The following is a 56,321-nucleotide window of genomic DNA, read 5'->3' on the forward strand; positions in this document are numbered from 1 at the left end:
CGCGGTGAAAGTCACCACGCGGCCCCCGGACCGATGAAGAACTCGCAGGTCAGCCCTTGCGGGACGTGATCTCCGCGGTCAGCTGCGGCACGACGTCGAACAGGTCGCCCACGACGCCGTAGTCGACCAGGTCGAAGATCGGGGCCTCGGCGTCCTTGTTGATGGCCACGATGGTCTTCGAGGTCTGCATACCCGCGCGGTGCTGGATCGCACCGGAGATGCCGGAGGCGATGTACAGCTGCGGCGAGACCGACTTGCCGGTCTGGCCGACCTGGTTGGAGTGCGGGTACCAGCCGGCGTCGACGGCGGCGCGGGAGGCGCCGACGGCGGCACCGAGCGAGTCGGCGAGCGCCTCGATGATGCCGAAGTTCTCGGCACCGTTGACGCCACGGCCGCCGGAGACCACGATCGCGGCCTCGGTCAGCTCCGGGCGGCCGGTCGACTCGCGCGGGGTGCGGGCGACGACCTTGGTGCCGTGCGCCTTCTCCGAGAAGGAGACGGCGAGCGCCTCGACGGCGCCGGCGGCGGGGGCGGGCTCCACGGGGGCCGAGTTCGGCTTGACCGTGATGACCGGAGTGCCCTTGGTGACACGGGACTTGGTGGTGTACGAGGCGGCGAACGCGGACTGCGTCGCGACCGGGCCCTCGTCGCCGGCCTCGAGGTCGACGGCGTCGGTGATGATGCCGGAGCCGATGCGGACGGCGAGGCGGGCGGCGATCTCCTTGCCCTCGGCGGAGGACGGGACGAGCACGGCGGCCGGGGACACAGCCTCGTACGCGGCCTGGAGCGCGTCGACCTTCGGGACGACCAGGTAGTCGGCGAAGTCGGCGGCGTCGGCGGTGAGGACCTTGACGGCACCGTGCTCGGCCAGCGTGGCGGCGGTGTCGGCGGCACCCGTGCCGAGCGCGACGGCGACCGGCTCGCCGAGGCGGCGGGCCAGGGTCAGCAGCTCCAGGGTGGGCTTGCGGACGGCTCCGTCGACGTGGTCGACGTAGACGAGAATCTCAGCCATGGGACTTCAGTCTCCTGCGAACGAAGAGGGGCGGGTCTGGGAGGCTCGCGCGAGCCTTAGATGAACTTCTGGCTCGCGAGGAACTCGGCCAGCTGCTTGCCGCCGTCGCCCTCGTCCGTGACGATCGTGCCCTTGGTGCGCGCCGGACGCTCGGCGGCCGAGTCGACCTTGGTCCAGGAGCCCTCCAGGCCGACCTCCTCGGCCTCGATGTCGAGGTCGGACAGGTCCAGGGACTCCACCGGCTTCTTCTTGGCGGCCATGATGCCCTTGAAGGACGGGTAGCGGGCCTCGCCCGACTGGTCCGTCACCGAGACGACGGCCGGGAGGGAGGCCTCCAGCTGCTCGGAGGCGGTGTCGCCGTCGCGGCGGCCCTTCACGACGCCGTCCTCGATCTTGACCTCGGAGAGCAGCGTGACCTGCGGGACGCCCAGGCGCTCGGCCAGGATCGCCGGGAGGACACCCATGGTGCCGTCGGTGGACGCCATGCCCGCGATGACGACGTCGTAGCCGGTCTTCTCGATGGCCTTGGCGAGCACCAGCGAGGTGCCCATGACGTCGGTGCCGTGCAGGTCGTCGTCCTCGACGTGGACGGCCTTGTCGGCGCCCATGGACAGCGCCTTGCGCAGGGCGTCCTTGGCGTCCTCGGGGCCGACGGTGAGGACGGTGACCTCGGCGTCGTCGGCCTCCTCGGCGATCTGCAGGGCCTGCTCGACCGCGTACTCGTCGAGCTCCGAAAGGAGGCCGTCGACGTCGTCGCGGTCGACCGTCAGGTCGTCCGCGAACTTCCGGTCGCCCGTGGCGTCCGGCACGTACTTCACACAGACAACGATCCTCAAGCTCACGCCGGCTCTCCTACTGCATCGTCATAACTGGGCTGCCTTGTTGCTCGCAGCATAGGCGCCTGAAGGGCGGGTTTCCGATCGGGGCGCCACATGCCCCGACCGGAATATTACTCGTCAGTACACCCAGTTCGTTACGACTGAGCAAGCGCTCAGCCGTGTGACCTTGACAACGCACCGGCGAGGGCTGGTACGGGAACTCTCAGTCGCGCAGCGCGTTGAAGCGCCCCTGGTGGTAGAGGAGCGGCCGGCCCACGCCGTCCGGGTCGCCGGCGACGGCCTCGGCGATGACGATCCGGTGGTCGCCGGCCGGGACGCGGGCCACCACCCGGCACACCAGCCAGGCGAGCACGCCGTCGAGGACCGGGACGCCCTCGGGCCCGCGGCTCCAGCGGGTGGGCGCGGCGAAACGGTCGGCGCCGCTGCGCGCGAAGGTGGCGGCACGCTTCTCCTTGCTCTTGTCGCGTATGTGGAAGCCGCTGTGCTCGGCCTCGGCGACCACCGGCCAGCTGGAGGAGCCCGTGCCCACGCCGAAGGAGATCAGCGGGGGCTCGGCGGCGACCGAGTTCAGCGAGGTGGCGGTGAAGCCGACCGGCCGGTCACCGTGCGCGGTGATGACCGCGACGCCGGCGGCGTGCTGCCGGAAGACCGAGCGGAGCAGGTCGGGAGAGCCGGGCCGGGGCGCGCCCGCGGTCGGGGCGGCGGGAACGCCGGGGAACGAGGGGGCCGGGGGAATCGTCGGGAGCGTACGGAGCTCGGGCGAGACGGTCATGGGGTCGTCCTTCTGCGAGGGCGGCGTGAGAGGGGTCGCGGGTTCGTCAGACACCCGGACAGCGCGCGCTCGCGTTGCGGGCCAGGTCCACGTGGGCCCGGCCGTAGAGAAGGAGTTCCGGCACCATTCCGCCAGACTGACGATCGTTGACGTGTGCAGTCAAGTGCGTACCGCGATGTGGGAGATGTGTCACCGCGTCAGGGACCGTGCCCGGCACCGGATCAGACCGCCCGTCCGAGGGCCGCGATGATGTCGGCCTTGCGGGGCTGCCCGGCGGCCCTGCGCACCACGCGGCCGGTGCGGTCCAGGACGAGCACCGTGGGCGTACGCACGACGCCCAGTGCCCGTACGAGATCCAGGCGCTCCTCGGCGTCGATCTCGACGTGCCCGACGCCCTCGACCATGGCGGCGACCTCGGCGAGGGTTCGGCGGGTGGCCCTGCACGGCTGGCAGAAGGCGGTGGAGAACTGGACCAGGGTGGCCCGCTCCCCCAGCTCGGCGCCCAGCTGGGCGGCGCCCAGGACCTCGGTCATCTCCGCTTCTCCTCCAGTCGTGGCGGCAGCCTGCCGCACCCTGTGCAGCGTCGCACGGCGCCGTTCGATTCCCGCCACGGCCACCGGGAGTGACGAGAATCTCCCTGTACGAAGCCGCCAGGACTGGTCACGAGCCCGCACATGGGGCACGATCTGCAAAAAGCCGAAAACCTACGGCCGCGTAACTTCGCCGGGAGAACCCTCCTCAGGCACTGACGTAAGGGGTTCCTCCCAGATGGCAGAACTCGTCTATCGGCCGGTCATCGGCGCCGCCCTCACCATGTTCAAGGCGCTGGACCTGAAGATCGACACTCAGGGTTCGGAGAACATCCCGCGGCAGGGCGGGGCGGTGATCGTCAGCAACCACATCAGCTATCTGGACTTCATCTTCACCGGCCTGGCGGCACTCCCGCAGAAGCGCCTGGTGCGCTTCATGGCGAAGGAGTCCGTCTTCCGACACAAGGTGTCCGGACCGCTGATGCGCGCCATGAAGCACATCCCGGTGGACCGCGCCCAGGGCGAGCAGGCCTACGCGCACGCCCTGAAGGCGCTGCGCTCGGGAGAGATCGTCGGCGTCTTCCCCGAGGCGACCATCTCGCAGTCGTTCACGCTCAAGAGCTTCAAGTCGGGTGCCGCGCGGCTCGCGCAGGAGGCCGGGGTGCCGCTGATCCCGATGGCCCTGTGGGGCACCCAGCGGATCTGGACCAAGGGCCGGCCGCGCAACTTCAAGCGCAGCCACATCCCCGTGACGATCCGGGTCGGCGAGCCGATCGAGGCGCCGTCCGACCAGTACGCGGGCGCGATCACCCGGCGGCTGCGGGAGCGGGTCCAGGAGCTCCTGGAGGCGGCGCAGCGGGCCTATCCCGTACGCCCGAAGGACGCGAGCGACACCTGGTGGGTGCCCGCGCACCTCGGGGGCACGGCGCCGACGCCGGAGGAGCTCAAGGCCGGGGAGAAGTAGTTCTCCGGGGGCTCACGGCTCCGTAGCGGGAGTCCGGCTCACAGTTCCGTGGGGAGCGTCCGCCAGAGGTACGGCCGGTCCGGCGCGGCCCGCAGCACGGCGAGGACGACCGGGTGGGGCTCGGCGTGGAGCACCGGGTAGTCCACCTCGCCCGCCTCGGGCCGGACGGCCCACGCCAGCCGCTCCTCCTTCAGGGAGAACCGGGCGTCGACGCCGGGAGGCACGTTGCCCCGCGGATCCTGCCGCGCCCACTCCTCCTCTCCCGGCAGCTTCAGGGCGACGAGGCCGTGGATCACCGGGTTCGAGCCGTCGTCGTCCGCGAGCCGCTGGTAGCAGAGGGCGGCCGGGATGCCCCGGGCCCGCAGAAGCGCGGCGTACGCATGGGACTTGGCGTAACAGATGCCGGTGCCCTGCTCCAGGACGTCCGAGGCGCGCCAGGTGACCCGCGGGTCCCCGGAGTCGTGGGAGTGCGGAATGGCGTCGCGGACGAACTCGAAGGCCGCCTTGGCGTATGAGTATGCATCCGGATGTTCCGCCCAGAGCCGGTCGGAGATCTCGCGTACCACGGGATGACCGTGATCGACGGCCTCATCGGCGGTCAGGTACGCGGAGATGTCAGGGTTCTGCTGGATGAGTTCCATGGGCGGCGAGCATAGGAATGCGGCCGGACGGAGTCAATGCATTTCCGTCCGGCCGCATAGCTATGCAAGCACAGGGGCTATCGCGCCATCTCTTCCTTCAGCGCCTGGAGGAAGGCGTCCACGTCGTCCTCCGTGGTGTCGAAGGAGCACATCCAGCGCACGTCGCCGGCCGCCTCGTCCCAGAAGTAGAAGCGGAAGCGTTCCTGGAGCCGCCTGCTGACCTCGTGCGGGAGCCGCGCGAAGACCGCGTTCGCCTGGACCGGGTAGAGGATCTCCACCCCGTCCACGCCGCGCACGCCCTCGGCGAGCCGCCGGGCCATCGCGTTGGCGTGCCGGGCGTTGCGCAGCCAGAGGTCCTTGGCGAGCAGCGCCTCCAGCTGGACCGACACGAAGCGCATCTTCGAGGCCAGCTGCATGGACAGCTTGCGCAGGTGCTTCATGTGGCTGACCGCGTCCGGGTTGAGGACGACCACGGCCTCGCCGAAGAGCATGCCGTTCTTCGTCCCGCCGTACGAGATGACGTCCACGCCCACCGCGTTGGTGAACGCCCGCATCGGTACGTCGAGCGAGGCGGCCGCGTTGGCTATGCGGGCGCCGTCGAGGTGCACCTTCATGCCCTTGGAGTGGGCGTGCTCCACGATGGCCCGGATCTCCTCCACCGTGTAGACGGTGCCGAGCTCGGTGTTCTGGGTGATCGAGACGACCTGGGGCATCGCCCGGTGCTCGTCCTCCCAGCCCCAGGCCTGCCGGTCGATCAGCTCGGGGGTGAGCTTGCCGTCCGGGGTCGGCACGGTGAGCAGCTTGAGACCGCCCATCCGCTCGGGCGCGCCGCCCTCGTCCACGTTGATGTGCGCGCTCTCGGCGCAGATCACCGCGCCCCAGCGGTCGGTGAGGGCCTGGAGCGCGGTCACGTTGGCCCCGGTCCCGTTGAAGACCGGGAACGCCTCGGCCGTGGGGCCGAAGTGGCTGTGCATGATGCGCTGCAGGTGGTCGGTGTACTGGTCCTCGCCGTAGGCGACCTGGTGGCCGCCGTTGGCGAGGGCGATGGCCGCGAGGACCTCCGGGTGGGCTCCGGCGTAGTTGTCGCTGGCGAAGCCGCGGACCGACGGGTCGTGGTGACGACGGGCGTCGGTCCTGGAGCCCAGGGCCGCGGTCAGGGCTTGGGGGTCAGCCACAGGCGCTGTCCATTCACTTCCTGTGCGGGCCGGTCCCAGAGTCCGGCGATGGCGTCGGCCAGGTCCTTGACGTCGGTGAAGCCCGCGAACTTCGCACTGGGGCGCTCCGCGCGCATCGCGTCGTGCACCAGTGCCTTGATCACCAGGATCGCAGCCGCCGCCTGCGGGCCCTCGTCGCCCCCCGCCTTGCGGAAGGAGTCCGCCATGGCGAGGGTCCAGGCCTCGGCGGCGGCCTTGCCGGCGTTGTACGCGGCGTTGTTGGCCACCGGCTTGTGCGCGCCGACCTGGCTGACCAGGGCGTAGCGGCCGCGGCCGCCGCTGCGCAGCAGGGCGTCGTGGAAGGCGAGGGAGGTGTGCTGGACCGTACGGACCAGGAGCTTCTCCAGGAAGTCCCAGTCCTTGAGGTCGGCCTCGGCGAAGGAGGGCGCACCGCGCCAGCCGCCGACGAGGTGGACCAGGCCGTCGATCCGGCCGAACTCCTTCTCGGTCTTGTCCGCCCACTCGCGGGTGGCGGCGAGGTCGAGGAGGTCGACGGTGTCGCCGGTGACCGTGGAGCCGCCGTGCGCGTACCGGGCGGCGTCGACCGCCTCGGCGAGCCGCGCCGGGTCGGCGTCGGAGGCGACGACGGTCGCCCCCGCCTCGGCGAGGCGGAGCAGGGCCGCCCGGCCGGCCGGGCCGGCCGCGCCCGCGACCGCGATGACGGCTCCGTCCAGCGTTCCGCCGTTACCGATCATGGTCGTCGCCTCCTGCTCGCTCGCCTGTGCCGCCCCGTCCGGCGCGGCGTCGCCGGTTGCCTTTGCCGTGTCGGTCACGCGGCGGCCCGCTCGGTACGGGCGGCGGTCGCGGGGGTGATGCCCTTGGTGGAGGCGATCACGCCCTTGAGCTTCTTGGCAAGGGCCTCATAGAACATGCTGAGCGGAAACTCGTCCGGAAGCACGTCGTCCACGAGCTTGCGCGGCGGGAGCGTGAGGTCCAGGGCGTCGGGACCCTTGGCCCAGGTGGAGCCGGGGTGCGGGGCGAGGTAGGTGGAGACCAGCTCGTACGCCTTGAACCAGTGGACGAGCTTGGGACGGTCGATGCCGTCGCGGTACAGCTGCTCGATCTCGCCGCAGAGCTGGTTGGTGACCTCGGGGGCCCGCTGCCAGTCGATCTTCAGCTTGTTGTCGGTCCAGCGCACCACGTCGTGCTTGTGGAGGTACGCGAAGAGCAGCTGGCCGCCGAGACCGTCGTAGTTGCGGTTGCGGTCGCCGGAGACGGGGAAGCGGAACATGCGGTCGAAGAGCACCGCGTACTGCACGTCACGGCCGTGCTCGTTGCCCTCGGCCTCCAGCTTCACGGCCTCCTTGAAGGCGGTGAGGTCGCAGCGCAGCTCCTCCAGGCCGTACATCCAGAACGGCTGGCGCTGCTTGATCATGAAGGGGTCGAAGGGCAGGTCGCCGTGGCTGTGGGTGCGGTCGTGGACCATGTCCCACAGGACGAAGGCCTTCTCGCAGCGCTCCTGGTCCTCGACCATGGCGGCGATGTCCTCGGGCAGCTCCATGCCCAGGATGTCGACGGCGGCCTCGGTGACCTTGCGGAAGCGCGCGGCCTCGCGGTCGCAGAAGATGCCGCCCCAGGTGAAGCGCTCGGGGGCCTCGCGGACGGCGATGGTCTCCGGGAAGAGGACGGCCGAGTGGGTGTCGTAGCCGGCCGTGAAGTCCTCGAAGGTGATGCCGCAGAACAGCGGGTTGTCGTAGCGCGTGGCCTCCAGCTCGGACAGCCACTCCGGCCACACCATGCGCAGCACGACCGCCTCGAGGTTGCGGTCCGGGTTGCCGTTCTGGGTGTACATCGGGAAGACCACGAGGTGCTGGAGCCCGTCACGGCGGTCGGCCGCCGGGTGGAAGGCCATCAGCGCGTCGAGGAAGTCCGGGACCTCGAAGCCGCCCACGGCCCACTTGCGCAGGTCGGCGACGAGCGCGCGGTGGTAGTCCGCGTCGTGCGGGAGCAGCGGGGAGATCTGCTCGACCGCGGCGACGATGCGCTCGACGGTCTGCTCGGCGTGGGCGCGGGCAGGGGCGCCCTCGGCCGTGAAGTCGATCGAGCCGTCCGCGCTCTGCCAGGGGCGGAGCTCCTCCACGGCATTCTTGAGCTCGGTCCACGAGGGGTGGTCGATCACCGGGGTGTCGGCGGCTATCCCCCCACCGGTCACGTCCTGCACAAGAATTTCCGTCATTCCTCTTCCTCCACAGGAGAACCTTGCGTCAGGACACGTTATCCACGTCCTGATCTCTCCCACAAGAGGGGAGGGGGAAATTCTCCTGTGTGACCCCGGGTGTCACCGTGAATTTTCCTGTCGGGTCCCGTGGAGGACCGAGAAATGCGGGGTTCCGCGCGCCCGCTTCCCGTTTCGTCCCCAGCGGTTAGGCTGCGCCAGGAGCCGACCGGCGCCCGGCACGGCAGGGGCCGGACTTCGACGGAAGCGAGAAGATCTTGAGTTTCCTCACCATCGGTCACCGCGGGGTCATGGGCGTCGCGCCCGAGAACACCCTGCGCTCCTTCGTCCACGCCGAGCGGGCCGGCATGGACGCCATCGAACTCGACCTCCACCTCAGCAAGGACGGGGCGCTCGTCGTCATGCACGACGCCGACGTCGACCGCACCACGGACGGCACCGGGCCGGTCTCGGGCAAGACGCTCGCGGAACTGAGGGAGCTCGACGCGGGCGACGGGGAGCGCGTGCCCGTCTTCGAGGAGGTCCTGGACGCGGTACGGGCGCCGCTCCAGGCGGAGATCAAGGACGTCGCCGCGGCCCGCGCGCTCGCCGCGGTGCTCAACGACCGCGACCTGACCGGGCGCGTCGAGGTGCTGTCCTTCCACGACGAGGCCCTCGCCGAGATCCGTGGCCTCGTGCCGGGCGTGCGCACCGCGCTGGTCGCGGACCGGCGGCAGGACGACGTGGTGGAGCGCGCCCTCGCGGTGGGCGCGGGGGCGCTCGTCCTGAACGTACGGCACCTCACGCTGCACACCGTCGAGCGGGCGCACGCGGCCGGCCTCAAGGTCGTCGGCTGGGTGGTGAACACCCAGGACGACCTGCGGCTCGCACGCGCCCTCGGCCTCGACGGGGCGACCACCGACCGCCCGGAGATCCGCCGCACGGGCCGCTTCACGGCCTGAGCCTGCGGCGGCCGGCCGCCGCCGGTCAGGCGGGGGTCCCCGTCAGACGAGTTCCTTCACCAGGAGCTCGAACTCCAGGTCGTCGCGCTGCGGCACGCCGAAGCGCTCGTCGCCGTACGGGAAGGGAGTCATCCGGCCCGTACGGCGGTAGCCGCGGCGCTCGTACCAGGCGATCAGCTCGGCGCGCACCGAGATCACCGTCATGTGCATCTCGCGCACGTCCCACAGCTCCCGGACCCGGCGCTCGGCCTCGGCGATGATCTGCCTGCCGAGACCGGCGCCCTGGAGCTCGGGGCGGACCGCGAACATGCCGAAGTAGGCCGCGTCACCCCGGTGTTCCAGCTGGCAGCAGGCGATGATCTCGCCGTCCCGCTCGACCACCATCAGCCGGCTGCCCGGCGTGGTGATGACCGCGGCGACGCCCTCGGCGTCCGTGCGCTGCCCTTCGAGGAGGTCCGCCTCGGTGGTCCAGCCGCCCCTGCTGGAGTCGCCCCGGTAGGCGGACTCGACGAGCGGGACGAGCACCGGGACGTCGTCCAGTGAGGCCTCCCGGTACGTGATCGGGCCGGTGGTCCGGGGCGCGGCGGTGTCCATGGTGTGCGGTCTCCCCTCGGGCGCTGGTGATCGGCGGACGCGATCGTCCACGAGCCTAACGCGCGCTCCCCGCACTCCCCCCTCGTACACCCGTGCGCGCCCTGACGTGGGCGTGGGTGCGCGGGCGGGCGGGCATGCCCTCCGGGTCGGGACCGCGAGGAGGGGGGTGTGCGGCGTGCACGGGCAGGCTCTGTCCGGGTGGTTGCTGGTCGTGCTGTGCGCGGCGAGCGGGGCGTACTGCCTGCTGCGCATGCGCGGCAGCACCGGTGCGGAGCGCCGGACGGCCGGCGGCGAGGCCGTGATGGGCTTCGGGATGGCCGCGATGGCGCTGCCCGCCGCGGTGCTCAGCCCGCCGGGCTGGAGCTGGGCGCTGTACGCGGGGGTGTTCGGGGTCGCGGCGCTGCACGCGCTCGGGTACGCGGTGCGGCACGGCGGGCACCATCTGCACCATCTGGTCGGCTCGCTGGCGATGGTCTACATGGCGCTGGCGATGGCCGCGGCGCCGGGCGCGCACGGGGGACACGGTGCGGGGCACGGCGGCGTGGCCGCCGGCGGGGGCATACCCGTGCTGACGGGTGCGCTGCTCGCCTACTACGGCGTGTACGTGCTGCGTTCGGGCGCCCGGCTGGTGCCGGCGGCCGTCCCGGCGGGCGCCGGTGCGCCCCGGACCCACGCCGTGGCGGCCGGGCCCGAGCTGACGCTGGTGTGCCGGCTGTCGATGGCGCTCGCGATGCTGGCGATGCTCCTCACGCTCTGAGGGGTGCGCGCGGTGCGATCAAACCGTGGCGTACGTCACTTGAAGCGCGAGGCCGTACCCCGGCCTGGTACCGCGCTCATAGGCTGACGCCATGTTGGTCTCCCTCGCGCTGCTCGCGCTCGGCGTCCTGACCGCCGTCGTCGCCCCGCGACTTCTGGCGCGGGCCGACTGGGTGGAACGGGAACCCGTGGTGGCGCTGTGGGTCTGGCAGTGCGTCGTGGCCGCGGTGCTGCTGAGCTTCGCGCTGTCGATGACGTTCAGCGCGGCGGCGGCCTGGCAGGCGGTGCGCGGGCAGGTCTTCGCGCCCGCGCCGCGCGCGGTGATCGACGCGTACGAGCTGGGGACGCACGGGCCGTGGTCGGCCGCCCTCGCCGTGGCGCTCGCGGCCGGCGGGCTGTGGAGCGGGGCGATGCTGGGCCGGGAGATCGGCCGGGCACGGGCCCGCCGCCGCCGGCGTCGCGGCGAACTCCTGGTGCGGGCACCGCTGTTGCCCGGCGAGGAGCCCTCGGGCAGCTCGCGCCTGGTGGTCCTGGAGGGCGAGCGCCCGGACGCGTGGTGGCTGCCCGGCGGCGCTCCGCGCCTGGTCGTCACGACGGCCGCACTGCGCCGTCTCAAGGGCCGTCAGCTGGACGCGGTGCTCGCGCACGAGCAGGGACACGCCCGGGCGCGGCACGACTGGCTGCTGCACTGCTCGGCGGCGCTGGCGGGCGGGTTCCCCGGCGTGCCGGTCTTCGCGGCCTTCCGCGGCGAGATGCACCGGCTGGTGGAGCTGGCGGCGGACGACGTGGCCTCGCGCCGTTTCGGACGGCTGACGGTGGCGCTCGCGCTGGTGGAACTCAACGAGGACCGTGGGGTGTTCGGCCCGGGACCGGCCCCGGACGCCGGTCTTCCGCAGCGGGTGAACCGGCTGCTCACCGCCACCCCGCGGCTGACCGCGGCGCGCCGTCTGCGGCTGACGGCCGCGGCGGCGCTGGTCCCGGCGGTCCCGGTCCTGGTGGCCTTCGTGCCGGCGCTGACCGCACTCCCCTAGGGCCTGTCCGGCGCTGATCCGCCCGGCGGCACCGTGGAGAGCGAGCCGTGGACACCGGGCCCCTGACGCACGGCGGCGGACGCGGTCGGGCAGGATCGGCCCATGCGCATCTCCGCCGTGGTGTCCGGGGTCCTCGCCGTGCTGCTGCTCGTGCTGGTGGCCGTGGGATGGCCGCCCCTGCTGTCGTTCGACAGAGACGTGGCCGAGGCGCTGCACCGCAGCGCGGTCGCCGAGCCCGGCCTGACCCGGCTGAACCGGATCCTGAGCGACTGGGTGTGGGACCCGGTCACCTGGCGCGTACTCGTCACCGTCGCGGTCCTGGTGCTCTGGCGGCGCCGCGAGCGGCTGCTCGCCCTGTGGGTGGCGGCCACCGTGCTGACCGCGTGGGGACTGCAGCAGGGCATGAAGGCCCTGACGGGCCGGGAGCGGCCCAGCTGGCCCGATCCGGTGGACTCGGCGCCGTACGCGGCCTTCCCGTCCGGCCACGCCATGACGGCGGCGGTCGTGTGCGGGCTGCTGCTCTGGGTGCTCGCCCTGCACTGGCGCGACAGCCGGCCGGGCTGGGGCACGCTCGCCGGGGCGGCCCTGGTGTCGGTGATCGGGGTCGGCTGGACGCGGGTCTACCTGGGCGTCCACTGGCCCTCGGACGTGCTGGGCGGCTGGCTGCTCGGCTGGTGCTGCGTGGCCGTCGCGATCCTCACGTACCGGCGGCTGGGAACCCGTACGACCACGGCCGACAGAAAGGACACCGGAGGCAGAATGGGAGAAACGCCATGAAGCCGCCTGTTCTGGACGATCCCCCGCGTCGCCCAGAACAGACGGCCGGCCCCGCCTCCGGCCACGAGGGCGCGACGACAGGACGCGCTGAGTATATTGGCTGGAAGCCAGTCAACGCAGGAGTCCAGGATGTCCCCGCGTAGCGCATCGGTCAATGAAGAGCTCCGGCGGCGCTCCCGCGAGCGGATCCTGGCGGCCACCGTGGAGCTGGTCTCCGAACGCGGCTACGAGGCCACGACCCTCGGGGACATCGCCCAGCGGGCCGGTTCGGCGCGCGGGCTGATCTCGTACTACTTCCCCGGCAAACGCCAGCTGCTCCAGTCCGCGGTGCACCGGCTGATGCACCGCACGCTGGAGGCGGCGCTGGAGCGCGAGCCGCGCACGGAGGACGGCCGGGAGCGGCTCGCGCGGGCGATCGACGCGATCCTCGGCCTCGCCGAGGAGCGGCCGGTGCTCATGCGGACCCACATGGCGGGCATCCTGCAGGCCGAGGGCTTCGTGCAGTGCCCGGAGCAGCAGCGGCTCGCGGCGCTGCTGCGCGACACGGTGGCCCGCTACGGCTCCGCCGACGTGGACGCGGACTATCCGCTGCTGCGGGCGCTGCTGATGGGCGCGGTGTTCGCGCAGCTGCTGCCGGGCGCCGCGATGCCGCGGGCCCGGCTGCGGGCCGAGCTGTTCCAGCGGTACGGGCTGGAATGGGAACAGGGCGTGCCGCCGGACGGGGGTCCGCCCGACGGCACGCCGGTGCTGCCGGCGACGTTACGGGGCCGCGCGGTCCTGCCGGACCGTCTGCCGCGTCAGTCGCCGGGTCTGCCTTCCGGTCTTCCTTCCGGTCAGTCGTCGAAGTCGTCGAAGTAGTCCGGCTGGGTCTGGACGTTGAGCTCGTCCATCCGGATCCGCTCCGCCTTGTCGGTGCGCTTGTCGCTGAGCTTCAGCACGTCGAAGCCCTTGGCCAGGTCGTTCGAGTAGATGTGGCCGTTGTAGTAGTAGGCGGACCAGGAGCCGCCGCCGACGAGCGTGGTGCTGGAGATCGGGCCGCGCTCGAAGTACGCGATCTCCTTCGGCCGGCGGGAGTCGGTGAAGTCCCAGACGGAGACGCCGCCCTGGTACCAGGCCTGGACCATGATGTCCTTGCCCTTGACCGGGATGAGCGAGCCGTTGTGGGCGACACAGTTCTCGGTGTCGGCCTGGTGGCGCGGGATCTTGAAGTAGCTGCGGAAGACCAGCTTGCGCTGGTCGCCCTTGCCGGTGATGTCGTAGATGCCGTCCGCGCCGCGGTTCGGGCCGACGGTCGCGTTGCAGGTGGCCGCGCCGCCGCCGCCGAGCTCGTCGGTGAAGACGACCTTGTCCGCCTTCTGGTTGAAGGTCGCGGAGTGCCAGAAGGCGAAGTTGACGTTGTCCTGGACCTGGTCGATCACCCGGGGCTGCTCGGGGTTCTTGATGTCGAACAGGATGCCGTCGCCCATGCAGGCGCCGGCGGCCAGGTCCTTGCCCGGGAGCACGGTGATGTCGTGGCAGCCGGTGGTCTTGGAGACGCCCGGGTTGGTGGGCCCGCCGGGGTTGCCGCCGCCGTCCGGGCCGTCACCCGGGAAGAGCACCGGGAAGCCGACGACCCTGGCCTGCTCGGGCGCCTTCCGCGGCACCTTGATGACCGAGATGCCGTCGTGCGGGGGCTGGCAGTCCGGGAAGGCGGCGTTGGGCGAGTAGGAGGAGACGTAGACGTACACGTCCTTGCGCTTGGGCACGAGGGTGTGGGTGTGCGAGCCGCAGGCGGTCTCGACGGCGGCGACGTACTTCGGGTTGGCGACGTCGCTGATGTCGAAGATCTTCATGCCCTCCCAGGATTCCTTCACCGAGGCCGGCTGCGGCGTACTCGCGCAGGAGTTGTCGCTGCGGGAGGAGTCGGTGGAGAGGAAGAGCAGGTTGCCCGAGACGGAGACGTCGTTCTGGGAACCGGGGCAGAGCACCTGGGTGACGGTCTTCGGATTCGCGGGGTCGCTGATGTCGAAGATCCGGAAGCCGTCGTAGTTGCCGGCGAAGGCGTACTTGCCCTGGAAGGCGAGGTCGGAGTTGGTGCCCTTGAGGGCGTCCTTGGGGATGTTGACGAGGTGTTCGATGTTGGCGCTGTGGACGATCTCGTCCACGCCGGGTATCTCACCGCTCGCGATGGCGGCGCGGGCGTCGGCCGCCTGCTCCGCCGTGACCTTGTTCCCGAGGGGCTCGTCGCCCGGGTCGGGTGTGGCGGCCGCGGGTCCTGCGGCGAGCAGACCGATCAGCAGGCCCGCCGCGGCGGTCGCCACACCCAGGCCTCTGATCCGTGCACGCGGGGTACTCGTGGTACGCACGAAGTCACTCAGTCCTCTCTGATTTCGTTCGCAGTCGAACGACGAATGGACCCCGGCAGTATCTTCCTTAGCGTGGACATCTCAACAGATGGCAACAGAGAAGTCATGAAGTCCTGAGGAAACTGCCGCTGTTGACCGAGTGATTGATGTTTCTTGAGTGATTGATGTTGTTGTTGACGCTGCTTGACTGACTGACTGCCGTCGTGCCCGTCGCCCTGTCGTGCCCGCCGTCCCGTCGTGCCTGTGGAGGTCGCGTTGCCGAACCGCCGTGTCGCCCGTGGTGCTGTCGCCGTACTGCTGTCCGCCGCCGCCGTGCTCGCACTCGGCGCCTGCCAGAGCGGCTCCGAGGAGGCCAAGTCCGCGCCGGAGGCCGGGGGTTCGGGCGGTAGTCCCGGGATCGTGGCTCCGGGGCGGCCGGGCGAGCCCGCGAAGCGGGTCTCACCGGAGGAGGCGGCCCGGCTGATGCCGGACGAGCGTCCCAACAGCGCCGACTACGGCTACGTGCAGATGATGATCGTGCATCACCGTCAGGCCCTCACGATGACCGCGCTCGCGCCGCAGCGCGCCCGGTCCGACAGGGTCCGCAAGCTCGCGGAGCGGATCCAGGCGGCCCAGGCACCGGAGATCGGCGCGATGGAGGGCTGGCTGAAGAACAACGGCGGCGCCCGCCCGCAGTCCGGCCACGACCACCACACCATGCCGGGGATGGCGACGGAGGCCCAGCTCGCGCAGCTGAAGGCGGCCCGGGGCGAGGCCTTCGACGCCCTGTTCCTGAAGCTGATGATCGCCCATCACGAGGGCGCCGTGACGATGGCGGCGGACGTGCTGAGCCAGGGCAACAACGTGCTGGTCGAGGAGATGGCCAACGACGTGATCGCCCAGCAGTCGGCGGAGATCGACCGGATGCGCTCGATGTAGCGCGGCCCCGGTGGAGGCGGCCGGGAGGCGGCCGGGGCGGCCCGGGGTGGGCTTACGCGAATGGGCTCAGGCGGATGGGCTGACGCGGATGGGCTGATGCGGGTGGGCTGACGCGGGTGGCGTACGCCCACTCCCCCGACGGGCCCGGCGGTGCCATGCTGGAGGTCTCCCGGCGGGAAGGGGTGCGTCCGTGCTGCGTGTCGCCGTCGTCGGCTCGGGCCCCAGCGGGGTCTACACCGCCCAGGCACTGGTCGGGCAGAGCGACGTGCCCGGGATCCGGGTCGACGTCCTGGACCGGCTGCCGTGTCCGTACGGCCTCGTGCGCTACGGGGTCGCGCCCGACCACGAGAAGATCAAATCGCTCCAGGGCAGCCTGCGGACGGTCCTGGAGGACGAGCGGATCGCCTTCCTCGGCGACGTGGAGGTCGGGACCCGGGGACTCACCCCGGCCCGGCTCCTGGAGCTGTACCACGCGGTCGTGTACTGCGTGGGCGCCGCCCGCGACCGGCGGCTGGGCATTCCGGGCGAGGAGCTGCGGGGCAGCTTCTCCGCGACGGAGTTCGTCTCCTGGTACAGCGCCCATCCGGACGCGGTGCACGAGGACTTCGGCCTCGACCGGGCCGGCGCCGTGGTCGTCGGCGCGGGCAACGTCGCCGTGGACGTGACCCGGCTGCTGGTCCGGCGGGCGGACGAACTGCGCCCGACCGACATCCCGCAGGGCGCCCTCGATGCGCTCACGGACAGCGCGGTCCGCGAGGTGCACATGGTGGCCCGGCGCGGGCCCTCCGCGGCCCGGTTCACCACCAAGGAGCTGCGCGAACTGGGCGCCCTGCCGGACACCGAGGTCGTGGTCGATCCGGCAGAGCTCGCCCTCGATCCCGGGTACGCCGCCCCGGACGGGCTGCCCGCCGTGAGCCGGCGCAACGTGGAGGTCCTACGGGCCTGGGCCGGGCGCGCCGCCGAGGGCCCGCCGCCGGCCCGCGCGGTCCGGCTTCGGTTCTTCCTGCGGCCGGTGGAGATCCTCGGCGAGGCCGGCCGGGTCACGGCGGTCCGCTTCGAGCGGACCGAGCCCGACGAGCAGGGCCGGGTGCGGGGCACCGGGCGGTACGAGGAGATCCCGGCCGGACTGGTGCTGCGCGCGGTCGGCTACCAGGGCGTGCCGCTGCCCGGGCTGCCGTTCGACACGGCGACGGGCACGGTGCCGCACGAGGCGGGCCGGGTGCTGCGCGACGGAGTCCCGTCGCCGGGCGAGTACGTGGCCGGCTGGATCAAGCGGGGCCCCACCGGGGTGATCGGCACCAACCGCCCCTGCGCCAAGGAGACCGTCGCCTCCCTGCTGGCCGACGCCCCCGCGCTTGCCCGCCGCCCGATCGCGCCGGACCCGCTGCCGGAGCTGCACGCCCTCGGGCACGAGCCGGTGCCCTGGACGGGCTGGCTGGCGATCGAACGCGCCGAGGCGGCACTCGGCGGCACGCTGGGGCGCGGCCCGGTGAAGATCCCCGACTGGGCGGGCCTGCGCGGCGCGGCCCGCGGCGGCCCCGTCCTCGACGCCGCCCGACACCGCGGGGAGGGCGGCCCGGCCGACCGTGCCGGGGAGGGCCGGCCGATCGGCTGATCCGGACCGCACCCCCGCCCCGGCCGGACTCGTCCACCGGAGCCACGCCCAGCCCGTCAGCCGATCTGCCGTGCCAGCCTGTCGCGCCAGTCGGTCAGGAACCCACGGCTGTACAACTCCTCGTCGTGAGGGTGGACGCCGATGTGGATGGCGAGGGCCTTCTCCACGAGTGCGTGCGCTCGTATCTCCGCTTCCGGCCGCCGCATGGCCGACCCCGGGCCGTACTTGCGGAACGGACGCATCAGCAGCCGCGCCCGCACTGTCCGCCACGGCTTCCCGCCCCGCCCGCTCGCTGCCATCGTGTTCCCCTCCCGGTCCCGGCCCCCGCCCTGCCCGCCCCGCCGTCCGCCAACCCCCCATACGCTCCTCAGTCGCCCAGGCGTTCCGCCTGGGACTCGGCCGCCGTGAGGACGGCGTCGAGGAGGCCGGGGAAGAGGGCGTCGAGGTCGTCCCGGCGGAGGGTGTTGAGCTTGGTCGTGCCCCGGTAGAGCTGGCGGAGCACGCCGCTCTCGCGCAGCACGCGGAAGTGGTGGGTGCTCGTCGACTTGGTGACCGGCAGCGCGAAGTGCGAGCAGGAGAACTCGGCGCCCTCGCCGCGCGCCATGTCGCGCACGATCCGAAGCCGTACGGCGTCGGACAGGGCGTGCAGCACGGCTTCGAGGCGGATGTCCTCGCGCTCGGGGTGTTCCAGGACCCGGGGGTTGGTCGCGGTCGTCACGGCTGCGGCTCCACGGCTCTCGGGAATGGGAGCTCCATTGTACGAGGGTCCTCGTAGTTTGACAGGTGCCGTACTACGATGCGTATCGTACGAACGTCATCCCGAGGCAGCACCTGTCACGCCGAAACGGAGTCCGTCATGAGCGCCGCCCTGTTCGAGCCCTTCACCCTGCGGTCCGTCACCGTCCCCAACCGCGTCTGGATGGCCCCGATGTGCCAGTACTCGGCGGAGCCGACGGGTCCGGGCGCGGGTGTCGCGGGCGACTGGCACCTCGCGCACTACGGCGCCCGCGCCACCGGCGGCGCCGGCCTCATCCTGCTGGAGTCGACCGCCGTCGCCCCCGAGGGCCGGATCAGCCCCTTCGACCTCGGCATCTGGGACGACGCGCAGATCGACGGCCTGCGCCGGATCACCGGGTTCCTGAGCGCGCAGGGCACCGTACCGGGCGTCCAGATCGGCCATGCCGGACGGAAGGCCTCGACCCAGCGGCCCTGGGAGGGCAACGGGCCCGTCGCCGCCGACCGGGGCATCGGCTGGCAGCCGCTCGGGCCGAGCCCGGTCGCGTACGACGAGGTCCACCCCGTGCCGACCGAGCTGACGGTCGAGCAGATCCAGGACGTCGTCCGGCAGTTCGGCGACGCGGCGCGGCGGGCCCTCGCGGCCGGCTTCAAGGTCGTGGAGGTGCACGGCGCCCACGGCTATCTGATCGGCCAGTTCCTCTCCCCGTTCAGCAACCGGCGCACCGACGCCTACGGCGGATCGTTCGAGAACCGCACCCGTCTCGCCCTGGAGGTCGTCGACGCCGTGCGCGCCGTCTGGCCCGAGGAGCTGCCGCTCTTCTTCCGCATCTCCGCCACCGACTGGCTGGAGGAGCAGGGCTGGACGGCGGACGAGACCGTCCGCCTCGCCGCCCTGCTGCGCGAGCACGGCGTGGACCTGCTCGACGTGTCGACCGGCGGCAACGGCGGACCGGCCAGGATCCCCGTCGCCCCCGGCTACCAGGTGCCGTTCGCCACCCGGGTCAAGGAGGAGGCCGGGCTCGCGGTCGCCGCCGTGGGCCTGATCACGGAGAGCGCGCAGGCCGAGAAGATCGTCGCCAACGGGGAGGCGGACGCCGTGCTGCTCGGCCGCGAGCTGCTGCGCGACGCCTCCTGGCCCCGCCGCGCGGCCCGCGAGCTGGGCGCGGAGCTCGCCTTCCCGCCGCAGTACGCCCGGGCGTTCTGAGCCCTCGCGTCCGCGGCCGGGCCGCACAACACGCCCTTGACCAGGGGCGGAGCGGTCTCCGGGAGCCGTTGTCAGTGGTGGGGTGCAGACTGGCCCGTATCCGCGACAACGGCGTCCTGGAGGTGTCGGCATGACCGACGTGCTACTGACCGTGGGCACCCGCAAGGGGCTCTTCATCGGCCGCGGGCGAGACGGCCGATGGGAGTTCGACGCCCCTCACTTCAACGCGCAGGCGATCTACTCGATCGGCATCGACACCCGCCGCCCGGTGCCCAGAATCCTGGTCGGAGGGGACAGCACGCACTGGGGCCCCTCCGTCTTCCACTCCGACGACCTGGGCGGGAGCTGGACGGAGCCGCCCCGGCCCGCGGTCAAGTTCCCGCAGGACAGCGGGGCTTCGCTGGAGCGGGTCTGGCAGCTGCACCCCGCGCCCGCCCACTCCCCCGACGTCGTCTACGCGGGGACGGAGCCGGCCGCGCTCTTCCGGTCCGCCGACGGCGGCGAGTCCTTCGAGCTGGTGCGGCCGCTGTGGGAGCACCCCACCCGGGACCGGTGGGTGCCGGGCGGAGGCGGCGAGGCGGTCCACACCGTCGTCACCGACCCGCGCGACCCGGACGCCGTGACCGTGGCGGTGTCGACCGCCGGCGTCTTCCGCTCCCGTGACGGCGGCGCGAGCTGGTCCCCGTCGAACGAAGGCGTGTCGGCGGTGTTCCTGCCCGACCCGAACCCGGAGTTCGGGCAGTGCGTGCACAAGATCGCCCAGGACGCCGGGGACCTGGACCGGCTCTACCTCCAGAACCACTGGGGCGTGTTCCGCAGTGACGACGGCGGCGGGCGCTGGACCGACATCGGCGAGGGCCTGCCGTCCGACTTCGGCTTCGCCGTCGCCGCCCACCCGCACCGGCCGGACACCGCCTACGTCTTCCCGATCAACGCCGACTCCGACCGCGTGCCGGCCGGGCACCGCTGCCGGGTCTACCGGACCAGCGACGCGGGCGCGACCTGGGAGCCGCTGGCCAAGGGCCTGCCCGAAGGCGACCACTACGGCACGGTGCTGCGCGACGCCCTGTGCACCGACGACGGCGACCCGGCGGGCGTCTACTTCGGCAACCGCAACGGCGAGGTGTACGCGAGCGCGGACGACGGGGACAGCTGGCAGCTGCTCGCCGAGCACCTGCCGGACGTGCTGTGCGTACGGGCGGCGGTGATCGGCTGAGCGACGGCCGTCCGAGCGGTCACCGGTCGGGCGGTGGCCGCTCGGACGGCGGGGGGCGTTGTCGGTGTGCGCCGATAGAGTGACGGCGTGGCAGCACGACCGTTGAACGAAATCGTCGAGGCCGGGTGGGCGCACGCGCTCGCGCCGGTGGCCGAACGCATCGCCGCGATGGGCGACTTCCTCCGGCAGGAGATCGCCTCCGGGCGGACCTATCTGCCCTCGGGGGCGAACGTCCTGAGGGCGTTCCAGCAGCCCTTCGACGAGGTGAGGGTCCTCATCGTCGGCCAGGACCCCTATCCGACACCCGGCCACGCCGTGGGCCTGAGCTTCTCCGTGGCGCCGGACGTGCACCCGCTGCCGCCGAGCCTGGAGAACATCTTCCGGGAGATGCACACCGACCTGGGCCTCCCCCGGCCGGCCAACGGCGACCTGACGCCGTGGACCCGGCAGGGCGTCCTGCTGCTCAACAGGGCGCTCACCACGGCGCCGAGGCGGCCCGGCGCGCACCGCGACAAGGGCTGGGAGGCGGTCACCGAACAGGCCATCCGGGCCCTCGCGGCGCGCGGCAAGCCGCTCGTCTCGGTGCTGTGGGGCCGCGACGCCCGCAATCTGCGCCCGCTGCTCGGCAACCTGCCGGCCATCGAGTCCTCGCACCCCTCGCCGATGTCCGCAGACCGGGGCTTCTTCGGCTCGCGGCCGTTCAGCCGCACCAACGAACTGCTGCTCCGTCAGGGCGCCGAGCCCGTGGACTGGCAGCTGCCGTGACGACCGCCCCGGAGCGCGCGTTCGTCGTCGGAGTGGACTCCGGCGGCTCGGGACTGCGGGTCGCGCTCGCGCGCCCGGGGCAGGGACCGGCCGGCGAGGGCCGGGAGATCGTGGAGACGGTCTCGTCCCGTGAGCCGGTGCGCACCGGCGCCGGCGGCATCGACGCCGGCCATCTGCTCGGACAGCTGCTGCCGGCCGTGGACGCGATGACGGCGCGGGCCGGCGGCGGGTCCCTCCTCGCGGTCGCCGTCGGGGCGGCCGGGATGGCGACCCTGGGCGACCGGCTGCGGGCCGAGCTGCCCGGGGCGATCGAGCGGGCCTGGGGCGTGCGGCGGCTCGCGCTCGCGGCGGACGCGGTCACCGCGTACGCCGGAGCGCTCGGCCAGCGTCCGGGCGCGGTCGTCGCCGGTGGTACGGGCCTCGTCGCGATCGGCACGGACCTGTGCGGCTGGCGCCGGGCGGACGGCTGGGGCCACCTTCTGGGCGACTGCGGCAGCGGCGCCTGGATCGGCCGGGCCGGCCTGGAGGCGGCGATGCGGGCGTACGACGGCCGGCGGGGCGGTTCGGCCGCGCTGCTCGCGCGCGCCGAGGAACGGTTCGGCCCGGCGGCCGGGTTGCCGGGCGCGCTGTATCCGCGCACCGACCGGCCGGCCGTACTCGCCTCGTTCGCGCCCGAGGTGGCCGTCTGCGCGGCCGCCGGGGACGCGGTCGCGGCAGGCGTCCTGGAGCGTGCCGCCGCGCACATCGCGGAGGCCGCGGCGGCCGTCGTGCCCTCCGGACCCGGGAGGGAAGTCGCCCTGACGGGTGGTCTGTTCATGATGGGCGAGCCCTTGCTCGGGCCGCTGCGCGCGGAGTTCGGCGCGCTGCTGCCGGGCGTCCGCGAAGTGCCCGCGGCGGGCGACCCGCTGGCCGGGGCGGTGACGATCGCGGCCGCGCTCGCCGACGGATCGCTGCTTCTGCCGGAGGATCCACGGCTGCTGCAACTCGCCAGGTAACCGCCGATTACCGGCCGGTTCGGACATAGCGGGGCAGAAGTCGCTCAGTCGCACCTCAGCGAACCGCGCGGCGTGCGAAACCAGTAGCATGCGGCGCCATGAGCTCCCCCACTGGGCCCACTCCCGGCCTGCCTGTACGAATGCCGCGCCCCCGCCAGTCCGGGCGGCACCGTCGTCCTGAACCCGTGGCGGCGCCCGAGGGCGCTCCCACGCTGGTTCTCGCCGTTCCCGGCGCGCCGTCGGCCGCCATACGCTCGCTGGCCGAGGAGGTCGTGAGCATCGCCCGCTCGGAGCTGCCCGGCATCGAGGCCGAGATCGGCTACCTGGACGGCGACGACACCGAGTACCCCGGCCTCGCCGCGGTGCTGACGCGGGTGGAGGCCCTGCGCACCGAGCGGTACGAGATCGCCGTGGCCGCCGGCCGCGAGGTCGCCGCCCCGGAGGGTCCCGCCGCGGTCGTGGTGCCGCTGCTCGCGGGCCCCGACAGCGCGCTGACCCGGCAGATCCGCCAGGCCGTGATGGACGCGGGCAACACCGCCGAGCTGACCGACGTGCTCGGCCCGCACCCGCTGCTGGCCGAGGCGCTGCACGTGCGGCTCTCCGAGGCCGGTCTGGCCCGCGCCGACCGCGCGCGGCTGTTCACCGTCGCCACGGCGGCCGACGGCATCATCCTGGCCACCGTGGGCGGCGAGGAGGCCGTGCAGGCCGCCGGCATCACCGGCATGCTGCTCGCGGCCCGCCTCGCGGTGCCCGTGATGGCCGCCGCGCTCGACCAGGAGGGTTCGATCGCGTCGATCGCCGAGCAGCTGCGCGGCGCCGGTTCGGAGCAGCTCGCGCTCGCCCCGTACCTGATCGGCCCGGAGCTGGCCGAGGGGCTGCTCGACGCGGCCGCGAAGGAGGCCGGCTGCGCGGCGGCCGAGCCGCTGGGCGCGTACCCGGCGATCGGCCGGCTGGTGCTCTCGCAGTACATGTCGGCGCTGGGCATCGCGCCGCAGCCGGGCGCGCCGGTCCGCTGAGGCGCGACCGCCGCACCGGCGGCGCACGACCGTGACGGGAAGGGCCCGCACCGGAACGATCCGGTGCGGGCCCTTCCCGTGGGCGTCGCGCCGGCTCAGCCGAGGACCACGCAGGAGGCGGCGGGGGCCGGGACCGAGCCCGCGCGCTCGGGCAGACCGGTGTCGGGGTCCACGGTGAACCAGGTGACGTCGCCGGAGCGCTCGTTGGCCGCGTACAGGTGGCGCCCGGAGGGGTCGAGGGTGAGGTCGCGGGGCCAGTGGCCGCCGCAGGGCACCGAGGCGACGAGCCGGGCGGTGTCGCCGGCCGCGTCGAGCGCGAGGACGGCGAGGGTGTCGTCGCCGCGCACGGCGGCCCACAGGAAGCGCCCGTCGGGAGCGGCGACCACCTCGGAGGGGTAGCTCGGCCCGGGGGCGCCCTCGGGGACGACACGGGTCTCGCCCAGCGGCGTGAGCACGCCGGTCCCGCCGTCCCAGCGGCAGACGGTGAGGGTGGGCTCCAGCTCGTTCAGGACGTACGCGTGGGTGCCGGCCGGGTGGAAGACGAGATGGCGCGGTCCGGTGCCGGGCCGCAGCGCGGTGGCTCCGTGCGGGCGCAGCGCGCCGGTCGCGGGGTCGAGGGCGCTCACCGTGACGGAGTCCGTGCCGAGGTCGACGGCCAGCACCCAGCGGCCGCCGGGGTCGGTGACCACCTGGTGGGCGTGCGGACCTTCCTGCCGGTCGGCGACGGGCCCGGAGCCCTCGTGGCGCAGCTGCCCGGCAACGGGGCCGAGGGCGCCGTCGGCGGCGCGGGGCAGGGACGTGACGCTGCCGGAGGTGTAGTTCGCGGTGAGCACGTGCCCGGCGGTGACGGCGAGGTGGGTGGGCCCCGCCGCGTCGACGGGGACGGGGGCGCCGAGCGGGCGGGGCTCGGGGCCGCTGACGTCGAAGACCGCGACCGCGCCTTCCTCGGTCTCGGAGACGGCGTAGAGCAGGTTCCCGTCGAGGGCGAGGAAGGAGGGGTCGGTGACGGCGTCGCTCGTTCCGGTGATGTGGAGCGCGCCCCGCTCGGGGTCCGCCTCGGCGACGAGTACGCCGCGGCCGCCCGCCGAGGTGAACGACCCGATGAACGCCCGCGTAGGGCGCTGCGCGCCCGCCTGACCCGTCCGTGCCTCACCCATGGCGCCTCCCCTGTCCTGCGGGCCGGTCACGGCAGACCGGCCGTCGTCCTGGCCGACGTTAGCAGGAGGTCTAGACCAAGAGGGGGTTCACCGCGGTGAGATGACGGCCTGGCCCCGTGGGCCCGGCCGTTGTCCGTCCGCCCGGGCTCAGGCCGCCGGGACGAGCGGGGAGCTCGGGGCCGTGCGCAGCGGGGTCGCCAGGGCCGTGAGGGCGTGCTCCAGGACGTGGAGGTGACCGAGGGCGGCCTCGGCGCCGGGGTGGTGGGCCGGCAGCGAGGCCGGGGCGGTCTCGGCGGCGCGTACCGGGGCGGCCGGCGGGACCAGGGCGTGCACGGCGGCCTCGACGCGCCACGCGGCGGCGGCGAGGCGGGCGTCGTGCGAGGCGTCGGGGTCGGCCGCGACCTCGGCCAGGCCCCGGCTCGCGCGGGCGCAGTCGTCGAGCAGGGCGAGGACGTGGCGGGCGCGGGCCTTGCGGGCACGCAGCGGGCTCAGCGGGTGGACGAGCGGCGCCAGCGAGAGCCGGGCCCGGCCGAGCAGGAGGTCGAGTTCGGCGGCGTGGGCGGCGGGGTCGGCGTACGGGTCACCGGCGAGCCGGCGCGCGGCGGCGGTCGTGCAGGCGTGCACGCAGGTCACGGCCCGCTGGATCCAGGCGTTGGTGGCCGCGTGGGTGGTGACGGGGAGCAGGGCGACGCCGACGGCCGCGCCGAGGGCGCCGACGGCGGTCTCCTCGAACCGGAGCAGCAGCAGCCCCGGGTGCAGGACGCCGAGTAGGCCGTACAGCAGTCCCGCCATGACGGTGACGAAGAACATCATCCAGCTGTACGAGAGCGGCGCGGTGTAGAAGATCCCGAAGACGCAGACGGCGACGAGGGCGGCCGTCGGCGCCGGGGCGCCGCCCAGCGGCAGGGCGATGAGCAGTCCGGCGGCGATGCCGGTGACGGTGCCGACGACGCGGCGGAAACCACGGACGAGGGTCTCGCCGCGCGAGGCGGTGTTGACGAAGATCCACCAGGCTGTGCCGACGGCCCAGTACCAGCGTTCCTGGGACAGGAGCTGGCCGGCCGCGAGCGCGACCGCGCAGGCCGCGGTGACCTGGAAGGCCTGCCGCGTGGTGGGCCGGCGGAGACCGGTGCCGGGCAGCGGCGCGGGAGCCGCGGGCGGCGGCACGCGCCGCTCGATGCACCAGGCGACGAAGCGGACCGCGCCGACGACGCCGAGCGCGAGCAGCACGGCGCCGAAGAGCTCGGGCAGCTGCGCGGGCACCGCGTGCAGGAACTGCGTCACGAAGAACTGCATGAAGGCGAAGATGCCGAGCGCGTGCCCGCGCGGGCCCCAGCGGCGCGCGTACACGCCGGCGAAGACCACCAGGAGCCAGGCCAGGTCGCGGACCAGTGGCGTCCCGTGCAGCACGGTGGCCAGGGCGAGGACCGGGAAGCCCGCGAGCGGCAGCAGAGCGGTCGTCACGGCCTGGCGGCGCACGGTCGGGTCGGCGACGGTGAAGAGGGCGAGCAGCGCGGCCAGACCGGCGGTGATGGACGCGGTGAGCGAGAGGCCGGCCAGTTCCGCGGCGGCCACGGCGAGGCCCACGGCGAGCACGGCGCGACTCGACACCCGCAGCCGGACCCTCCCCGGATCGGGCGCCACGCACATCGTCCGCAGCATCGCGCCGACGCGGTCCAGACCCTTCTTCATGACGGACGTTCCGCCCCCGCTTCCGAACACACACCCTCTTCACGCACACGCAGGTACACATGACGAAGGCGCCGCGGGTCCGGGGCCGGCCACCTCGCCGGTCCGGCGCGTGCGCGGCGCCATCAGTCGTCAACTCTTGTAAGAGGAAAGCATCAGTCCGCCCACTGGCTCAACCGGCTGGCCGGAGGGTGGGCCATTGGTACAGTCGAAGCCGGGGAATCTCGACCAGAAGGAGGCCATCGGACCATGGCGGTGGACGAGCTCGACACCCGCATCCTGCGACTCCTCATCGAGCAGCCGCGCACCAGTGTGCGCGAGTACGCGCGGATCCTGGGCGTGGCACGGGGCACCGTGCAGGCCCGGATCGACCGGCTGGAGCGGGACGGGGTGATCACGGCCACGGGGCCGGTGCTCTCGCCCGCGGCGCTCGGGCACCCGGTGCTCGCGTTCGTGCACATCGAGGTGACGCAGGGCCATCTCGACGAGGTCGGCGACGCTCTCGCGACCGTTCCCGAGATCGTGGAGGCCTTCTCCATCACCGGCGGCGGGGACCTGCTGACCCGGGTGGTGGCGCGGGACGCCGGGCACCTGGAGGACGTGATCCAGCGGCTGATCCAGCTGCCCGGCGTGGTCCGCACCCGGACCGAGATCGCCCTGCGCGAGCGGGTGCCGCACCGGCTGCTCCCGCTGGTCGAGGCGGTGGGGCGGCGCGGCGGCTCCTGAGCGGCGGGCGAGGGGGGTGGCCACGCGTTCGGGCGGGTCCTGAGCGGCGGGCCGCGGGCGGGGCGCACGGCGGGCGGCTCCTGAGCGGCGGGCCGCGGGCTCCTGCCCGTACCAGGGACCAAGGACCCTCGGAACCGGGCCCGTCCTCTGCGAGGCTGGGCGCATGGACAGCGCGCGCTTCTCGGTCGTCTTCGATCTCGACGGCACACTGGTGGACAGCGAGCCCAACTACCATCTGGCCACCCTCCGGGCCCTCGGCCCGTACGGGGTGACGCCCGAGGACTACGACTGGGAGCACCACACGCGGTTCATCGGGATCGGCACGCGCGAGTCCCTGGAGCTGCTGGCCGGCAGGTTCGGCGTCGGCGCGCCGGTCGACGAGCTGCTCGACGCCACCAACCGCCACTATCTGGAGCTCGCCCGGGCCTCGACGCCGGTCTTCCCCGAGATGCGGAAGTTCGTGGAGCGGCTGCACGCGGACGCGGTGCCGATGGTGGTGGCCTCGGGCTCCTCGCGGGCGGCGATCGAGGCCGTGCTGGCCGGGACGGGGCTCGCCCCGTTCCTGCCGACGGCGGTGTCGGCGGAGGAGGTGGCCCGCGGCAAGCCGGAGCCGGACGTGTTCCTGGAGGCGGCCCGCCGGCTCGGTACCGCACCGGGGCGGTGCGTGGTCCTGGAGGACGCGCCGCCGGGCGCGGCGGCCGCGCACGCGGCGGGGATGCGGTGCCTCGCACTGCCCTACGTGCCGGGCACGGCGGACGACCCGGCCTTCGCCACGGCGGATCTGCTGCTGCGGGGCGGCCAGGCGGAGTTCAGCGCCCAGGCGGCACTGGACTGGCTGCGGGGCCTGTCGGGCGCCTTGCCCTCCTAGCCGGCCCCGGGGCCCGGGGCACCGGGCCGGCCGGGCCGAAATCCCGTGGCCGCGCGGCGTGTTGTGTGACAAGGTGCGGGCGCACCGTGCCGTTTCCCGTCGATCCCTCCGGAGCGTCCCATGGCGATGCCGCCCCGTCTCGTCCCCCTGCTCGAGCAGTTCGACTTCGCGCGCGAGCGGCTGGTGAACCGGCTCAACGGCCCGGTCATGGACAGCGGCAACGGGACGGACGTCGCGGTCGGGCCGGTCACGGAGGACGAGTACCTGTGGGAGCCGGTGCCGGACTGCTGGTCGGTCCGGCGCCGCGAGGCGGGCCCGGGGCCGCGCGCCACGCTGCTGGCCGGGGCCGGTGACTGGGGGCGGGACACGGCACCGCCGCCGCACCCGGAGCCGGCGCCGTTCACCACCCTGGCGTGGCGGCTCAGCCACCTCGCCGAGATGTTCCTCCTGCGCACCGACCACACGGCCGGCACCCGCACCCTGACCAGGGACGACTTCCACAGCCGCGGGGACGCCGCCTCGGCCGTGGCGGACTTCGACAAGGCCATGGGCGCCTGGCGCGAGGTGCTGCTGTCGGTGACCGACGAGGACCTGGACACGGTGGGCTTCAGCAGCTATCCGCACGGCAGCGATCCCGAGAACCCGTTCATCGAGATCGTCTGGTGGATGAACCAGGAACTGCTGCACCACGGCGCGGAGATCGCCCTTCTCAGGGACCTGTACCGGGCGCGGTCCGTCGGGCGCTGAGCCTGCGTGGTGGGCCTGCCGCGTGGGACGATGGGAGGGATCCTTCCTCGCCCGAGCAAGGAGGCGACATGTCCAGGATCACTGCCTCCGTCGACATCGCCCGCCCGCCCGAAGAGGTCTTCGCCTACGTCACGGATCCGACTCATCTGCCGGACTGGCAGGAGAGCGCGGTCAAGGTGGAACGGATCGGCGGCCCCTCCGGCGCCGTCGGCCAGCAGATGAAGGTCACCCGGCACATGGGGAACCGTGATTTCGACATGAACGTCGAGCTCACCAAGCTGGACGCGCCGCGGAGCTGGCACGTCCACGGCATCGACGGGCCCGTCCGGCCCGACCTGGAGGGCACCGTCGAGCCGATCGACGGCGGCACGCGGTCGCGGGTGACTCTCTCCCTCGACTTCGAGGGCCACGGCATCGGCAAGGCGATCGTGCCCCTCATGGTCAAGCCGCGTGTCCGCAAGGAGATGCCGCGCGACGGGCAGCACCTGAAGGAGATTCTGGAACGCGGCGCCCCCGTCTGATCAGCTCGTCCCTGATCGGCTCCTCGTCGCGCGGGCGGGCGTCACGTCCTCGTCGTACGGGCGAGCAGCATCGCCACGTCGTCCTGGGCCGGGCCCTCGGGAAGCCCGGCCAGCAGTTCGTCGCACAGCTCGTCCAGCGGCCGGTCCATGTCGCGCAGCGCCGCGGCGACCCTCGCCATGCCCTGGTCGAGGTCCTGGTCGCGGGCCTCGATGAGGCCGTCCGTGTACAGCACGAGGAGTCCTCCCGCGGGGAGCGCCACCTCCTCGGTGCCGAACTCGTGCGCGCCCGTGCCCAGGGGCGTGCCGGGCGGTCCGTCGAGGAAGGTGACGGTGCCGTCCGGGGTGACGACGGCCGGCGGCGGGTGCCCGGCGCGGGCGATGGTCCAGCCGGCTCCGGCCGGGTCGTACACCGCGTACACGCAGGTGGCCATCTCGTCCTCGCCGAGGTCGGCGACGACCGCGTCCAGGGAGCGCAGCATGCGGGCCGGCTGGATGTCGTGGCGGGCCAGGGTGCGGACGGCGGTGCGCAGCTGCCCCATGACCGCCGCCGCGTGGATGCCGTGGCCCATGACGTCGCCGATGACCAGGCCGGTGCGGCCGCCGGGCAGGGCGACCACGTCGAACCAGTCGCCGCCGACGTCGTGGTCGCTGGCCGGGAGGTAGCGGCCGGTGAGTTCCAGGCCGGTGACGTCGGGCAGGGCGTTGTTGGTGAGGCTGCGCTGGAGGGTGAGGGCGGCCTGCCGCTGGGTGGTGTAGAGCCGGGCGTTGTCGATGTTGGTGGCGGCCCGGGCGACCACCTCGTCCATGAGCACCCGGTCCTCCTCGTCGAAGGGTTCGCGGCTGCGCAGCCGGGTGACCGAGACGGTGCCGAGCACCTTGCCACGGGCCACGAGCGGGATGAGCCGGGCGGAGCCGATGCGGGTGGCGAGATAGCGGCGCAGGGCCTCCAGGCGCGGGTCCTTGATGAGGGCGGGGACGTCGGCGGTGTACAGGTCCATGGCCCGGGCGTCGGTGATGACCTCCTCGTACACCGAGTCGAGCGGGATCTGGAAGGTCTGGCCGGGGGCGAGGAGGGCGGTCGGCGCGGTCGGGTCGGGGAAGCGGGCGGCGAGACGGCGCAGCACGCCGCGGGTGGCGGCGGTGGACTCGTCGGGCTCCAGGACGGCTTCCAGGAGCTGGACGTCGGCGGAGTCGGCCAGCTGGGGGACGAGGAAGGAGACCACCTCCTCGGCGGTCTGCCGCAGGTCGAGGGTGGTGCCGATGCGGGCTCCGGCCTCCGCGAGGAGGGCGAAGCGGTGGCGGGCGCGTTCGACCTCGATGTGGGCCTGCTGGCTCTCGGTGATGTCGATGAGGGAGGCGATGATGCCGAGCGGGCGGCCGCCGTGGTCGAGGAGCGGGGCGTAGGAGTTCGACCAGATGTGGTCGTGGTCGGGGTCTGCGGGGGTGCGGCCGGCCCGGCGGGCGTCCACGACGGCGGTGCCGGTGTCGAGGACCTGCTGCATCAGGGCCTCGAGGGCGCCGGCGTTGACGCCGGGGACGACCTCGGTGAGCCGGCGGCCGACGTGGTCGGCGGGCGGGACGCCGTTCATCCGGGCGAGGGCGTTGTTCACGCGCAGGAAGCGCAGGTCGGGGCCGAGGGTGGCGAGGCCGATGGGCGACTGGGTGAAGAGCGACTCCAGGGCGGCCAGGTTGTCGCGCATCCGCAGGACCTGGGAGGTCTCGAAGGCGATGAGCATGGCGCCGGGTCTGCCCGCCGGGTCGGCGGCGGGCACGATCCACATCTCCATGGCGACCGAGTGACCGTCGCGGTGCCGTACGGGAAGGGTGCCGACGACGGTCTCGCCGGCCTGGACCTTGCGGGTCAGCCGCTCGGCGAGCTCATGGTTGGTGTCGGGCACGAGGAGTGGTGTGGCGAGCCGGCCGATGGCCTCCTCCGGGCGGTAGCCGAGCAGGTCCTGGGCGGCCAGTGACCACTCGACGATCCGGCCCTGCGCGTCCTCCCGCCAGAGCGCGATGGGCAGCAGGTCGTTGAGCACGCCCGCGTACCCGACGGCCGCCCTGGGCGGCTGCGGGACCCTGCTCGGCGACTGGTGAGTGTCCAACGCATCGACCTACGCATCGGCCGGGCCCCGTGGGGCAAACTCCGCGATTCCTATCGCATCACCCTATATGAGACATAAGAGGCAGGCGCTTCTCGGCTCCGCCGCACGCGGCAACGCCCGCCCCCGCGCGGCCGGGCGGCCTTCCGCCCACCCGGTCACCCGGTCACCCAAACAGACGATGTGATGCACAGGGAGTCATATCGGCAGGTCGAATGCTTCTCGCGCCGGGCCGCACGCCCTGGCGAGACGTGATCATCGGCGCGCACCCTGAAGAACATGCCGGAGTCGCTGGTTCCGGCTCTCGGTGCGGAGTGGCACGAAGCGGGTCGACGGGTGGGGAGTGGGCCGGATGCCGGATGTGGACGTGTGCGTGGTCGGTGCGGGGCCGGTCGGGCTGACGCTGGCGATCGCCCTGCGCAGGCTCGGCATCGGCGTGCGGGTGGTGGACCGCGCGCCGGCGGCCAAGCTCGAGGCCCGGGCCCTGGTCGTGTGGCCCAGGGCGGCGGAGGCCCTGGACGCCCTCGGTGTCGCCGGCACGCTCGGGCGCCACGCGGTCGAGCTGGGCGAGGTGACCATCCACGGGGCGGGCCGCCGTCTCGGCGAACTCACCACCGGCTGGCACCGCTCGGCCCACAGCCGCCCGCTCAACATCGAGCAGCACGACATCGAGCGGCTGCTGTGCGCCGAACTGGCCAGGCTCGGCACCGAGGTCGAGTGGGACAGCGAGGTGACGGACGTCAAGGTCCACGACGACCGGGCCGAGTTCAGCCTCCTCCTCGGCGACGGCTCCGCCGAGTCGGGCACCGCCTCGTGGATCGTGGGCTGCGAGGGCACCGCCAGCGTGGTCCGCGACCGGCTCGGCATCCCGTTCCAGGGCCGGCGCCGCACCGGCCTCCAGGTCGTCCAGGGCAACGCCCACGCCGACTGGCCCTACGGCCGCCACCCGGGCCACGGCCACGTCTTCCTCGCCCCGCGCCGCTCCCTGCTCGTCTTCCCGCTGCCCGGCGGCGGCTTCCGCTTCTTCTGCTTCCGCGACGACCCCGACCCCGGCCTCACCGCCCCGCCCACCCTCGACGAGCTGCGCGACCTCGTCGCCGGCACCGCCCGCCTCCCCCGGCTGCGGCTCACTCCCACGGACCCGCCGTGGCTCAACCGGGCCCGGTTCAGCGACCGGGTCGCCGCCCGCCTGCGCTGCGGGCGCGGGCTGCTCGCGGGCGACGCCGCCCACGCCTGGGCGCCGGTCGGCGGCCACGGCATGAACGTGGGCATGCTCGGCGCCCACAACCTCGCCTGGAAGCTCGCCGCCGTGCACCGCGGCGAGGCCGACGAGCGGCTCCTCGACACGTACGACACCGAGCAACGCGCCCTCGCCGTGCGGTACATCCGCGAGATGCGGGTCAACTTCATGGAGCTGCCGCTGCCCGCGCCCGGCTACCACGCCTTCACCGCCACCGTGCCGCTCGCGCTCGCCCTGCCCGGCTTCCAGCGGCGGATCGACCGGCAGTTGAGCGATCTCGGCCGCCACCACCGGGCGAGCGCCCTGTCCTGGCAGCGCAGCGCCACGAGACCCGGGCGGGGCCGGGCCCCGCGGGCCGGCGACCGGATGCCGGACGCGCTGGTGTCGACCGGGCACCCGGGCACCGGGCCGGTACGGCTGCACACGCTGCTCCGCTACGACACCTGGACCCTGGTCCTGCCCGCGGCCGGGCCCGGCGACGACGCGGCCGTGCGGGAGGCCGTCGTGGAGCGGTGCGCGCGCGGGCCCGTGCCGGTCCGGGTGCTGCCGGTCACCCCGGCCGACGCGGCCGAGGCACGGCTGCTCGGCCGCCCCGGCGAGCTGCGGCTCGTCAGACCCGACGGGTACGTGGGCCTGGTCGCCCCGGCCGACCGGCCCGCGACGCTCGCCGCGTACCTCGACGGCCTCGCCCCCCGCCACTCCTCCCCCTCCTCCTCAGCCAGCGCACAGTGACGGGAGTCAGATCCCTTGTCCCAGCACCGGACACGCACCCGAGGCACGGTCACCGTCATCGGCGCGGGGATGGCCGGCCTGGTCGCCGCCTACGAACTCGAGCGCCTCGGCCACCGCGTGGAGATCCTGGAAGGCAGCCGCCGGCTCGGCGGCCGCGTCCGCACCCACCGCTTCGGCGCCCACGAGGGCGCCCCCTTCGTGGAACTCGGCGCGATGCGCGTACCCACCGCGCACCACCGCACCATGCACTACATCGACCATCTCGGACTCCGTGACCAGGTACGGCCGTTCACGACCCTGCTCTCCGAGGAGAACGCCCTGCTCGCCACCAGCACCGGGCACGTCCGGCTGCGCGACGCGCCGCGCCGGCTGATCGCGGACGTGCGGTCCGCCCTCGCCCGTGACGACTACCGCGAGGAGACCGTCGTCTTCGGCGCCTGGCTCGCGGCCGTCGTCGACGCCGTCGCCCCGCCGACGCTGCGCACCGGGTTACGCGCCGACCTCGCCCACGACCTCCTCGACCTGGTCGAGCGGCTCGACCTCACGCCCCATCTGCTCGGCGACGCGAAGGACCGCATCGACGTGCACGGCCTCTTCGCCGCCCATCCGGGCATCCGGGCCGGCTGCGGTCCGCGTCTCAACGGCTTCCTCGACGACATCCTGACCGAGACCAGCCCGCGGCTCGTCCGGCTCGCCTGCGGCATGGACCAGCTGGTGCAGCGGCTCGCCGCGCGCGTCCGGGGCCCGATCTGGCTCGGCCAGGAGGTGACCGGGATCGACGTCGCCGCGGACCACGTCCGGCTGCGGATCGGGCGCGGCCCGCTCGCCGCCGTGCGCCGCGCGGACCTGGTGCTGTGCACGGTGCCGTTCTCGGTGCTGCGCGGGATGGCCCTGACCGGTCTCGACGAGGACAAGCTGGCCGTCGTGCGCGAGGTGGACTACTGCCCGGCGACCAAGGTGGCCGTGCACGTCCGGGAGCCGTTCTGGGAGCGGGAGGGCATCCGTGGCGGCGCCTCGTTCAGCGGCGGCCTGATCCGGCAGACGTACTATCCGGCGCCGGCGGACGAGGTTCCGCCGGGCGGTCCGCACGGGCGGCGCGGCGAGCAGGGGCGGCGCGGAGCGGCACTGCTCGCCAGCTACACCATCGGCGAGGACGCCGACCTCCTCGGGCGGATGCCGGTCCGTCTGCGGCACGAGACCGTCGTCGACGAACTGGGCCGGATGCATCCGCAGTTGCGGCGGCGCGGCATGGTGCTCGGCGTGGCGAGCATGGCGTGGGGCGAGCACCCGTGGACGGCCGGCGGCTGCACCATCCGCTGGGGGCAGGACGCGGCGGCCTGCGAGGAGGAGCGACGCCGGGCGGCCCGGCCGCAGGGGCGGCTGTTCTTCGCCGGCGAGCACTGCTCGTCCGAACCCGCCTGGATCGAGGGGGCGGTGGAGTCGGCCCTGGACGCGGTCGCCGGGATCGACCGCCTCGCCGGTGCCCGTCACGGCCGTCCGGCCCCGGCCCTCCTGGAGGCGGCGTGAGCGTCTTCGACGCCCCTCGGGTGTACTTCGCGGGCACGGCGGTGACCAGGCTGCCGACGGGCCCGCGCGCCGCAGCGGCGGCCGGCCTGCTGGACCTGGCGACCAACACCGTCCTCACCGGCGGGAACACCGCGGAGTCGGGCCCGGAGCCGTCCCCGGGGAGGCCGTCCCCGGGGAAGCCGTTCCCGGGGAAGCCGTTCCCGGCGGACCGGCCGGCCGCCGACTGCCAGGCGATGCTCCGCGAGCGGGGCGCCCAGGGCGGGCACGTGTCGGGCAACGGCCACTTCTCGGTCGACGCCCGGGTGACGGCCGCCGACGGCCCGGACGGCGCCCCGGCGCCCGCCGGGGATCCGCTGCTCGGCCGGGCCGTGGACCTGTGGGGCCACTACAACCCGTATCTGGGCACGACGGCCAACCGGGCCCGGGTGTTCGACGTCGACCCGGCGTCGGCGTGGACGACGACCCTGATGATCGGCCGGTTCGCACTGGGCCGGGAGGGCCGCTCGCACGACTCCGGGCACGTGTGCCTCGGAGACGTGGCCGGCTTCCAGCCGCCGCGCTGGCAGTCCTTCGACCCGGCGCCCTCGGTGCTGCACCAGTTCGCGGTCCCTTCCGGTGCCGCCCTCGACTGGCCGGAGGGGCCCGGCGCGCCCTCCCCGCTGGCGGGCGCGCTGCGCGCGGCGGCCGAGGAGCACGGCGGGCTGCTCGTCCAGTTCGTCCTGGAAGCAGCGGGCCCGCCCGGCTCGCCGGGCCACGGGTACGCGGGGCCGGGCGACGCGCCGCAGCAGTGGCGGCTGCACGGGGTGATCGCGCCCTGGCGGCCGGAGGAGCCGCGCACGCATCCGGCGGGCCGGCTGCTGGTCCCGTACGGCACCGGCCGCCCCACCGGTCACCCGGGTCACGGCCGACGGCGGGCGCGGGTCTGCTCGGTGCGGGTGACGGCCGACGAGGCCGTGTTCAACCTGCCCTTCGGCCGGCCGGGCCCCGGCGACCTCGAACTGCGGACCGTCGTCTCGGACGAACTCGTCGCGGTGTTACGGAAGGACGACTGCCCCGCCGGGACCGGCGGCCCGCACGGCCACGGCGGAATCGTGGCGCGGGTGCCGGTGACCGCGCCGGGCGCCGCCTGGGCCGCCGACGAGGGCCTGTGCCTGGTGGAGGCGGCGGGACCGGCGGAAGACGGGTGCTCAGGAGGTCAGGGCACGGCAGGAGGCGGTCGAACGGGCGGTCAGGAGCCGGCGGAGGGCGACGGGTCCGGCGGGCGCGGGGCGGTGCTGCTGCGCGAGCGGGAGGCGGTGGTGGTCACGGACGACGCGGCGCTCTTCGTGGAGCACCCGGACCGGGAGCGGGGCGAGGACCATGCCGTGGAGGTGAGGGTGCGCGCCGAGGTACGGGGCCGCCCGGCGGCCCTGGAGCCGGTCGTCGTCCGGCAGTTCGTCAATCCCCGGGCGCTGCCCCGTGACCCCGTCGCCGCCGCGCCGGAGGCGCGCACCGGGGACCTGCGCGTCGTCGAGCTGCGGCCCGGGCGCCTCACCGACGGCAAGGAGGAGGGCCGGGACGGCGCGCCGGCCGGGCCGCCGGCGGACGGCCCGGCGGACTTCGGCGACTCGTGCCGTCTGGTGACCGACGCCCACGGCCGCGGCTGGTTCACGGTGCGCGGCGCCCGGGCCGGCACGGCGCGGCTGCTGCTCGCCGTCGACGGCGACGAGCAGCCGCCCTGCGCGCCCGACACCGCCGGTTCGGCGGCGGCCGCGTACGACGACGCGGACGCGCTCGGCTGGTGGGCGGGGGCCGGCGGGGCGCACGTACGGGTCCTGCCCGACGACTGGCACCTGGACGCGGTCCTCAAGGAGGACGTCGGCTTCGAGCTGCTGCACCGGGAGGTCTTCGCCTTCTACGAGCAGCTGTTCCCGTTCATGCGGGACGAGGTGTTCAGTCTGGCGGACCGGTGCAAGGTGGAGACGTACGCGAAGCTGATCTGGCAGATGTGCGACCCGGCGAACAAGGACCGCACGTTCTACATGCCGCCGACCCGCGACCTGACCCTGCCGAAGGCCCGGCTGCTCCTCACGTACCTGCGGGCCCGCGGCGCGGCGGACGCCGTGCTCCCGGCGGCCCCGGCCTCTCCGGGCGCCGCCGCACCGCCGCGGATCACCACCCGTGCCCAGCTGCGGGAGGCGCTGTGGCAGGCGGTCACGGTGGAGCTGGCGACCTCGCTGCAGTATCTGTACGCCGGGTACTCGCTGCCCACCCACGGCGCCGGTTTCGCGTACGTCCGCAGCGGGGTGTGGACGCCTCGGCAGCTGCGGCTCGCCTGCGGCGACGGCGGCGAGACGCTGAGCCGGGGAATCCGGGACACCCTGTTCGCGGTCGCCCGCGAGGAGATGATCCACTTCCTGGTCGTCAACAACATCCTGATGGCGATGGGCGAGCCGTTCCACGTGCCGGCGATCGACTTCGGGACGCCGGGGCGGCTGCCGCTGCCGCTGGACTTCGCGCTCGAACCGCTCCACCTCGGCAGCGTGCAGCGGTTCGTCGCGATCGAGCGGCCCGAGCGGCTGGCGGGCGACCGGAGCGACGCGAGCGGCGGGAGCGGCCGGAGCGGCGGCGGGGACGGTGCCGGTGTGCCCGACCACGCCGGCGGGCCCGCGTTGTTCGGTTCGCCGAGCGAGCTGTACGCGGCGATCCGCGACGGCCTGACCCGGGTGCCCGACCTGTTCCTGGTGGAGCGGGGCCGTGGCGGCGGCGAGCACCGTCTCTTCCTCGGCCGGGCGGTCGACGCCCGCCATCCCGACTACCAGCTGGAGGTCGACGACCTGTCGAGCGCGCTCTTCGCCGTGGACTTCGTGACCGAGCAGGGCGAGGGCGGGGTGCTCGACGCCCCGGGACCGCTGCCGGAGTCCCACCACGACACCTTCGTGCGGCTCGGCGAACTCCTCATGACCGAGCGGGCGGACGGGCCGGGCGGGCAGGGAGCGCCGTGGAGCCCGGCCTATCCGGCGCTGCGCAACCCGACCCTCGACCCGGCGCACCCCGGGCGGGCGGTGGTCCGCGCCCCGCACGCCCGTGAGGTGATGCGGCTGTTCAACCGCTGCTACTTCCTGATGCTCCAGCTGATGGTGCAGCACTTCGCCGAGAGCCCCGACGCGAGCCTGCGCCGGTCCCGGCTGATGAACGCGGCGATCGACGTGATGACCGGGATGATGCGCCCGCTGGCCGAGCTGCTGGTGACGCTCGACTCGGGGTGGCGGGGCCGGACGGCGGGCCCGTCGTTCGAGCTGGAGGAGCCGCCGGTGGCGCTCGCCCGGCCCGACGTGGCCCGCCGGGCGTTCGCGATGCGCTTCGCGCACCTCGCCCGGATGGCCCGCGCGTGCGAGGGCGTGCCCGGGCGCGTGCCGGAACTGATGGCCTTCTACGCCGAGCAGTTCGGCGGCGAGGCCCGCCGTGGTGTCCATACCGAAGGAGGGCGCTGAAACCATGAGCACCTGCGAGACACCCGCGCCGTCCGCTGCGTGGGAGACGGACGTCCTGGTCGTGGGCGGCGGGCCGGTGGGGCTCGCGCTCGCCCTCGACCTCACCCTCCGGGGCGTGGCCTTCGCGCTGGTGGAGGCGGGCGACGCGGTCCCCGCGGACCCGCGGATCACCACGGTGGGGCCCCGCGCCATGGAGATGTTCCGCCGCTGGGGGGTGGCCGGCGCGCTGCGCGGCGCGGGCTGGCCCGACGACCACGCCCTGGACGTCGCCTGGGTGACGGCGGTCGGCGGGCACGAGATCCACCGGCTGGAGTTCGGCACGGCCGCGACCCGGCCACGGCCGGAACACACCCCCGAGCCCGAGGCGATCTGCCCGCAGCACTGGATGGCGCCGCTGCTCCTCGACCGTCTCGGCCGCCACCCCGAGGGGCCGGTACGGCTGCACCACCGGCTGCTCGGTTTCACGACCGCGTCCGGCGGCGTCACGGCGGCCGTCGGCTCCGACGACGGCTGCCGCGCCACCGTCCGGGCCCGTTTCCTGGTCGGCTGCGACGGCGCCGCCTCCTCCGTACGGAAGGCCTGCCGGATCGCCATGCCCGAGCTGCACGCGACCAAGGTGCTCCGCAACATCGTGTTCCGGGCGCCCGAGCTGCCCAAGCTGCTCGGGCCGCGGGCCCCGCTCGTCCACTTCCTCACCTCGCCCGCCGGCCTCCGCTATCCGCTGCGCTCGGTCGACGGACGCGGGCTCTACCGCCTCACCGCCCCGGTCGGCCCGGCGGCCCCGCTGGACGTGGTGCGCCGGGCGGTGCCGCTGGACACACCCCTGGAGGTGGAGTCGGACACCGTCTGGCACCTGACCCACCGGGTCGCCGAGCACTACGGGGCCGGGCCGGTGTTCCTGGCCGGTGACGCCGCGCACACCCTGTCGCCGTCGGGCGGCTTCGGCATGAGCACAGGCGTCTGCGACGCCGCCGACCTCGGCTGGAAGCTCGCCGCGGCGCTGGCCGGCTGGGCGGGGCCGGGGCTGCTCGGCTCGTACGGGACGGAGCGCCGTCCGGTGGCCCTGGCCGGGGTGGCGGAGGCGCACCGCAATCTGCGCCGTACCCAGGAGCGCCGCATCTCGCCCGCGCTCCTGGACGACACGCCGGCGGGCACGCGGGCGCGTGCGGCGCTGGCCGAGGAGCTGGCGGCCTCGGACGTGCGGCGGGAGTTCGACCGGCCGGAGATGCACTTCGCGTACCGCTACCGCTCCCCCGTCCTGGCCGCCGAGGGCAGGGCGGACGGCGAGGAGGCCGCCCCGGTGAACCGCTCGACGCTGCCGGGCACGAGGGCCCCGCACGTCTGGCTGGCCCCCGGCCGCTCGACGCTCGACCTGTTCGGGCGGGAGTTCGTCCTGATGTGCTTCGGGGCCGGGGCCGGGGCGGAGGGCGCGGGTGCGGCGGATCGCGCGGCCCGGGCGGAAGGCGCGGGTGCGGCGGATCCCGGGGCTCGGGCTGGGGGCGCGGGTGCGGCGGATCTCGGGACCCGGGCGGAGGACGCGGCTGGGGCGGATCCCGGAGGCGGACCGGACGGGGTGGTACGGGCGTTCGCCGAGCGCCGGGTGCCGCTGCGGGTGGTCCGGTGCGCCGACCCGGTGGCGGCGGCGCGTTACGAGCGGCCGTACGTGCTGGTCCGCCCCGACGGCCATGTGGCCTGGCGCGGCACGGCGCCGCCCCGGGACCCGGGCGCCCTGGCCGACCTGGTGCGGGGAGCGGGCACATGAGCGGCGTCGAGCCGTCGTACCGCCCGCTGCCGGCCTTCGACCCGGCCCGGCTCGACCTCACCGACCCGTACCCCGTCTACCGGCGCTACCGGGAGGCCGGACCGGTGCACGCCGTGCGGTCTCCGGCGCGCGGTCCGACGACCTGGTACGTGTTCGGGTACGCGGAGGTGGCGCGGGTGCTCGCCCGCCGGGAGTTCGGGCGCGTGGACCCGGCGACCGGCAGCGCGGCCCCGCTGCCGCCCGGCTACGCGGTGCTGCGCCAGGTCGTCGAGAACTGGCTGGTCTTCCTCGACCCGCCCCGCCACACGGACCTGCGGGCCCTCGTCGCCCCGGCCCTGGGCAACGGGCCGGTCGACGCCCTCCGCCCGCGCATCCGCCGGATCGCGCGCCGGCTGGTCGACCCGCTCGTGGATCCGGCGGCCGCCGCGCCCTTCGACCTCGTCGCCGGCTTCGCGGCGCCCTTCCCGCTGCTCGTCATCGCCGGAGTGCTCGGCGTACCGGAGCAGCGGCACGGCTGGTTCCGGGAGCGGGCGCTGGCGCTGCAGCGCGCGGGCGGGACCCGGGCCGACCGCAGCCGTGCGGGAATGGCCGGGGCGGAGCGCGCGGCGGCCGAACTCGACGCCTTCTTCCGGCGGGAGCTGGACGCGCGGCGCGGTCCGGGGAACGACCGCGGGGACCTGCTCTCGGCCCTCGTGCGCGCCGCCGACGAGCGGACCCCGCTCACGCCCGAGGAGCAGTCGGCCACGTGCATCCATCTGCTGACGGCGGGCCACGAGACCACCACCGGCCTCCTCGGCAAGGCGGTGCTGGCGCTGCTCGCCCGCCCGGAGCTGCGCGCGGAACTGCGGGCGGACCCGGCCCTGCTGCCGGGCGCGGTGGACGAGTTCCTGCGGCACGACCCGCCGGTGCAGATGGTCACGCGCTGGGCGCAGCGCGACACCGCGCTCGCCGGGCACGCGGTGCGCCGGGGCGACCGGCTCGTCCTCGTCCTGGGCTCCGCCAACCGTGATCCGGCCCGCTTCCCCGATCCCGAACGGCTCGACATCCACCGGGACCCGGCCCGGCACTGTGCCTTCGGCCTCGGCATCCACTACTGCGCGGGGGCCGCGCTGGCCCGTGCCGAGGCCGAGACCGGCCTCGCGGTGCTCCTGACCCACCTGCCCGCGCTCCGGCCCGGCGCCCGGCCCGCGGTCGAGGTGCGGTACGCCCCGGACTGGGTGTTCCACGGTCCGGAGCGGCTCACGGTCACGGCCGGGGAGGCGGCGTAGGCCGGTCACCCGGACGGCCGCCGCGCCCGCTGTGACGAGGGCAACGCCCTCTTGAGGGACCTTGACGCGTTCCATACGCGTTCCGGCCCGGTCCTGACGCGTCCCCTGCATACGCTGGCTTGCCGCCGTCCGCCCGATGGCCGAATCCGACCACCCCGCACCGGACAGCAGGAGTCCTCCGATGGCCACGCCCCCCGCGCTCCGTTCCGACCGCCTGCGTGCGTGGATGCTGGAAGGGCTGTCCGACATGGGCAAGGGCAGGCCCTCGCGGCCCGCCGAGGCCGAGGCGTCCGCGCACGGTCACAAGGGCCAGCCCTGGTGGCGCGTCATGTGCCTGACCGGTGTCGACTACTTCTCCACGCTCGGCTACCAGCCGGGCATCGCCGCCCTGGCCGCCGGTCTCCTCTCCCCCGTGGCCACGATCGTGCTGGTGATCGTGACCCTGGCCGGCGCCCTGCCGGTCTACCGCCGGGTCGCCGAGGAGAGTCCGCACGGCGAGGGCTCGATCGCGATGCTGGCGCGGCTGCTCTCCTTCTGGAAGGGCAAGCTCTTCGTCCTGACCCTGCTGGGCTTCGCGGCGACCGACTTCCTCATCACCATCACGCTGTCGGCCGCCGACGCCTCGACCCACCTCGTGGAGAACCCGCACCTGGAGTCGGCGCTGCACGACAAGCAGGTGCTGATCACCATGATCCTCATCGCGCTGCTCGGCGCGGTGTTCCTCAAGGGCTTCCTGGAGGCGATCGGCGTCGCCGTCACGCTGGTCGCGGTCTACCTCGGTCTCAACGCCGTCGTGGTGGTGTCCGGCCTGGGGCACGTGCTCACGGAGGGCCACGTGGTCACCGACTGGACCACCGCCCTGACCGCCGACCACGGCAACGTCTTCGTGATGATCGGCGTGGCCCTGGTCGTGTTCCCGAAGCTCGCGCTGGGCCTGTCCGGCTTCGAGACCGGCGTGGCCGTGATGCCGCACGTCAGGGGTGACGCGTCGGACACCGAGGCCACGCCGGCCGGGCGCGTACGCGGCACCAAGAAGCTGCTCACCACCGCCGCGCTCGTCATGAGCGTCTTCCTGATCGCGACCAGCTTCATCACCACCGTGCTCATCCCGCACGAGGAGTTCGAGTCCGGCGGCAAGGCGAACGGCCGCGCCCTGGCCTATCTCGCCCACGAGCAGCTCGGCAACACCTTCGGCACGGTCTACGACGTCTCGACCATCCTGATCCTGTGGTTCGCGGGCGCCTCGGCCATGGCGGGCCTGCTCAACCTCATGCCCCGCTACCTGCCGAAGTACGGCATGGCCCCGCACTGGGCCCGAGCCGTGCGCCCGATGGTCATCGTCTTCACGCTGGTCGCCTTCCTGGTGACGTGGATCTTCGACGCCGACGTGGACGCCCAGGGCGGGGCGTACGCCACCGGTGTCCTGGTGCTCATCTGCTCGGCGGCCATCGCGGTGACCATCGCCGCGCGCAAGTCCGGCCAGCGCGGCTGGACGATCGCCTTCGGTGCCATCTCCGTCGTCTTCCTCTACACGACCGTCGTGAACGTCGTCGAGCGCCCCGACGGCGTGAAGATCGGTGCCTGCTTCATCGCGGGCATCATCCTCATCTCCCTCCTCTCCCGGCTCGGCCGCGCCTTCGAGCTGCGCGTCACCCACGTCGAACTCGACGAGATGGCCGAGCGGTTCATCCGCGACGTCGGCAGCCGCACGCCGCGCTTCGTCGCCAACGAGCCCGACCGGCGCGACGCTGAGGAGTACCGGGCGAAGAAGGACCAGATCCGCGCCGACAACGACATTCCCGGCACGGAGGACTTCGTCTTCGTCGAGGTGACGGTCACCGACCCGTCCGAGTTCGAGGCCGGTCTGACCGTCCGCGGCGAGGTCATGCACGACCGCTACCGGGTCCTGACGGTCGAGAGCTCCTCCGTCCCCAACGCGCTCGCGGCCCTGCTGCTCCACACCCGCGACGTCACCGGCGCCCGCCCGCACGTCTACTTCGAGTGGACCGAGGGCAACCCCTTCGCCAACTTCCTGCGCTTCTTCCTCTTCGGCCAGGGCGAGATCGCCCCGGTCACGCGCGAGATCCTGCGCGAGGCGGAGCCCGACCGGGACCGCCGCCCGCGCGTCCACGTCGGCTGACCGCCTGCCGCTCGTCCGGCGACGGCCGCACGGCGCAGCGCCCGCTGCTGACGCCGGTGGCCCCGACGGCCGCGGCCTGACGGTCACCGCCGCCGGTCTCCGAGCGCCGCGCGGGCCCCGGCGATCCGGGCCGGGTCCCAGCCGCGGCGCGGGACGGAGTCCAGCAGGAGGCGGGTGTAGGGGTGGCGTGGCGTGTCGAGGACGCGGGCGGTGGGGCCCGACTCGACGACGCGGCCGTGGCGGAGCACCACGACCTCCTCGGTGATGTGCCGTACGACTCCCAGGTCGTGGGTCACGAAGAGATAGCCCACGCCGGCGTCGCGGCGGATCCCGGCCAGGAGTTCGAGGATCTGCGCCTGGATGGAGACGTCCAGGGCGGCGACGGCCTCGTCGAGGACGAGAACCCGTGGTTCGGCGGCCAGGGCGCGGGCGATCGCCACGCGCTGGCGCTGCCCGCCGGACAGGGCGCGGGGCAGTGCGGCGGCCTCGCGCGGGCCGAGGCCCACCTGGTCGAGGAGTTCGGCGACCCGGGCCTCGCGCGCCGCCGGGCCGAGGCGGAAGTGGAGGCGCAGCACCTCGTCGACGCAGCCGCCGACCGTGACCCGCGGGTCGAGCGAGAGATAGGGGTCCTGGAAGACCATCTGGATCTCGCGGGCCCGCGCGAGCCGTTCGGCCCGGCGCAGGCCCGTGCGGCGGGTGCCTGCGGAGCGGTCCCGGCCGTCGAGGGTGACGGTGCCGGCGTCGGCGCGTTCGAGGCCGACGAGCATGCGGACGGTGGTGGTCTTGCCGCTGCCCGACTCGCCGACGATGCCCAGCGACGAGCCGGGGGCCAGGGCGAACGACACGTCGTCGACGGCGACATGGGTCCCGTACGCCTTGCGCAGTCCGCGCACGACCAGGCCGGAGGTCTCGGTCACGACAGGATCCCTTCGTCGGCGCGGTGGCAGGCGGCGAGCCCGGAGCCGTGCGCGGTGAGCGCGGGCAGCTCCTGGGTGCAGCGCGGCCGGGCGTACGGGCACCGGGGGGCGAAGGCGCAGCCCGGCGGGGCCTCGCCGACGGAGACCGGGCGTCCCGCGACGGGGCGGGGCGCGGGTGCGCCGGGGTCGAGGCGCGGGGTGCAGGAGAGCAGGCCCGCGGTGTAGGGGTGGCGCGGCCGGTCGAAGAGCCCGGTGGTCGCGCCGGTCTCGACGATGCGGCCGGCGTACATGACGTACACGCGGTCGCAGACGGCGGCGGCGAGTTCGAGGTCGTGCGTGACGAAGAGCAGTCCGGTGCCGCGTTCGGCCTGGAGGCGGGTGAGGATCGCGATGATCTCGGCCTGGGTGGTGACGTCGAGCGCGGTCGTGGGCTCGTCGGCGACGACGAGGGCGGGGTCGCCCGCGAGCGCGGCGGCGATGACGACGCGCTGGAGCATGCCGCCGGAGAACTCGTGCGGGCGGCGGCGGAGCGCGCCGCGCGGGTCGCGGATGCCGACGGCGTCGAGGAGTTCCCCGGCGCGCTCGGTGGCCCGGGCGGCGGGGACGCCGGCGGCCCGCAGTCCCTCGGTGAGGAAGTCGCCGACGCGGCGCAGGGGGTTGACGGAGGCGCGCGGGTCCTGGAAGACCATGCCGACGTCGCGGGCGCGGGTCGCGGCGAGGGCGGCGCGGTCCATGGTGAGCACGTCGCGTCCGGCGATCCGGACCGCGCCGGTGACGCGGGCGCGGGCGGGCAGCAGGCCGAGGACGCTGCGGCAGGCGACGGACTTGCCGGAGCCGGACTCGCCGACGAGGCCGACGGTCTCGCCGGGCGCGACGGTCAGCGAGACCCCGTCGAGGAGCGGGCGGGCGGCCCGGTCCTCGGGGAGCCGGAGCGTGAGCCGGTCGATCTCGAGGACGGGCGCGGTGCCGGTGTCCCCGACCGTGCCCACGGGTGCGGGCTGGTTGCCGTGATCGGTCATGGTGTCAGCGCTCCCGCTTCGCGATCCGGTCGGCGAGCCCCTCGCCGACGATGCCGAACGCCACGACGGCGAGGACGATGCAGAAGGACGGCGCGAGCGCGGGCAGCATCGCGCCCTGCTGGATCGCCGACTGGCCTTCGTTGATCATGGCGCCCCAGTCGGCGGCCGGCGGCTGGACGCCGAAGCCGAGGAAGGACAGGGCGGCCAGGTCCATCAGCGCGTAGCCGAAGTTCATCGCCGACTGGGCGAGCACGGTGGGCGCGATGTTGGGCAGGAGGTGGCGCAGGCAGATGGTCCGTCCTGACCAGCCCTGCACGCGGTACGACTCGATGTACGGGCGGGCCTTCTCCTGGCGGGCGATGCCGCGGACGAGCCGTCCGGCGTACGGGGTGTAGGCCACGGCCATGGCGACGACGGGCGCGGTCATGCCGGAGCCGGTGACGGCCACCAGCATGATGGCGAGGAGCAGTCCGGGCACGGCGAAGACGAGGTCCATGGAGCGGGAGAGGACCGCGTCGGCCCATCCGCCGCGCCAGCCGGCGAGGACGCCGAGGCCGGTGCCGAGCACGGTGGAGACGGCGACGACCAGCAGCGGGCCGAGCAGACCGGTGCGGGCGCCGTACAGGAGCCGGGACAGGATGTCGCGACCGGACTGGTCGGTGCCGAGGAGGTGGTCGCCGCCGGTGCCGACGAGGCCGGCCGTCAGGTCCGTGGCCTCGGGGTCGTACGGGGCGAGCAGCGGGGCGAGCGCGGCGACGAGCACGAGGGCCGCGAGGAGCAGCAGGGCGGCGGTGAACAGCGGCCCGTGGCCGCCGAGGGCGCGCAGCCGGCGAAGGCCCGGGCGTCCGCGCGGGGCGGCCGCCGGGCCGGCCGTCCCGGGTGGTGCGGTGAGGGTCATGAGGTGCCTTCCCCGTGGGTGAGCAGGCTGAGCCGGGGGTCGATGAGGGGCGCGAGGAGGTCGACGGCCAGGTTGACGAGGACGAAGGCGGCGACGCTGAGCAGGGTGACGGCCTGGACGACGGCGAAGTCCTTGGCGGTGACGGACTGGACGAGGAGGGAGCCGAGTCCGGGGACGTCGAAGGCGGTCTCGACGATCGAGGTGGTGACGAGGAGGCCGGCGAGCATGGTGCCGCCGACGGTGACGACGGGACCGAGGCCGTTGCGCAGCACGTGCCGGCGGACGACGGTGCGGCGGGCGACGCCGCGGGCGCGGGCCACGTCGACGTGTTCGCGGCCGAGTTCGTCGAGCATCGCGGAGCGGGTGACGCGGGCGAGGAGTCCGGCGAAGGTGGTCGCGAGGGCGACGGCGGGCAGGGTCAGGTGGTGGAGGCGGTCGGCGAGGCCTTCGGGGGTGCCGCCGGGGCCGGGGAACCAGCCGAGGTTCACGGAGAACAGCGACACCAGGGCGATGGCGCTGACGAACGAGGGCGTGGCGGTGGCGATGCCGGTGCCGATGAGCACGAGCCGGTCGACGACCCCGGGCCGCAGCGCGGCGAGCACGCCGAGGCCGACGCCGCCGACGGTGACGAGCAGGGCCGCGTAGCCGACGAGCAGGAGGGTGCCGCCGAGCCGGGTGCCGAGCAGGGTGGCGACGTCCTGGTGGTACTGGGCGGAGCGGCCGAGGTCGCCGCGCAGGGCGTCGCCGAGCCAGGTGGCGTACTGCACGGCCAACGGGTCGTCGAGGTGGTGCTCGGCGCGCAGCGCGGCCACCGTCTCGGGTGTCGCGGGCCGGCCGTGGAGCAGGAAGGAGACCGGGTCGCCGGGGGCGAGGTGGACGGTGGCGAAGACGACGAAGGAGGTGACGAGCAGGACGCCGAGGAGGCCGGCGAGCCGTCCGAGCAGGTAGCGGGTGAGACCGTTCATCGCTGCGCGGCGCCGATCGTCGCGGCCCAGGGGTAGTAGAGCTGGGCGATGCCGGTGGGCGCGCCGGTGATCCTGTCGCCGAGGAAGACGGAGTACGGCGCTTCGTAGAGGGGGATGACGGGCAGTTCGCGCACGGCGATCCTCTGGAGTTCGGCGGTCAGGTCGCTGCGGGCGCCGGGGTCGGCGGCGGCGTTGGCCCGGTCGAAGGCGGCGTCGTAGACGGGGTCGGACCAGTTGCCGTAGTTCCCGAAGTCGCCGGTGCGCAGGTACTGGTAGAACTCCAGCGGGTCGGGCGTGCTGTCGTAGCCGTTGGTGACGACGAGGTCGAGTCCCTTGCGGGCGTTCGGGTCGACGAAGATGCCGCTGTACGCCTCGGGGGCGACGGCCTTGAGCCGGACGTCGAGCCCGATCCGGCGGCCGGCCGCCTGGACGGCGTTGGCGACGACGCTGATCTCGGGGGCGAGGGTGCTGGTCACCAGGGTGACCTTCTTGCCGGTGGCGCCGGCCTGCTCGATGAGCTCCTTGGCGGCGGGGACGTCGTGGACGGGCTCGGGCAGCTCCTTGAAGTAGCCCTCGGTCCGCTCCGGGGTGAGGGCCCAGGCGCCGCGCGCGGTGGGCGCCTTGGCGGGGACGCCGACGCCGCCGGCGGCGGCCTTGACGATGTTCTCGCGGTCCAGGGCCATGGACAGCGCCTTGCGGACGCGGAGGTCGCCGAGGGTGCCCTTGAAGTCGAGGACGGCGAGGTTGGCGGCGGCGGTGTTGGGGCCGAAGTACACCGTGCCCTTGCTGCTCGCCCGCAGTTGGGCGAGGGAGGTCGAGGGGACCATGTAGCCGCCGTCGGCCGTGCCGGAGAGGAAGGTGTTGGTGCGGGCGGCGGGGTCCTCGACGAAGGTGAAGCGGACGCTGTCGGTCTTCGGCGTGAGCTTCTCGTCCCAGTAGCCGGGGTGCTTCCTGAGGGTGATGGACTCGCCCTGCCGCCAGGTGTCCAGGGCGTACGGGCCGGTGCAGTTGATCCTGCCGCCGGGAACGCCGTACTCCTTGCCGGCCTTGGCGAGGAAGGCGGCGCTCTCGATGGTGCCGGGCGAGGCGGCCAGGAGTTCGTTCAGGAGGACGTCGGGCTTGGTGAGCCGGAGGGTGACCTCCAGGGGTCCGGTCTTCTCGATCGCCTCGACGTTCTTGAAGGCGGAGCCCCACGGCGAGCCGGTGGCGGGGTCCATCTGGCGCTTGAGGGAGGCGACGACGTCGTCGGCGGTCATGACCGTGCCGTCGTGGAAGGTGACGCCGGACCGCAGGGTGTAGACCCAGACGTCGGGCTGCGGGTTGTCCCACTTCACGGCGAGTCCGGGCTCGATCCTCAGGTCGGGGGTGACCCGCAGGAGCTGTTCGCAGACGTTCGCGAGGACGGTGTTGGGCGGGTAGTCGAAGGCCTGGGCGTAGTCCAGCGTGTACGGCTCCGCGTAGAGCGACCAGGTGAGGGAGGACAGCGGCCCCTTCGCCGCCGGGCTCAGCGGGGTGACGGTGTGGCCGCCGGCGCCGCCGGCGGGCCGGGTGGCGCCGGAGCAGGCGGTCGCGAGGGCGGCGGTACAGGCGACGGCGGCGAGGAGTCTGGGCGTGCGCAAGGAGACCCACCCCTTTACGGGTGTAGTGACGGGGGCTGGTGGGGGGAGGAATGGAGCGAGTATTGATGCGGGAACGTTCCCGCACAAGAGTCTGCGGGAACGGTTTTGCAGAGGTCGGAGAGGTGGCAGCATCGGACCGTGACCACACGTGAACGGCCCGGAGGGCATGCCGGACAGAGCCGCGGCCGGGCGGCCGCGCCCCGGGTACGGCTCGTCGACGTCGCCCGCGAGGCGGGCCTCTCGAAGACGACCGTGTCGGCGGCGCTCAACGGCACGGGGCGGCTCTCCCCCGCCGTGCGGGAGAAGGCGGTCGAGACCGCGCGCCGCATGGGCTACCGGCCCAACGCCACCGCACGCCAGCTGCGCGCCGGGCGGGCCCGGCTGATCGGCTACGTGGTCGGCGAGTTCGCCGGAGAGCCCTGGACGTACCTCGACTCGCCCTACTTCGCGCAGCTCACCGGCGCGACGGCCGCCGCCGCACTGCGGCACGGGTACGCCCTGGTGATGCTGCCGGCGGGAACGCTGCAGCGGGAGTGGGCGGACCTGCCGCTCGAAGCGGTCATCGTGGCCGACCCCGTCGAGGACGACCCGTTGGTGGAGGACCTCCTGGCCGCCCGGATCCCGGTGTTCAGCGACGCGTCGGTGGCGGACCGCCCGGGAGCGCACTGGGTCGACGTGGACACCGGCGCGGCGGTACGGGAGTCACTCGACCACCTGCGGGAGAGCGGGGCCGGGCGGCCCGCGCTCGTCCTGCCGGACAACACGACCCGCTTCCACCGCGAGGTGCTCGCGGCGTACCGCGACTGGTGCGGACGGCACGGTGCGGACGAACGGGTCACGCTGGTCGGGGAACCCGGGAACGGCCCCGTGGTCCGGGCGGTCGAACAGGCCCTGAGGACCGAGCCGCGCCCGGACGGACTCTTCGTCGTCGCCGAGGCGAGCCCGCCGCTGATCATGGACGCGGCGCGCCGGCTCGGCCTGGCGGTCCCGGCCGACGTTCGGGTGGTCTGCGTCAGCGAGGACGAGTCCGCCGCCCACGCCGACCCGCCGGTCAGCACGCTGAGCCTGCGTCCGGCGGACGTCGCCGAGGAGGGCATGGCGCTGCTGGTCTCCGCCCTGGAGGGTGAGGGCAGCACGCCTCCGGGAGTGCTGCTCACCGCCCGGCTCCAGGTGCGGGCCTCGTCCGGTCATCAGAGCTGACCTCCAGGTCAGGGTTCAGGGCGTGCGCCCGTACCCACGTGGGCGGACACGAGGGCAGGCCCCCGCGCCGACCGCCCACGGGTGTGAGGGCGTCTCGGGTGGCCGGGCGCCCGCCGGTCAGGACGCGTACACGCGCTCCCCGCCGACGAACGTCTGCTCCACCGTGGCCGAGGCGATCTCCTCGGGCGGGCCGCTGAGGATGTCACGGTCGAGCACGACGAGGTCGGCGAGGTGGCCGGCCCGCAGGCTGCCCGCGTCGTCGTGCCCGTTCACATGGGCGGAGCCGGCCGTGTAGGCGGCCAGAGCCGTGGTGAGGTCGAGCCGCTGCTCGGGCAGGAAGACCCGCCCGTCGGTGGCCCCGGGCTCGGCGCGGTTGACGGCGACGTGGAGCCCGGCGAGCGGGTCGGGGCTGCTGACCGGCCAGTCGCTGCCGGCCACGAGGGTCGCCCCGGCCCGCACCAGGTCGCCGAACGGGTACTGCCAGGCGGCGCGTTCGGGCCCGAGGAAGGGGATGGTCAGTTCGTCCATCTGCGGTTCGTGCGCGGCCCACAGCGGCTGGATGTTGGCGAGCGCGCCGAGCCGGGCGAAGCGGGGGATGTCGTCGGGGTGCACGACCTGGAGGTGGGCCAGGTGGTGGCGGTTGCCGCGGCGGCCGTTGGCGGCGACGGCGGCCTCGATCGCGTCCAGGGCCTCCCGTACGGCACGGTCGCCGAGCGCGTGGAAATGGACCTGGAAGTCGAGGGCGTCGAGCTCGGTGACGTAGCCGCGCAGCGCCTCGGGATCGACGAAGCTCATCCCGGTGTTGGTGGTGGCGCAGCCGCAGCCGTCGAGGTAGGGGCTGGTCATGGCGGCGGTGAAGTTCTCGGCGATGCCGTCCTGCATGATCTTGACCGATCCGGCGCGGAACCGGCCGTGGCTCAGCTTCTCGCGCCGGGCGACGAGTTCGGGCAGCTGCTCGGCACCGCGGAGGCGTTCCCACCACAGTGCGCCGGTGACGCGGGCGGTCAGGGTGCCGTCCAGGGCGGCGGCGACGTACGCGTCGGACGGGTCGGGCTTGCCGCTGAACTCGCCGAGCAGGGCGTCCTGCCAGCCGGTGATGCCCAGCGAGTGCAGCAGCGCCTGGGCGCGGAGCAGGCCGGCGACCCGGTCGGCCGTGGTGCTCGGCGGGACGAGCCGCGAGACCAGGGCCGACGCGCCCTCCTGGAGGACGCCGGTGGGCACGCCGTCGGCGTCGCGCTCGATCCGGCCGTCGACCGGATCGGCGGTGTCGGCGGTGATCCCGGCGAGTTCCAGGGCGCGGGAGTTGACCCACGAGCCGTGGTGGTCGCGGTTGACCAGGCAGACGGGCCGGTCGGCGACGACCGAGTCGAGCAACTGCCGGGTGGGCAGCCCGCCTTCGAAGCTCTCCAGGGACCAGCCGCCGCCGGTGATCCACTCGTGGTCGGGGTGCGCGGCGGCGAACTCGGCGATGATCGTGCGGTATTCGTCGACGCCCGTCGTGCCGCTGAGGTCGCACTCGGCGAGTTCCACGCCTCCGTACACCGCGTGGATGTGCGCGTCCTGGAAGCCGGGTATCAGCAACTTCCCCTTCAGGTCCACGACTTCGGTCCGGGGACCGATGAGGTCGCGCACCTCGTCGTGACCGACGGCGGTGATCCGCTCGCCGACCACGGCGAGGGAACCGGCCCGGGTGCGGGCCGGGTCGCCGGTGAAGACGGGACCACCGGTGAAGACCAGGTCGGCCGTGCTCATCTGGGTACTCCTGGAGGGTGAGGGGAGCCGGCACGGACGGCCGGTACGAGGTGCGTCATGCAACCTCCGCCGCCACCCGAACGTCAAGGCTGTTGTCGTAAGGCTCCCGCCGATAGGGTCCGGCCATGGCAGAACGAGTGGTTCCGGAGCACCGGCGGCAGCGCCGCCGCCCCACCAAGCAGGGCACCGTGCTCTCCGAGCGGGTGATCGTCGAGACCGCCCTGCGCCTGGTCGCCCAGCACGGGGCGGACGCGCTGTCCGTACGCCGCCTCGGCGCCGCCCTGGGCGCGGACCCCAGCGCGGTCTACCGCTACTTCCGCAACACCGACGACCTGCTCCTCGCCCTCGCCGACGAGATGGTGGGCCGGGCGCAGGCGGGCTGGCGGGCAACCGGCGAATGGCGGGCCGACCTGCGGGAGATCGCACGGCGCATCCATGCCGCGTACCTGGCGAACCCGCAGGTGGCGGCGCTCGCCGCGCACCGCACGACCGGCCGCGAGCACGAGACGCGGGCCGTGGAGTCGATCCTCGGAGTGCTGCGCGGGGCGGGCTTCCCGGACGGTGAGGCGGTGCGGATCTACCACGCCTTCGTGGACCAGGCGCTGGCCTTCGCCGCCCTGGACGCCGCCGCGCTCGCCCTGCCGGAACCGGCCCGGCTCGCGGACGAGCAGGTGTGGCACGCGGCGTACGGCAGGCTCTCGGCCGACACCCATCCGCACGTCGCGGCGACGTTTCCGCTGCTGGCCGCCGACATGCGGGGCAGCGGGCACCCGTTCGCACTGGAGCTGCTGCTCGACGCGGTGGGCGCGCGGCTGGCGGCGCACGGCCGGGGCTGAGCACCGGGCACGGCCGGGGCTGAGCGCCGGGCACGGCCGGGGGCTGATGCCGCCGCGGGAGCGACCCGTTCACCCCGGCTTTGCCCGCCGACTTCCCGCCCTTCCACGGACGTTGGGCGGCCCGACGCCCCGTCCGTGTGCGGTGTCCGCATGCGACGGTGGCGGTGGGGTGGGGTGCCGGTGGTGGCCGGTCTGATCCTGGGCGCGGTGGCGGCGGACGCCCCGGCGGGCGCGCCCCGGTGCGCCTCCTCGGTGCCGTACGTCTCCGGAACCGGCGGCTACGCGGTCTACCGCATACCGGCCGTCGTCCGCACCCCGGCCGGGACGCTGCTCGCCTTCGCCGAGGGGCGGGTGCACGGCGCGGGCGACTCGGGCGCCGTGGACCTCGTGCTCCGGCGTTCGGCGGACGGCGGCTGCACCTGGGGGCCGCTGGCGGTCGTCGCGCCCGGTCGCGGTGACACCCGGGGCAACCCGGCACCGGTGGTCGATCCGCGCAGCGGTGACGTGGTCCTGCTCTCCTCGGGCAACGACGGCGACGTGACCGAACGCGCCGTGCTCCAGGGCGCGGTGGGTCCCGAGCGGGGCCGGCGGGTGTACGTGCAGCGCAGTGCGGACGACGGGCGCAGCTTCTCCGCGCCCCGGGACATCACGTCCTCGGTGAAGCGGGACGGCTGGCGCTGGTACGCCACCGGACCCGGCCACGCGATCGCGCTCACCCACGGCCGCCACGCCGGCCGGCTCGTCGTCCCCGCCAACCACTCGGCCGCGCCTCCCCCGGGCTCGCCCGACACCGGGCGCGAGCCGCGCTACTACGGCGCTCACGCCCTGTACAGCGACGACGGCGGTCACCACTGGCGCATCGGCTACGCCGACGCGTCGTACGAGGGCACGGTCAACACCAACGAGTCCACGGTGGCCGAACTCCCCGACGGCGGGCTCTACTTCAGCGCGCGCGACCAGCACGGCACCGGCCCCGGCAACCGCGCCGACGGCCGGTCGGCCGACGGCGGTGCCACGCTCGAGCGGCCCTACGCGCCCACGCCCGGCCTGGCGGACGTGCCGGTCGTGCAGGGCAGCCTGCTGTACGTGCCGGGGCGGCCCGGCCTGCTGCTCTTCTCCGCGCCGTCCGTCCCGGGCCGCCGCGCCGCGGCGGCCCTGTGGACCAGCACCGACGGCGGCCGCACCGTCGTCCGCGCGCTCACGCTCTCGTCGCGCCCGGCCGCGTACTCGGACCTGGTGCGGGCGGACGCGGGCACGGTCGGCGTGCTGTACGAGACGGGGGTGGCCGGCCCGTACGAGTCGATCGTCTTCCGCCGCGTCCCGCTGTCCCGGCTCGGCTCAGGGACGGATCTCCTGGGCCTCGAAGCGGCCGTCACCGAGGACGAGCACGAAGGAGACCTGCTGGCCCTCGGACAGCGCGTGGCCGCCCTCGATGTCGTCGGTGCGGAAGAACACGGGTTCCTCGGAGTTGAGCGGTAGGACGAAGCCGTATCCGGCCGCCCGGTCGAAGGACGTGACGAAGCCGACGCTCCTGCCCGTCTCCATGAGGGGGCTCCTTTCCGTCGCGAGGGGGTGTCTGTAGTCGATACCCCCTGCGCCGTCCGGGATCCCACCGGGGCGGCCGGCGGATCACCCGCCGGGCCGAACCCCGGGCGCCCGCCGGCGGGTGCCGGGTTCGGCACCCGCCGGCTCAGGGCCGTCCTCAGACCCCCGGGATCTCGCGGGCCCGGAAGGCGTCGCGGACCGCGTCCGCCGCGCCCTGCCCGTACATGGCGCGCGCCGTGGCGATCGTCTTCGCCGCGGCGTCCGCGAAGGAGGTGTCGGGGGCGAAGCCGAACTGGGCGTTCACGATGATCCGGTCGGCGGTCCTGGCGCCGAGCGCGCCGCGGATGTCCCACAGCGCCCGGGACCAGATCTCGCCGTCGGCGTGCACCTCGCCGGTCCGGTCGGCGTACACCTTGTCGCCGTCGACCGTGCGCAGGCAGTGCGGGGCCCTGCTGTACGAGACGGAGTCCCAGTCGGCCACGCAGGCGGGGTTCGCCTTCACCGGCCAGCCGTAGCGGGCGGCCGCGGCGTTGCCGACCTCGACGGCCAGGTAGTCGCCGAAGGCCTCGCCGATCGCACCGGCCTCGGCCGAGGTGCCGAAGCCGGGGACCTGGGCCTCGTGCACGGCGTGCCCGTACTCGTGCACGATCACCTCGGCGTCCTCGGCGTCGTCGACGCCGCCCTTGCCGAAGCGGATCTCGTCCTTCTTGTCGGTGAAGTAGGAGTTGTCCGAGCCCCACTGGTTGATGCGCACGGGCTGCGCGCGGTCGTTGGCGCCGGGCAGTTCGCTGCCGAAGCCGAGTCCCTGCAGGTACTCCTGGGCCTCGTTGACCCAGAAGTACGCCATGACCTGCTCGAACTGGTCGTCGCTCCGGTCGTACGAGCCGGCCTCGGCGGTCTTCGCCGAGGCGCCCGTGTCGGAGCGGACGTACGCCCAGCGGCCGGAGAGCCCTCCGCTGCCGTCGAGACCGCGGAGTTCCACGGTGGTGTACGCCGAGCCGGGCACCGCGCCGGCGGCGTCCTTGGCGTCGGCGAGCGACTGGTCGCCCGTGGACTGCACGGGGTTGACCATGAAGACACGGGCCTGCGGTCCGGCGGCGACGGGGGTGTTCCCCGAGGCCGAGGCCGACCCGGCCGGAGCGATCAGCGCCACGGTGGCGGTGGCCGCGGCGATCAGGCCGCGGGATGTGCGGCGAGCCATCAACGTCCTCCCGGTAAGGGATGCGAGGGAGCGGGGGGTGGTGTGGTGCGGGCGTGATCATCGCGCAGGGCGGGGCCCCGCGTCGAGAGCCCGTTCGAAGAAGGCCGCGCCGCGAGGGCGACATGAGGGCGACCTGCGCACGTGGCCCGCCGATCGCCTTCGAGGGCGACGTGCGGGCCACGGGTTCCAGGCGGTGAAGGCCCCGGTGCCTCAGGGCAGGAGTGCGGGCTCGGCGTCGCGGGCCAGCGCGTGCGCGAAGTCCGGCCACCAGGCGCCGGCGGGCGGGTCGACGACCCCGTACACCGGGTCGGCGGGACCGGCCGTGCCGCGGGTGCAGCTGCCGTCGGACTCGCCGATCGTCTTCACGTACAGGTACGCGTCGACGAGGGGCGTGCCCGTGTCGGCGGTCGGGCGCGGACCCATGCCGCGGCCCGGCGGGTTGCACCAGGTCTCCGGGTCGGCGTAGGTGCCGGCGTCGGGCTGCCAGGGGCCGCGGCCGTTGCGGCTGGTGTCGACGACGAAGTGGGTGAGGTCGGCGATGGAGGGCTGCCCGGCCGACTGGTCGTACCAGGCGTCGGTCCAGTGCCAGGTGGTCGGGTCGTCGGCGGAGACCGCGTTGCCCGGCCGGCCGTCGTTCGGTGCGGCGGCGGAGTAGTACTGGCTCGCGCACCAGTCGGTGTGGCCGCGGCCCCACTCGGGGCCCTCGGTGGCGAACCAGACGCACCGGGAGACCCAGGTGCCGTAGCGGGTCTGGTGGTCGGTGGGCTGGAAGTTGGACACGTTGAGCGAGAAGCCGTCGGCGCGGGCCACGCCCGCGTCGATCAGCCGCCGGGCCATGTCGCCGACGGCACGCCACTGGCTGTTGCCGGCGTCGAGGTAGACGGCCGTGCCGGGCCGCTGCTTGAGGGTGGTCACGGCGAAGCCGAGGTCGGCGAGGCGGGCGCTGGTCAGCTCACCGGTGGGGTCGACCGAGCCCGCGCAGTCCTCGGGCAGGGCGGCGAGGCCGTCGGGCTCCAGGACCACGACGGCCGGGGCGTCCCCGACGCCCTCGGCGAGCGCGGTGATCCACTCCCGGTAGGCGGCGGAGGACGTGGCACCGCCGTGGGAGTAGAGACCGCAGTCACGGCCGGGCACGTTGTACGCGACGAGCACCGGCACCTGCCCGGCGGCGCCGGCCCGTGCGACGAGGTCAGCGGCTTCCGCGCGGACCTCCGCGGGCGTGCCTCCGGTGAACCAGGCGGCCTGCGGCAGTCCGGCGAGCCGGGTCATGTTCGCCGCGTCGTCCGTGTCGCCGGCGGCGGCGTCCACGGCAGCCTGCCGTGCGGCCCCGCTGTCGGGGTCCACGTAGAAACGGGTCGCGG

The 56,321-nt window shown here is 74.0% G+C and carries 49 protein-coding genes and 1 pseudogene (1 of these 50 running past the window's edge); 26 read left to right on the forward strand and 24 right to left on the reverse strand.

Annotated elements, in window-relative coordinates; translation table 11 throughout:
• Window positions 1–49: 49 nt before the first annotated feature.
• The 4 genes from ACFWJO_RS16265 to ACFWJO_RS16280 all read right to left on the reverse strand — a co-directional run bounded on the left by ACFWJO_RS16265 (window position 50) and on the right by ACFWJO_RS16280 (window position 3,156).
• Window positions 50–1,012 (reverse strand): electron transfer flavoprotein subunit alpha/FixB family protein, encoded by a 963-nt coding sequence (locus ACFWJO_RS16265; protein ID WP_386865534.1) that lies wholly within the window; start codon window positions 1,010–1,012, stop codon window positions 50–52.
• 56 nt (window positions 1,013–1,068) lie between these two features.
• The gene (locus ACFWJO_RS16270) at window positions 1,069–1,854 is read right to left on the reverse strand and encodes an electron transfer flavoprotein subunit beta/FixA family protein (RefSeq protein ID WP_384409688.1); all 786 of its coding nucleotides are present in this window, start codon (window positions 1,852–1,854) and stop codon (window positions 1,069–1,071) included.
• A gap of 199 nt (window positions 1,855–2,053) precedes the next feature.
• Window positions 2,054–2,623, reverse strand: coding sequence for a flavin reductase family protein (locus tag ACFWJO_RS16275; protein WP_386865535.1), 570 nt, complete (start codon window positions 2,621–2,623; stop codon window positions 2,054–2,056).
• A gap of 221 nt (window positions 2,624–2,844) precedes the next feature.
• The gene (locus tag ACFWJO_RS16280; RefSeq protein ID WP_386865537.1) at window positions 2,845–3,156 is read right to left on the reverse strand and encodes a TlpA family protein disulfide reductase; all 312 of its coding nucleotides are present in this window, start codon (window positions 3,154–3,156) and stop codon (window positions 2,845–2,847) included.
• A gap of 235 nt (window positions 3,157–3,391) precedes the next feature.
• Between ACFWJO_RS16280 and ACFWJO_RS16285 the strand changes: the two genes are divergently transcribed.
• On the forward strand, window positions 3,392–4,117 hold the full coding sequence (locus tag ACFWJO_RS16285; protein WP_386865539.1) for a lysophospholipid acyltransferase family protein: 726 nt from the start codon (window positions 3,392–3,394) through the stop codon (window positions 4,115–4,117).
• 38 nt (window positions 4,118–4,155) lie between these two features.
• Here ACFWJO_RS16285 and ACFWJO_RS16290 read toward each other — a convergent pair whose 3' ends face one another.
• The 4 genes from ACFWJO_RS16290 to ACFWJO_RS16305 all read right to left on the reverse strand — a co-directional run bounded on the left by ACFWJO_RS16290 (window position 4,156) and on the right by ACFWJO_RS16305 (window position 8,148).
• The gene (locus tag ACFWJO_RS16290) at window positions 4,156–4,758 is read right to left on the reverse strand and encodes a transglutaminase family protein (RefSeq protein WP_386865541.1); all 603 of its coding nucleotides are present in this window, start codon (window positions 4,756–4,758) and stop codon (window positions 4,156–4,158) included.
• Between the two features lie 77 nt (window positions 4,759–4,835).
• On the reverse strand, window positions 4,836–5,915 hold the full coding sequence (locus tag ACFWJO_RS16295) for a threonine aldolase family protein (RefSeq protein ID WP_386865746.1): 1,080 nt from the start codon (window positions 5,913–5,915) through the stop codon (window positions 4,836–4,838).
• Window positions 5,912–6,667: an SDR family NAD(P)-dependent oxidoreductase gene (locus ACFWJO_RS16300; protein ID WP_386865748.1), complete on the reverse strand. Its 756-nt coding sequence runs from the start codon at window positions 6,665–6,667 to the stop codon at window positions 5,912–5,914. Before ACFWJO_RS16300 ends, ACFWJO_RS16295 begins: the two co-directional genes overlap by 4 nt.
• 74 nt (window positions 6,668–6,741) lie before the next feature.
• Window positions 6,742–8,148 carry a DUF6421 family protein gene (locus ACFWJO_RS16305; protein WP_386865542.1) on the reverse strand — a complete coding sequence of 469 codons (1,407 nt, stop codon included), beginning with the start codon at window positions 8,146–8,148 and terminating at the stop codon, window positions 6,742–6,744.
• Between the two features lie 257 nt (window positions 8,149–8,405).
• Here ACFWJO_RS16305 and ACFWJO_RS16310 point away from each other — a divergent pair, with 257 nt between their 5' ends.
• Window positions 8,406–9,089: a glycerophosphodiester phosphodiesterase gene (locus ACFWJO_RS16310; protein ID WP_386865544.1), complete on the forward strand. Its 684-nt coding sequence runs from the start codon at window positions 8,406–8,408 to the stop codon at window positions 9,087–9,089.
• Window positions 9,090–9,131: 42 nt separating this feature from the next.
• On the opposite strand, the gene ACFWJO_RS16315 is transcribed toward ACFWJO_RS16310, so the two are convergent.
• Entirely contained in the window at window positions 9,132–9,683 is a 552-nt protein-coding gene (locus tag ACFWJO_RS16315; protein WP_386865546.1) for a GNAT family N-acetyltransferase, read from the reverse strand.
• A 175-nt stretch (window positions 9,684–9,858) separates the two neighbouring features.
• Here ACFWJO_RS16315 and ACFWJO_RS16320 point away from each other — a divergent pair, with 175 nt between their 5' ends.
• The 4 genes from ACFWJO_RS16320 to ACFWJO_RS16335 all read left to right on the forward strand — a co-directional run bounded on the left by ACFWJO_RS16320 (window position 9,859) and on the right by ACFWJO_RS16335 (window position 13,105).
• Window positions 9,859–10,440 carry a DUF5134 domain-containing protein gene (locus ACFWJO_RS16320; protein ID WP_386865548.1) on the forward strand — a complete coding sequence of 194 codons (582 nt, stop codon included), beginning with the start codon at window positions 9,859–9,861 and terminating at the stop codon, window positions 10,438–10,440.
• A gap of 91 nt (window positions 10,441–10,531) precedes the next feature.
• Window positions 10,532–11,470: a M56 family metallopeptidase gene (locus tag ACFWJO_RS16325; protein WP_386865550.1), complete on the forward strand. Its 939-nt coding sequence runs from the start codon at window positions 10,532–10,534 to the stop codon at window positions 11,468–11,470.
• 102 nt (window positions 11,471–11,572) lie between these two features.
• Window positions 11,573–12,247 (forward strand): phosphatase PAP2 family protein, encoded by a 675-nt coding sequence (locus ACFWJO_RS16330; RefSeq protein ID WP_386865552.1) that lies wholly within the window; start codon window positions 11,573–11,575, stop codon window positions 12,245–12,247.
• 129 nt (window positions 12,248–12,376) lie between these two features.
• Window positions 12,377–13,105, forward strand: a complete 729-nt coding sequence (locus tag ACFWJO_RS16335) for a TetR/AcrR family transcriptional regulator (protein WP_386865554.1) — start codon at window positions 12,377–12,379, stop codon at window positions 13,103–13,105.
• Here ACFWJO_RS16335 and ACFWJO_RS16340 read toward each other — a convergent pair.
• Window positions 13,081–14,592 carry an LVIVD repeat-containing protein gene (locus ACFWJO_RS16340; protein WP_386865555.1) on the reverse strand — a complete coding sequence of 504 codons (1,512 nt, stop codon included), beginning with the start codon at window positions 14,590–14,592 and terminating at the stop codon, window positions 13,081–13,083. The two genes, ACFWJO_RS16335 and ACFWJO_RS16340, sit on opposite strands and share 25 nt — an antisense overlap.
• 255 nt (window positions 14,593–14,847) lie before the next feature.
• Between ACFWJO_RS16340 and ACFWJO_RS16345 the strand changes: the two genes are divergently transcribed.
• On the forward strand, window positions 14,848–15,510 hold the full coding sequence (locus ACFWJO_RS16345; protein ID WP_386865556.1) for a DUF305 domain-containing protein: 663 nt from the start codon (window positions 14,848–14,850) through the stop codon (window positions 15,508–15,510).
• A gap of 190 nt (window positions 15,511–15,700) precedes the next feature.
• On the forward strand, window positions 15,701–17,125 hold the full coding sequence (locus ACFWJO_RS16350) for an FAD-dependent oxidoreductase (RefSeq protein WP_386865558.1): 1,425 nt from the start codon (window positions 15,701–15,703) through the stop codon (window positions 17,123–17,125).
• Between the two features lie 56 nt (window positions 17,126–17,181).
• Here ACFWJO_RS16350 and ACFWJO_RS16355 read toward each other — a convergent pair whose 3' ends face one another.
• On the reverse strand, window positions 17,182–17,424 hold the full coding sequence (locus ACFWJO_RS16355) for a hypothetical protein (protein ID WP_386865560.1): 243 nt from the start codon (window positions 17,422–17,424) through the stop codon (window positions 17,182–17,184).
• Window positions 17,425–17,492: 68 nt separating this feature from the next.
• On the reverse strand, window positions 17,493–17,843 hold the full coding sequence (locus ACFWJO_RS16360) for an ArsR/SmtB family transcription factor (RefSeq protein WP_386865562.1): 351 nt from the start codon (window positions 17,841–17,843) through the stop codon (window positions 17,493–17,495).
• Between the two features lie 138 nt (window positions 17,844–17,981).
• Between ACFWJO_RS16360 and ACFWJO_RS16365 the strand changes: the two genes are divergently transcribed.
• The 5 genes from ACFWJO_RS16365 to ACFWJO_RS16385 all read left to right on the forward strand — a co-directional run bounded on the left by ACFWJO_RS16365 (window position 17,982) and on the right by ACFWJO_RS16385 (window position 23,059).
• Window positions 17,982–19,067 carry an NADH:flavin oxidoreductase/NADH oxidase gene (locus tag ACFWJO_RS16365; RefSeq protein WP_386865564.1) on the forward strand — a complete coding sequence of 362 codons (1,086 nt, stop codon included), beginning with the start codon at window positions 17,982–17,984 and terminating at the stop codon, window positions 19,065–19,067.
• A 130-nt stretch (window positions 19,068–19,197) separates the two neighbouring features.
• Complete coding sequence (locus ACFWJO_RS16370) at window positions 19,198–20,283, forward strand: WD40/YVTN/BNR-like repeat-containing protein (protein WP_386865566.1); 1,086 nt, start codon at window positions 19,198–19,200, stop codon at window positions 20,281–20,283.
• Window positions 20,284–20,370: 87 nt separating this feature from the next.
• On the forward strand, window positions 20,371–21,048 hold the full coding sequence (locus tag ACFWJO_RS16375; protein WP_384409724.1) for a uracil-DNA glycosylase: 678 nt from the start codon (window positions 20,371–20,373) through the stop codon (window positions 21,046–21,048).
• Window positions 21,045–22,043 carry a BadF/BadG/BcrA/BcrD ATPase family protein gene (locus ACFWJO_RS16380; protein ID WP_386865568.1) on the forward strand — a complete coding sequence of 333 codons (999 nt, stop codon included), beginning with the start codon at window positions 21,045–21,047 and terminating at the stop codon, window positions 22,041–22,043. Before ACFWJO_RS16375 ends, ACFWJO_RS16380 begins: the two co-directional genes overlap by 4 nt.
• A gap of 98 nt (window positions 22,044–22,141) precedes the next feature.
• Window positions 22,142–23,059 (forward strand): sirohydrochlorin chelatase, encoded by a 918-nt coding sequence (locus ACFWJO_RS16385; RefSeq protein ID WP_384409728.1) that lies wholly within the window; start codon window positions 22,142–22,144, stop codon window positions 23,057–23,059.
• A 95-nt stretch (window positions 23,060–23,154) separates the two neighbouring features.
• Here ACFWJO_RS16385 and ACFWJO_RS16390 read toward each other — a convergent pair whose 3' ends face one another.
• Together ACFWJO_RS16390 and ACFWJO_RS16395 are read right to left on the reverse strand one after the other, a co-directional pair.
• On the reverse strand, window positions 23,155–24,216 hold the full coding sequence (locus ACFWJO_RS16390; RefSeq protein ID WP_386865570.1) for a lactonase family protein: 1,062 nt from the start codon (window positions 24,214–24,216) through the stop codon (window positions 23,155–23,157).
• A 147-nt stretch (window positions 24,217–24,363) separates the two neighbouring features.
• Complete coding sequence (locus tag ACFWJO_RS16395; protein WP_386865572.1) at window positions 24,364–25,908, reverse strand: FUSC family protein; 1,545 nt, start codon at window positions 25,906–25,908, stop codon at window positions 24,364–24,366.
• A 246-nt stretch (window positions 25,909–26,154) separates the two neighbouring features.
• Here ACFWJO_RS16395 and ACFWJO_RS16400 point away from each other — a divergent pair, with 246 nt between their 5' ends.
• The 4 genes from ACFWJO_RS16400 to ACFWJO_RS16415 all read left to right on the forward strand — a co-directional run bounded on the left by ACFWJO_RS16400 (window position 26,155) and on the right by ACFWJO_RS16415 (window position 28,767).
• Window positions 26,155–26,631 carry an Lrp/AsnC family transcriptional regulator gene (locus ACFWJO_RS16400; protein WP_386865574.1) on the forward strand — a complete coding sequence of 159 codons (477 nt, stop codon included), beginning with the start codon at window positions 26,155–26,157 and terminating at the stop codon, window positions 26,629–26,631.
• A gap of 163 nt (window positions 26,632–26,794) precedes the next feature.
• On the forward strand, window positions 26,795–27,499 hold the full coding sequence (locus ACFWJO_RS16405) for an HAD family hydrolase (protein WP_386865576.1): 705 nt from the start codon (window positions 26,795–26,797) through the stop codon (window positions 27,497–27,499).
• A 120-nt stretch (window positions 27,500–27,619) separates the two neighbouring features.
• Entirely contained in the window at window positions 27,620–28,246 is a 627-nt protein-coding gene (locus tag ACFWJO_RS16410; protein WP_386865578.1) for a DinB family protein, read from the forward strand.
• A gap of 68 nt (window positions 28,247–28,314) precedes the next feature.
• Window positions 28,315–28,767, forward strand: a complete 453-nt coding sequence (locus ACFWJO_RS16415) for an SRPBCC family protein (RefSeq protein ID WP_386865580.1) — start codon at window positions 28,315–28,317, stop codon at window positions 28,765–28,767.
• 41 nt (window positions 28,768–28,808) lie between these two features.
• Here ACFWJO_RS16415 and ACFWJO_RS16420 read toward each other — a convergent pair whose 3' ends face one another.
• Window positions 28,809–30,869, reverse strand: coding sequence for a SpoIIE family protein phosphatase (locus ACFWJO_RS16420; protein WP_386865582.1), 2,061 nt, complete (start codon window positions 30,867–30,869; stop codon window positions 28,809–28,811).
• 349 nt (window positions 30,870–31,218) lie between these two features.
• On the opposite strand from ACFWJO_RS16420, the gene ACFWJO_RS16425 reads away from it, so the two are divergent.
• The 6 genes from ACFWJO_RS16425 (at window position 31,219) to ACFWJO_RS16450 (ending at window position 43,008) form a co-directional block, all read left to right on the forward strand.
• Window positions 31,219–32,838: an FAD-dependent monooxygenase gene (locus ACFWJO_RS16425; protein ID WP_386865584.1), complete on the forward strand. Its 1,620-nt coding sequence runs from the start codon at window positions 31,219–31,221 to the stop codon at window positions 32,836–32,838.
• A 15-nt stretch (window positions 32,839–32,853) separates the two neighbouring features.
• Window positions 32,854–34,365: a flavin monoamine oxidase family protein gene (locus ACFWJO_RS16430; protein ID WP_386865586.1), complete on the forward strand. Its 1,512-nt coding sequence runs from the start codon at window positions 32,854–32,856 to the stop codon at window positions 34,363–34,365.
• Window positions 34,362–37,838 (forward strand): ferritin-like domain-containing protein, encoded by a 3,477-nt coding sequence (locus tag ACFWJO_RS16435; RefSeq protein ID WP_386865588.1) that lies wholly within the window; start codon window positions 34,362–34,364, stop codon window positions 37,836–37,838. Before ACFWJO_RS16430 ends, ACFWJO_RS16435 begins: the two co-directional genes overlap by 4 nt.
• Before the next feature lie 4 nt (window positions 37,839–37,842).
• Window positions 37,843–39,600, forward strand: coding sequence for an FAD-dependent monooxygenase (locus ACFWJO_RS16440; RefSeq protein WP_386865590.1), 1,758 nt, complete (start codon window positions 37,843–37,845; stop codon window positions 39,598–39,600).
• On the forward strand, window positions 39,597–40,868 hold the full coding sequence (locus tag ACFWJO_RS16445) for a cytochrome P450 (RefSeq protein WP_386865591.1): 1,272 nt from the start codon (window positions 39,597–39,599) through the stop codon (window positions 40,866–40,868). Before ACFWJO_RS16440 ends, ACFWJO_RS16445 begins: the two co-directional genes overlap by 4 nt.
• Before the next feature lie 181 nt (window positions 40,869–41,049).
• The gene (locus tag ACFWJO_RS16450; RefSeq protein WP_386865593.1) at window positions 41,050–43,008 is read left to right on the forward strand and encodes an amino acid transporter; all 1,959 of its coding nucleotides are present in this window, start codon (window positions 41,050–41,052) and stop codon (window positions 43,006–43,008) included.
• 83 nt (window positions 43,009–43,091) lie between these two features.
• On the opposite strand, the gene ACFWJO_RS16455 is transcribed toward ACFWJO_RS16450, so the two are convergent.
• Genes ACFWJO_RS16455 through ACFWJO_RS16475 form a run of 5 tightly spaced genes read right to left on the reverse strand, consistent with a single transcriptional unit; the run spans window position 43,092 to window position 48,426 of the window.
• Complete coding sequence (locus tag ACFWJO_RS16455; protein WP_386865595.1) at window positions 43,092–43,925, reverse strand: ABC transporter ATP-binding protein; 834 nt, start codon at window positions 43,923–43,925, stop codon at window positions 43,092–43,094.
• Complete coding sequence (locus tag ACFWJO_RS16460; protein ID WP_386865597.1) at window positions 43,922–44,944, reverse strand: ABC transporter ATP-binding protein; 1,023 nt, start codon at window positions 44,942–44,944, stop codon at window positions 43,922–43,924. Before ACFWJO_RS16460 ends, ACFWJO_RS16455 begins: the two co-directional genes overlap by 4 nt.
• Window positions 44,945–44,948: 4 nt before the next feature.
• Entirely contained in the window at window positions 44,949–45,842 is an 894-nt protein-coding gene (locus tag ACFWJO_RS16465; protein WP_386865600.1) for an ABC transporter permease, read from the reverse strand.
• Entirely contained in the window at window positions 45,839–46,807 is a 969-nt protein-coding gene (locus tag ACFWJO_RS16470) for an ABC transporter permease (protein ID WP_386865602.1), read from the reverse strand. The genes ACFWJO_RS16465 and ACFWJO_RS16470 overlap by 4 nt, the downstream gene beginning before the upstream one ends.
• Window positions 46,804–48,426 carry an ABC transporter substrate-binding protein gene (locus ACFWJO_RS16475; protein WP_386865604.1) on the reverse strand — a complete coding sequence of 541 codons (1,623 nt, stop codon included), beginning with the start codon at window positions 48,424–48,426 and terminating at the stop codon, window positions 46,804–46,806. Before ACFWJO_RS16475 ends, ACFWJO_RS16470 begins: the two co-directional genes overlap by 4 nt.
• A gap of 138 nt (window positions 48,427–48,564) precedes the next feature.
• On the opposite strand from ACFWJO_RS16475, the gene ACFWJO_RS16480 reads away from it, so the two are divergent.
• Complete coding sequence (locus tag ACFWJO_RS16480) at window positions 48,565–49,626, forward strand: LacI family DNA-binding transcriptional regulator (protein WP_386865606.1); 1,062 nt, start codon at window positions 48,565–48,567, stop codon at window positions 49,624–49,626.
• A 117-nt stretch (window positions 49,627–49,743) separates the two neighbouring features.
• On the opposite strand, the gene ACFWJO_RS16485 is transcribed toward ACFWJO_RS16480, so the two are convergent.
• Window positions 49,744–51,378: an amidohydrolase gene (locus ACFWJO_RS16485; RefSeq protein ID WP_386865608.1), complete on the reverse strand. Its 1,635-nt coding sequence runs from the start codon at window positions 51,376–51,378 to the stop codon at window positions 49,744–49,746.
• Between the two features lie 125 nt (window positions 51,379–51,503).
• On the opposite strand from ACFWJO_RS16485, the gene ACFWJO_RS16490 reads away from it, so the two are divergent.
• Window positions 51,504–52,214 (forward strand): TetR/AcrR family transcriptional regulator, encoded by a 711-nt coding sequence (locus ACFWJO_RS16490; protein WP_386865610.1) that lies wholly within the window; start codon window positions 51,504–51,506, stop codon window positions 52,212–52,214.
• Between the two features lie 150 nt (window positions 52,215–52,364).
• Window positions 52,365–53,552: pseudogene (locus tag ACFWJO_RS16495) on the forward strand (exo-alpha-sialidase); the annotation flags it as partial.
• Here the strand turns inward: ACFWJO_RS16495 and ACFWJO_RS16500 are convergent.
• From ACFWJO_RS16500 to ACFWJO_RS16510, 3 genes are all read right to left on the reverse strand, one after another.
• Complete coding sequence (locus tag ACFWJO_RS16500) at window positions 53,553–53,759, reverse strand: cold-shock protein (RefSeq protein WP_386865612.1); 207 nt, start codon at window positions 53,757–53,759, stop codon at window positions 53,553–53,555.
• A 157-nt stretch (window positions 53,760–53,916) separates the two neighbouring features.
• Window positions 53,917–54,960, reverse strand: a complete 1,044-nt coding sequence (locus tag ACFWJO_RS16505) for a M4 family metallopeptidase (protein ID WP_386865614.1) — start codon at window positions 54,958–54,960, stop codon at window positions 53,917–53,919.
• Between the two features lie 210 nt (window positions 54,961–55,170).
• A protein-coding gene (locus ACFWJO_RS16510; protein ID WP_386865616.1) for a glycoside hydrolase family 6 protein crosses the window boundary here: on the reverse strand, window positions 55,171–56,321 show its 3' portion. 160 nt of this gene lie beyond the right edge of the window; the window shows 1,151 of its 1,311 coding nt (coding positions 161–1,311); its start codon lies beyond the right edge, outside the window; it ends in the stop codon at window positions 55,171–55,173.

This window comes from Streptomyces sp. NPDC127092 (assembly GCF_042722475.1).
GTDB lineage: Bacteria > Actinomycetota > Actinomycetes > Streptomycetales > Streptomycetaceae > Streptomyces.

Coding starts and splice junctions, on each gene's coding strand:
- ACFWJO_RS16265 (WP_386865534.1), bottom strand. CDS start 1,012: ATGGCTGAGATTCTCGTCTACGTCGACCACGTCGACGGAGCCGTCCGC.
- ACFWJO_RS16275 (WP_386865535.1), bottom strand. CDS start 2,623: ATGACCGTCTCGCCCGAGCTCCGTACGCTCCCGACGATTCCCCCGGCC.
- ACFWJO_RS16280 (WP_386865537.1), bottom strand. CDS start 3,156: ATGACCGAGGTCCTGGGCGCCGCCCAGCTGGGCGCCGAGCTGGGGGAG.
- ACFWJO_RS16285 (WP_386865539.1), top strand. CDS start 3,392: ATGGCAGAACTCGTCTATCGGCCGGTCATCGGCGCCGCCCTCACCATG.
- ACFWJO_RS16290 (WP_386865541.1), bottom strand. CDS start 4,758: ATGGAACTCATCCAGCAGAACCCTGACATCTCCGCGTACCTGACCGCC.
- ACFWJO_RS16300 (WP_386865748.1), bottom strand. CDS start 6,667: ATGATCGGTAACGGCGGAACGCTGGACGGAGCCGTCATCGCGGTCGCG.
- ACFWJO_RS16305 (WP_386865542.1), bottom strand. CDS start 8,148: ATGACGGAAATTCTTGTGCAGGACGTGACCGGTGGGGGGATAGCCGCC.
- ACFWJO_RS16315 (WP_386865546.1), bottom strand. CDS start 9,683: ATGGACACCGCCGCGCCCCGGACCACCGGCCCGATCACGTACCGGGAG.
- ACFWJO_RS16325 (WP_386865550.1), top strand. CDS start 10,532: ATGTTGGTCTCCCTCGCGCTGCTCGCGCTCGGCGTCCTGACCGCCGTC.
- ACFWJO_RS16330 (WP_386865552.1), top strand. CDS start 11,573: ATGCGCATCTCCGCCGTGGTGTCCGGGGTCCTCGCCGTGCTGCTGCTC.
- ACFWJO_RS16335 (WP_386865554.1), top strand. CDS start 12,377: ATGTCCCCGCGTAGCGCATCGGTCAATGAAGAGCTCCGGCGGCGCTCC.
- ACFWJO_RS16355 (WP_386865560.1), bottom strand. CDS start 17,424: ATGGCAGCGAGCGGGCGGGGCGGGAAGCCGTGGCGGACAGTGCGGGCG.
- ACFWJO_RS16365 (WP_386865564.1), top strand. CDS start 17,982: ATGAGCGCCGCCCTGTTCGAGCCCTTCACCCTGCGGTCCGTCACCGTC.
- ACFWJO_RS16370 (WP_386865566.1), top strand. CDS start 19,198: ATGACCGACGTGCTACTGACCGTGGGCACCCGCAAGGGGCTCTTCATC.
- ACFWJO_RS16385 (WP_384409728.1), top strand. CDS start 22,142: ATGAGCTCCCCCACTGGGCCCACTCCCGGCCTGCCTGTACGAATGCCG.
- ACFWJO_RS16390 (WP_386865570.1), bottom strand. CDS start 24,216: ATGGGTGAGGCACGGACGGGTCAGGCGGGCGCGCAGCGCCCTACGCGG.
- ACFWJO_RS16395 (WP_386865572.1), bottom strand. CDS start 25,908: ATGAAGAAGGGTCTGGACCGCGTCGGCGCGATGCTGCGGACGATGTGC.
- ACFWJO_RS16400 (WP_386865574.1), top strand. CDS start 26,155: ATGGCGGTGGACGAGCTCGACACCCGCATCCTGCGACTCCTCATCGAG.
- ACFWJO_RS16405 (WP_386865576.1), top strand. CDS start 26,795: ATGGACAGCGCGCGCTTCTCGGTCGTCTTCGATCTCGACGGCACACTG.
- ACFWJO_RS16410 (WP_386865578.1), top strand. CDS start 27,620: ATGGCGATGCCGCCCCGTCTCGTCCCCCTGCTCGAGCAGTTCGACTTC.
- ACFWJO_RS16415 (WP_386865580.1), top strand. CDS start 28,315: ATGTCCAGGATCACTGCCTCCGTCGACATCGCCCGCCCGCCCGAAGAG.
- ACFWJO_RS16425 (WP_386865584.1), top strand. CDS start 31,219: ATGCCGGATGTGGACGTGTGCGTGGTCGGTGCGGGGCCGGTCGGGCTG.
- ACFWJO_RS16440 (WP_386865590.1), top strand. CDS start 37,843: ATGAGCACCTGCGAGACACCCGCGCCGTCCGCTGCGTGGGAGACGGAC.
- ACFWJO_RS16445 (WP_386865591.1), top strand. CDS start 39,597: ATGAGCGGCGTCGAGCCGTCGTACCGCCCGCTGCCGGCCTTCGACCCG.
- ACFWJO_RS16450 (WP_386865593.1), top strand. CDS start 41,050: ATGGCCACGCCCCCCGCGCTCCGTTCCGACCGCCTGCGTGCGTGGATG.
- ACFWJO_RS16460 (WP_386865597.1), bottom strand. CDS start 44,944: ATGACCGATCACGGCAACCAGCCCGCACCCGTGGGCACGGTCGGGGAC.
- ACFWJO_RS16465 (WP_386865600.1), bottom strand. CDS start 45,842: ATGACCCTCACCGCACCACCCGGGACGGCCGGCCCGGCGGCCGCCCCG.
- ACFWJO_RS16470 (WP_386865602.1), bottom strand. CDS start 46,807: ATGAACGGTCTCACCCGCTACCTGCTCGGACGGCTCGCCGGCCTCCTC.
- ACFWJO_RS16485 (WP_386865608.1), bottom strand. CDS start 51,378: ATGAGCACGGCCGACCTGGTCTTCACCGGTGGTCCCGTCTTCACCGGC.
- ACFWJO_RS16490 (WP_386865610.1), top strand. CDS start 51,504: ATGGCAGAACGAGTGGTTCCGGAGCACCGGCGGCAGCGCCGCCGCCCC.
- ACFWJO_RS16500 (WP_386865612.1), bottom strand. CDS start 53,759: ATGGAGACGGGCAGGAGCGTCGGCTTCGTCACGTCCTTCGACCGGGCG.
- ACFWJO_RS16505 (WP_386865614.1), bottom strand. CDS start 54,960: ATGGCTCGCCGCACATCCCGCGGCCTGATCGCCGCGGCCACCGCCACC.